This window comes from Microbacterium sp. DWRC1-3 (assembly GCF_049896645.1).
Taxonomy (GTDB): Bacteria; Actinomycetota; Actinomycetes; order Actinomycetales; family Microbacteriaceae; genus Microbacterium; species Microbacterium maritypicum.
On the sequence record NZ_JAFCUS010000001.1, the window covers coordinates 1137482 to 1193438 of the forward strand.

60 protein-coding genes, 1 tRNA gene and 2 riboswitches (2 of these 63 cut by a window edge) are annotated in these 55957 nt (G+C 68.2%); of the genes, 27 read left to right on the top strand and 34 right to left on the bottom strand.

Annotated elements, in window-relative coordinates; translation table 11 throughout:
• The 7 genes from gcvH to ACP699_RS05445 form a co-directional block, all read right to left on the bottom strand.
• On the bottom strand, positions 1-250 hold the 5' portion of the coding sequence (gcvH, locus tag ACP699_RS05415; protein WP_017828663.1) for a glycine cleavage system protein GcvH. The gene continues 128 nt to the left of window position 1, outside the view; the window shows 250 of its 378 coding nt (coding positions 1-250); it begins with the start codon at positions 248-250; the stop codon falls past the left edge of the window.
• Complete coding sequence (locus ACP699_RS05420; protein WP_426169796.1) at positions 247-1449, bottom strand: glycine cleavage system aminomethyltransferase GcvT; 1203 nt, start codon at positions 1447-1449, stop codon at positions 247-249. Before ACP699_RS05420 ends, gcvH begins: the two co-directional genes overlap by 4 nt.
• A 54-nt stretch (positions 1450-1503) precedes the next feature.
• Positions 1504-1602, bottom strand: a riboswitch (glycine riboswitch).
• A 1-nt stretch (position 1603) separates the two neighbouring features.
• Positions 1604-1698: riboswitch (glycine riboswitch) on the bottom strand.
• Between the two features lie 155 nt (positions 1699-1853).
• Entirely contained in the window at positions 1854-2729 is an 876-nt protein-coding gene (locus ACP699_RS05425; protein WP_055864480.1) for an ABC transporter ATP-binding protein, read from the bottom strand.
• The gene (locus tag ACP699_RS05430; protein WP_426169801.1) at positions 2726-3577 is read right to left on the bottom strand and encodes an ABC transporter ATP-binding protein; all 852 of its coding nucleotides are present in this window, start codon (positions 3575-3577) and stop codon (positions 2726-2728) included. Before ACP699_RS05430 ends, ACP699_RS05425 begins: the two co-directional genes overlap by 4 nt.
• Positions 3574-4551 carry an ABC transporter permease gene (locus tag ACP699_RS05435; protein WP_017828667.1) on the bottom strand — a complete coding sequence of 326 codons (978 nt, stop codon included), beginning with the start codon at positions 4549-4551 and terminating at the stop codon, positions 3574-3576. The genes ACP699_RS05430 and ACP699_RS05435 overlap by 4 nt, the downstream gene beginning before the upstream one ends.
• Positions 4544-5539 (bottom strand): ABC transporter permease, encoded by a 996-nt coding sequence (locus ACP699_RS05440; protein WP_426169805.1) that lies wholly within the window; start codon positions 5537-5539, stop codon positions 4544-4546. Before ACP699_RS05440 ends, ACP699_RS05435 begins: the two co-directional genes overlap by 8 nt.
• Before the next feature lie 40 nt (positions 5540-5579).
• Positions 5580-7268 carry an ABC transporter substrate-binding protein gene (locus tag ACP699_RS05445; protein ID WP_055864487.1) on the bottom strand — a complete coding sequence of 563 codons (1689 nt, stop codon included), beginning with the start codon at positions 7266-7268 and terminating at the stop codon, positions 5580-5582.
• 270 nt (positions 7269-7538) lie between these two features.
• Between ACP699_RS05445 and ACP699_RS05450 the strand changes: the two genes are divergently transcribed.
• Genes ACP699_RS05450 through ACP699_RS05480 form a run of 7 tightly spaced genes read left to right on the top strand, consistent with a single transcriptional unit; the run spans position 7539 to position 14894 of the window.
• A complete protein-coding gene (locus ACP699_RS05450; RefSeq protein WP_055864489.1) occupies positions 7539-8255 on the top strand; it encodes an NUDIX hydrolase in 717 nt (238 codons plus the stop codon).
• Positions 8252-9589: a quinolinate synthase NadA gene (gene nadA, locus ACP699_RS05455; protein WP_055864492.1), complete on the top strand. Its 1338-nt coding sequence runs from the start codon at positions 8252-8254 to the stop codon at positions 9587-9589. Before ACP699_RS05450 ends, nadA begins: the two co-directional genes overlap by 4 nt.
• On the top strand, positions 9586-11109 hold the full coding sequence (gene nadB, locus ACP699_RS05460; protein WP_055864495.1) for an L-aspartate oxidase: 1524 nt from the start codon (positions 9586-9588) through the stop codon (positions 11107-11109). Before nadA ends, nadB begins: the two co-directional genes overlap by 4 nt.
• Positions 11109-11960, top strand: a complete 852-nt coding sequence (gene nadC / locus ACP699_RS05465; RefSeq protein ID WP_055864497.1) for a carboxylating nicotinate-nucleotide diphosphorylase — start codon at positions 11109-11111, stop codon at positions 11958-11960. Before nadB ends, nadC begins: the two co-directional genes overlap by 1 nt.
• Before the next feature lie 20 nt (positions 11961-11980).
• Positions 11981-13117, top strand: coding sequence for a cysteine desulfurase family protein (locus ACP699_RS05470; protein WP_426171531.1), 1137 nt, complete (start codon positions 11981-11983; stop codon positions 13115-13117).
• Between the two features lie 22 nt (positions 13118-13139).
• On the top strand, positions 13140-14087 hold the full coding sequence (locus tag ACP699_RS05475; protein ID WP_426169812.1) for a glycosyltransferase family 2 protein: 948 nt from the start codon (positions 13140-13142) through the stop codon (positions 14085-14087).
• 33 nt (positions 14088-14120) lie between these two features.
• Positions 14121-14894, top strand: a complete 774-nt coding sequence (locus ACP699_RS05480) for an SDR family NAD(P)-dependent oxidoreductase (protein ID WP_426169815.1) — start codon at positions 14121-14123, stop codon at positions 14892-14894.
• Between the two features lie 34 nt (positions 14895-14928).
• Here ACP699_RS05480 and ACP699_RS05485 read toward each other — a convergent pair whose 3' ends face one another.
• Positions 14929-16983 (bottom strand): ABC transporter ATP-binding protein, encoded by a 2055-nt coding sequence (locus ACP699_RS05485; RefSeq protein ID WP_055864509.1) that lies wholly within the window; start codon positions 16981-16983, stop codon positions 14929-14931.
• 163 nt (positions 16984-17146) lie between these two features.
• On the opposite strand from ACP699_RS05485, the gene ACP699_RS05490 reads away from it, so the two are divergent.
• A complete protein-coding gene (locus ACP699_RS05490) occupies positions 17147-18625 on the top strand; it encodes an MDR family MFS transporter (protein WP_426169818.1) in 1479 nt (492 codons plus the stop codon).
• Positions 18626-18659: 34 nt separating this feature from the next.
• Here ACP699_RS05490 and ACP699_RS05495 read toward each other — a convergent pair whose 3' ends face one another.
• Positions 18660-18806 carry a hypothetical protein gene (locus ACP699_RS05495; protein WP_164743681.1) on the bottom strand — a complete coding sequence of 49 codons (147 nt, stop codon included), beginning with the start codon at positions 18804-18806 and terminating at the stop codon, positions 18660-18662.
• Positions 18807-18900: 94 nt separating this feature from the next.
• Between ACP699_RS05495 and ACP699_RS05500 the strand changes: the two genes are divergently transcribed.
• Both ACP699_RS05500 and ACP699_RS05505 read left to right on the top strand, forming a co-directional pair.
• Positions 18901-19494 carry a 1-acyl-sn-glycerol-3-phosphate acyltransferase gene (locus ACP699_RS05500; protein WP_426169822.1) on the top strand — a complete coding sequence of 198 codons (594 nt, stop codon included), beginning with the start codon at positions 18901-18903 and terminating at the stop codon, positions 19492-19494.
• 59 nt (positions 19495-19553) lie between these two features.
• Positions 19554-20081 (top strand): DUF6328 family protein, encoded by a 528-nt coding sequence (locus tag ACP699_RS05505; protein ID WP_055864516.1) that lies wholly within the window; start codon positions 19554-19556, stop codon positions 20079-20081.
• A 27-nt stretch (positions 20082-20108) separates the two neighbouring features.
• Here the strand turns inward: ACP699_RS05505 and ACP699_RS05510 are convergent, their stop codons facing one another.
• Positions 20109-20651, bottom strand: a complete 543-nt coding sequence (locus tag ACP699_RS05510) for a Dps family protein (protein WP_141386683.1) — start codon at positions 20649-20651, stop codon at positions 20109-20111.
• A gap of 91 nt (positions 20652-20742) precedes the next feature.
• On the opposite strand from ACP699_RS05510, the gene ACP699_RS05515 reads away from it, so the two are divergent.
• The 3 genes from ACP699_RS05515 to ACP699_RS05525 all read left to right on the top strand — a co-directional run bounded on the left by ACP699_RS05515 (position 20743) and on the right by ACP699_RS05525 (position 22111).
• Positions 20743-21252, top strand: a complete 510-nt coding sequence (locus tag ACP699_RS05515; RefSeq protein WP_229778915.1) for a GNAT family N-acetyltransferase — start codon at positions 20743-20745, stop codon at positions 21250-21252.
• A gap of 107 nt (positions 21253-21359) precedes the next feature.
• Positions 21360-21659: a hypothetical protein gene (locus tag ACP699_RS05520; protein WP_017828684.1), complete on the top strand. Its 300-nt coding sequence runs from the start codon at positions 21360-21362 to the stop codon at positions 21657-21659.
• Positions 21660-21766: 107 nt separating this feature from the next.
• A complete protein-coding gene (locus ACP699_RS05525) occupies positions 21767-22111 on the top strand; it encodes a LysR family transcriptional regulator (protein ID WP_017828685.1) in 345 nt (114 codons plus the stop codon).
• A gap of 16 nt (positions 22112-22127) precedes the next feature.
• On the opposite strand, the gene ACP699_RS05530 is transcribed toward ACP699_RS05525, so the two are convergent.
• The 8 genes from ACP699_RS05530 to ACP699_RS05565 all read right to left on the bottom strand — a co-directional run bounded on the left by ACP699_RS05530 (position 22128) and on the right by ACP699_RS05565 (position 28936).
• On the bottom strand, positions 22128-22703 hold the full coding sequence (locus tag ACP699_RS05530) for an alpha/beta fold hydrolase (RefSeq protein ID WP_426169829.1): 576 nt from the start codon (positions 22701-22703) through the stop codon (positions 22128-22130).
• Positions 22704-22820: 117 nt separating this feature from the next.
• Positions 22821-23237: a hypothetical protein gene (locus ACP699_RS05535; protein WP_426169832.1), complete on the bottom strand. Its 417-nt coding sequence runs from the start codon at positions 23235-23237 to the stop codon at positions 22821-22823.
• Between the two features lie 145 nt (positions 23238-23382).
• Entirely contained in the window at positions 23383-23952 is a 570-nt protein-coding gene (locus ACP699_RS05540) for a hypothetical protein (protein ID WP_302792965.1), read from the bottom strand.
• Positions 23953-24258: 306 nt separating this feature from the next.
• The gene (locus ACP699_RS05545; protein ID WP_288969321.1) at positions 24259-24813 is read right to left on the bottom strand and encodes a GNAT family N-acetyltransferase; all 555 of its coding nucleotides are present in this window, start codon (positions 24811-24813) and stop codon (positions 24259-24261) included.
• Positions 24810-26471 carry an ABC-F family ATP-binding cassette domain-containing protein gene (locus ACP699_RS05550; RefSeq protein WP_426169837.1) on the bottom strand — a complete coding sequence of 554 codons (1662 nt, stop codon included), beginning with the start codon at positions 26469-26471 and terminating at the stop codon, positions 24810-24812. Before ACP699_RS05550 ends, ACP699_RS05545 begins: the two co-directional genes overlap by 4 nt.
• Positions 26472-26516: 45 nt before the next feature.
• The gene (locus ACP699_RS05555) at positions 26517-27053 is read right to left on the bottom strand and encodes a hypothetical protein (RefSeq protein WP_426169840.1); all 537 of its coding nucleotides are present in this window, start codon (positions 27051-27053) and stop codon (positions 26517-26519) included.
• Between the two features lie 16 nt (positions 27054-27069).
• The gene (ychF, locus tag ACP699_RS05560) at positions 27070-28143 is read right to left on the bottom strand and encodes a redox-regulated ATPase YchF (protein ID WP_055864540.1); all 1074 of its coding nucleotides are present in this window, start codon (positions 28141-28143) and stop codon (positions 27070-27072) included.
• Positions 28144-28195: 52 nt separating this feature from the next.
• Positions 28196-28936, bottom strand: coding sequence for a class I SAM-dependent methyltransferase (locus ACP699_RS05565; RefSeq protein WP_426169844.1), 741 nt, complete (start codon positions 28934-28936; stop codon positions 28196-28198).
• A 59-nt stretch (positions 28937-28995) separates the two neighbouring features.
• On the opposite strand from ACP699_RS05565, the gene ACP699_RS05570 reads away from it, so the two are divergent.
• Complete coding sequence (locus tag ACP699_RS05570; RefSeq protein WP_017828694.1) at positions 28996-29598, top strand: 3'-5' exonuclease; 603 nt, start codon at positions 28996-28998, stop codon at positions 29596-29598.
• A gap of 83 nt (positions 29599-29681) precedes the next feature.
• Positions 29682-30992, top strand: a complete 1311-nt coding sequence (locus ACP699_RS05575) for a DNA recombination protein RmuC (protein WP_055864549.1) — start codon at positions 29682-29684, stop codon at positions 30990-30992.
• 61 nt (positions 30993-31053) lie between these two features.
• On the opposite strand, the gene ACP699_RS05580 is transcribed toward ACP699_RS05575, so the two are convergent.
• The gene (locus ACP699_RS05580) at positions 31054-31338 is read right to left on the bottom strand and encodes a hypothetical protein (protein ID WP_017828696.1); all 285 of its coding nucleotides are present in this window, start codon (positions 31336-31338) and stop codon (positions 31054-31056) included.
• Positions 31339-31518: 180 nt separating this feature from the next.
• Positions 31519-32505 (bottom strand): class II fructose-bisphosphatase, encoded by a 987-nt coding sequence (glpX, locus tag ACP699_RS05585; protein WP_017828697.1) that lies wholly within the window; start codon positions 32503-32505, stop codon positions 31519-31521.
• 185 nt (positions 32506-32690) lie between these two features.
• Here glpX and fbaA point away from each other — a divergent pair, with 185 nt between their 5' ends.
• Positions 32691-33719, top strand: coding sequence for a class II fructose-bisphosphate aldolase (gene fbaA / locus ACP699_RS05590; protein WP_017828698.1), 1029 nt, complete (start codon positions 32691-32693; stop codon positions 33717-33719).
• A 95-nt stretch (positions 33720-33814) separates the two neighbouring features.
• Here the strand turns inward: fbaA and ACP699_RS05595 are convergent, their stop codons facing one another.
• The 3 genes from ACP699_RS05595 to ACP699_RS05605 all read right to left on the bottom strand — a co-directional run bounded on the left by ACP699_RS05595 (position 33815) and on the right by ACP699_RS05605 (position 36446).
• Positions 33815-34354 (bottom strand): DUF6264 family protein, encoded by a 540-nt coding sequence (locus ACP699_RS05595; RefSeq protein ID WP_055864555.1) that lies wholly within the window; start codon positions 34352-34354, stop codon positions 33815-33817.
• A 245-nt stretch (positions 34355-34599) separates the two neighbouring features.
• A complete protein-coding gene (locus ACP699_RS05600; RefSeq protein ID WP_055864560.1) occupies positions 34600-35391 on the bottom strand; it encodes an IclR family transcriptional regulator in 792 nt (263 codons plus the stop codon).
• A gap of 2 nt (positions 35392-35393) precedes the next feature.
• The gene (locus tag ACP699_RS05605; protein WP_372446049.1) at positions 35394-36446 is read right to left on the bottom strand and encodes a 4-hydroxy-3-methylbut-2-enyl diphosphate reductase; all 1053 of its coding nucleotides are present in this window, start codon (positions 36444-36446) and stop codon (positions 35394-35396) included.
• Between the two features lie 92 nt (positions 36447-36538).
• On the opposite strand from ACP699_RS05605, the gene xseA reads away from it, so the two are divergent.
• From xseA to ACP699_RS05630, 5 genes are read left to right on the top strand one after another with little or no spacing between them, the layout of a single operon-like run.
• Positions 36539-37816, top strand: coding sequence for an exodeoxyribonuclease VII large subunit (gene xseA, locus ACP699_RS05610; RefSeq protein ID WP_426169852.1), 1278 nt, complete (start codon positions 36539-36541; stop codon positions 37814-37816).
• A 36-nt stretch (positions 37817-37852) separates the two neighbouring features.
• On the top strand, positions 37853-38095 hold the full coding sequence (locus tag ACP699_RS05615; protein WP_017828703.1) for an exodeoxyribonuclease VII small subunit: 243 nt from the start codon (positions 37853-37855) through the stop codon (positions 38093-38095).
• Positions 38092-38736 carry a DUF4245 family protein gene (locus ACP699_RS05620; protein ID WP_055864566.1) on the top strand — a complete coding sequence of 215 codons (645 nt, stop codon included), beginning with the start codon at positions 38092-38094 and terminating at the stop codon, positions 38734-38736. Before ACP699_RS05615 ends, ACP699_RS05620 begins: the two co-directional genes overlap by 4 nt.
• Positions 38733-39422, top strand: coding sequence for a carbonic anhydrase (locus ACP699_RS05625; RefSeq protein WP_017828705.1), 690 nt, complete (start codon positions 38733-38735; stop codon positions 39420-39422). The genes ACP699_RS05620 and ACP699_RS05625 overlap by 4 nt, the downstream gene beginning before the upstream one ends.
• Positions 39419-40813 carry a class II fumarate hydratase gene (locus tag ACP699_RS05630; RefSeq protein WP_055864571.1) on the top strand — a complete coding sequence of 465 codons (1395 nt, stop codon included), beginning with the start codon at positions 39419-39421 and terminating at the stop codon, positions 40811-40813. Before ACP699_RS05625 ends, ACP699_RS05630 begins: the two co-directional genes overlap by 4 nt.
• 155 nt (positions 40814-40968) lie before the next feature.
• On the opposite strand, the gene ACP699_RS05635 is transcribed toward ACP699_RS05630, so the two are convergent.
• The 4 genes from ACP699_RS05635 to ACP699_RS05650 form a co-directional block, all read right to left on the bottom strand.
• Entirely contained in the window at positions 40969-41799 is an 831-nt protein-coding gene (locus ACP699_RS05635) for an endonuclease domain-containing protein (RefSeq protein ID WP_426169858.1), read from the bottom strand.
• A gap of 293 nt (positions 41800-42092) precedes the next feature.
• Positions 42093-43475, bottom strand: coding sequence for a PhoH family protein (locus tag ACP699_RS05640; protein ID WP_055864581.1), 1383 nt, complete (start codon positions 43473-43475; stop codon positions 42093-42095).
• A gap of 158 nt (positions 43476-43633) precedes the next feature.
• Entirely contained in the window at positions 43634-44764 is a 1131-nt protein-coding gene (locus tag ACP699_RS05645; RefSeq protein WP_426169862.1) for an aminotransferase class V-fold PLP-dependent enzyme, read from the bottom strand.
• A 41-nt stretch (positions 44765-44805) separates the two neighbouring features.
• Positions 44806-45585 (bottom strand): isoprenyl transferase, encoded by a 780-nt coding sequence (locus ACP699_RS05650; RefSeq protein WP_017828709.1) that lies wholly within the window; start codon positions 45583-45585, stop codon positions 44806-44808.
• A 98-nt stretch (positions 45586-45683) separates the two neighbouring features.
• Here ACP699_RS05650 and trhA point away from each other — a divergent pair, with 98 nt between their 5' ends.
• A complete protein-coding gene (trhA, locus tag ACP699_RS05655; protein ID WP_055873418.1) occupies positions 45684-46415 on the top strand; it encodes a PAQR family membrane homeostasis protein TrhA in 732 nt (243 codons plus the stop codon).
• Positions 46416-46422: 7 nt separating this feature from the next.
• On the opposite strand, the gene ACP699_RS05660 is transcribed toward trhA, so the two are convergent.
• Positions 46423-46725, bottom strand: a complete 303-nt coding sequence (locus ACP699_RS05660; protein ID WP_017828711.1) for a hypothetical protein — start codon at positions 46723-46725, stop codon at positions 46423-46425.
• A gap of 67 nt (positions 46726-46792) precedes the next feature.
• On the opposite strand from ACP699_RS05660, the gene ACP699_RS05665 reads away from it, so the two are divergent.
• Together ACP699_RS05665 and greA are read left to right on the top strand one after the other, a co-directional pair.
• Entirely contained in the window at positions 46793-47179 is a 387-nt protein-coding gene (locus tag ACP699_RS05665) for a DUF4307 domain-containing protein (protein ID WP_055864591.1), read from the top strand.
• Between the two features lie 98 nt (positions 47180-47277).
• Entirely contained in the window at positions 47278-47766 is a 489-nt protein-coding gene (gene greA / locus ACP699_RS05670) for a transcription elongation factor GreA (protein WP_017828713.1), read from the top strand.
• 69 nt (positions 47767-47835) lie between these two features.
• On the opposite strand, the gene ilvA is transcribed toward greA, so the two are convergent.
• On the bottom strand, positions 47836-49065 hold the full coding sequence (ilvA, locus tag ACP699_RS05675) for a threonine ammonia-lyase (RefSeq protein ID WP_400647479.1): 1230 nt from the start codon (positions 49063-49065) through the stop codon (positions 47836-47838).
• Positions 49062-50258 (bottom strand): AI-2E family transporter, encoded by a 1197-nt coding sequence (locus ACP699_RS05680; protein ID WP_206516623.1) that lies wholly within the window; start codon positions 50256-50258, stop codon positions 49062-49064. Before ACP699_RS05680 ends, ilvA begins: the two co-directional genes overlap by 4 nt.
• Positions 50259-50344: 86 nt before the next feature.
• Here ACP699_RS05680 and ACP699_RS05685 point away from each other — a divergent pair, with 86 nt between their 5' ends.
• Positions 50345-51610, top strand: coding sequence for a winged helix-turn-helix domain-containing protein (locus ACP699_RS05685; RefSeq protein WP_426169870.1), 1266 nt, complete (start codon positions 50345-50347; stop codon positions 51608-51610).
• Positions 51607-52512 (top strand): hypothetical protein, encoded by a 906-nt coding sequence (locus ACP699_RS05690; RefSeq protein WP_426169873.1) that lies wholly within the window; start codon positions 51607-51609, stop codon positions 52510-52512. The genes ACP699_RS05685 and ACP699_RS05690 overlap by 4 nt, the downstream gene beginning before the upstream one ends.
• A gap of 10 nt (positions 52513-52522) precedes the next feature.
• On the opposite strand, the gene ACP699_RS05695 is transcribed toward ACP699_RS05690, so the two are convergent.
• The 3 genes from ACP699_RS05695 to ACP699_RS05705 all read right to left on the bottom strand — a co-directional run bounded on the left by ACP699_RS05695 (position 52523) and on the right by ACP699_RS05705 (position 55735).
• Entirely contained in the window at positions 52523-53089 is a 567-nt protein-coding gene (locus tag ACP699_RS05695) for a LemA family protein (protein ID WP_017828718.1), read from the bottom strand.
• Positions 53090-53177: 88 nt separating this feature from the next.
• Positions 53178-54491, bottom strand: coding sequence for a D-arabinono-1,4-lactone oxidase (locus tag ACP699_RS05700; protein ID WP_426169878.1), 1314 nt, complete (start codon positions 54489-54491; stop codon positions 53178-53180).
• A complete protein-coding gene (locus tag ACP699_RS05705) occupies positions 54488-55735 on the bottom strand; it encodes an alanine racemase (protein WP_151486074.1) in 1248 nt (415 codons plus the stop codon). Before ACP699_RS05705 ends, ACP699_RS05700 begins: the two co-directional genes overlap by 4 nt.
• A gap of 86 nt (positions 55736-55821) precedes the next feature.
• On the opposite strand from ACP699_RS05705, the gene ACP699_RS05710 reads away from it, so the two are divergent.
• A tRNA-Leu gene (locus ACP699_RS05710) sits at positions 55822-55894 on the top strand.
• Positions 55895-55903: 9 nt separating this feature from the next.
• On the opposite strand, the gene ACP699_RS05715 is transcribed toward ACP699_RS05710, so the two are convergent.
• A protein-coding gene (locus tag ACP699_RS05715; RefSeq protein WP_426169883.1) for a DedA family protein crosses the window boundary here: on the bottom strand, positions 55904-55957 show its 3' end. Its footprint extends 612 nt past the window's final position; 54 of the gene's 666 nt are visible here — the last part of the coding sequence; its start codon lies beyond the right edge, outside the window — the gene reads right to left on this strand; the stop codon is at positions 55904-55906.

The following is a 55957-nucleotide window of genomic DNA, read 5'->3' on the forward strand; positions in this document are numbered from 1 at the left end:
CGGCCGCGTCATTGATCTCGACGACCGTGCCGGAGACCGGTGCGTACAGCTCACCGACCGACTTGGTGGACTCGATCTCTCCGACGACCGCTCCCGCGGTTACCTCGGTGCCGACGGCGGGGAGCTCGACGAACACGACGTCGCCCAGCTTCTCGGCGGCGTAGTCGGTGATGCCGATGGTCACGGTGTCGCCGTCAGCGGCGATCCACTCGTGCTCTTCGGTGTAGTGGAGTGCGGCGAGATCGGTCATTTGGTCCTCCGGTAGAAAGGCAGGGCGGTCACGGTCGCGGGGATCCTGGTGCCCCGCACATCAAGGAATACTGCGGTTCCCTCTTCCGCGGAAGAAGGCTTCACGTAGGCCATCGCGATCGGATGACCGAGCGTGGGGCTGAGCGCCCCGCTCGTGATCTCGCCGAGCACCGATCCGTCTTCGTCGACGACGGCGTATCCGGCGCGGCCGGCGCGCTTGCCCTCGGCCACGAGTCCGACCAGGACCGGCGCTTGCGCTGCCTCGGTCGACTCCGCGGCGGCGGAGAGCGCCGCCTTGCCGACGAAGTGCTCCTTCGCGCTCACGACGACGCGTCCGAGGCCCGCCTGAGACGGCTGGGTGTCAAGGCTCAGTTCGTGCCCGTAGAGCGGCATCCCCGCCTCGAGGCGAAGGGTGTCGCGCGCGGCGAGCCCGGCGGGAACGAGGCCGTGCGGCGTGCCGGCAGCGAGCAGGGCATCCCACAGCGCCGCCGCGTCGTCAGCGGCGACGAGAAGCTCGAAGCCGTCCTCGCCCGTGTAGCCGGTGCGCGCGAGGAGGAGCGGCTTGCCGCGGTAGTTCGCCGACGCCCAGGCGTAGTACTTCTGCTCGGACCAGGGAATGCTTACGTCGGTGATGTCAGCGGTCGCGGCGAGGATGGCCTCGGCGTTCGGACCCTGTACGGCGATGAGGGCGTAGTCGTCGGAGACGTCTTCGACGTCGACTCCGCGATCGCCGAGGAACCCCGCGAAGCTGCGCTCCTCGCCCGGTGCCCGAGCGGGGAGGTCGCGCTCGACGAGCGACGGGAAATCACGGACGCGTTTCGCGAATGCCGAGTCGACGAAGCCCCGATTGCCGGCGTTCGCGATCACGAGGTAGCGGTCCTCGGCCAGCCGGTAGGCGATGACATCATCGATGATGCCGCCGCCCTCCGCGATCAGGAGCGAGTACTTCGCCTTCCCGACCGGCATCGCCGAGATGCGGCCGGCCAGAGCGTAGTCGAGGAATTCCGCTGCGGCCTCGCCCGTCACCAGGAACTCGGCCATGTGCGAGATGTCGAAGATGCCCGCGCTCTCGCGCACGGCGTGGTGCTCGGCGAGGTCGGACGTGTAGCGCACCGGCATCTGCCAGCCGCCGAAGTCGGTGAACGACGCGCCGAGCGCCTCATGGCGTTCGCGGAGCGGGGTGTAGCGGGGGTCGGACATGGAGTTCTCCCGGGCTGTGTCGGGCGGAACGGCGGCATCGCCGTTCCTCGGAACTCCCCCTCTGTCATAGGCCTGAGAGTTTCACCCGCGCACGGAGGCGGGGCTTTCACCGTCGGCGGATCCGCACGGTCGCGGGATCGCTTTTCAGAGTGGCCGGAACCGCGCGGTACGCGTACCTGAGAGATTGGCGGGGAGGCTTGCTCCTTCGGTGCCCGGCTGCGTTCGCCGGGGCTCTCCCGCGTGGGTCATTCGGCCTGTCTTCAGTTGTGGGTTCAGTCTAGCCGGTGCGGCCCCCGCGCCGAGGCCTGCGTCCCGACAACAAAGCTCCCGTCGCGCCCTCGGCCGCTGCGAACGTGCGCGAGCGACCGAGAGTGCGACGGGAGCGAGGGTGTGGCGGGTACCCGTCAGTGCGCGATGCCGAGTTCGGCGCGGACCTCGTCGCGGAGGCGGCCGAGGTTGTCGGGCTCTGGCGCCGCGCCGAGGAGAGTCCTGGTGTACTCGTGCTGCGGATTCAGGATCACCTCGTCCGCAGGACCGCGCTCGACCACGTCGCCCTTGTAGAGCACCATGATCTCGTCGGAGAAGTGCCGAGCCGTCGCCAGGTCGTGCGTGATGTAGAGCACACCGAGGTTCTCCTCGCGCTGCAAGTCAGCCAGCAGGTTGAGAACGCCCAGCCGGATCGACACGTCGAGCATCGAGACCGGCTCATCCGCGACGATGAACCGCGCCCCCGGAGCAAGGGCACGAGCGATCGCGACCCGCTGCCGCTGCCCGCCGGACAGCTCGTGCGGGCGGCGCTCTGCGAAGCTCTCCCCCGGCGTCAACCGCACCCGCTCCAGCAGCTCGACCGCACGTTCGCGCACCTGCGAGCGGGACAGGTCGGGGTGGTGCAGGCGGATCGGACGCTCGAGGTGATGCACGATGGTGTGGAAGGGGTTCAGAGACGCGAACGGGTCCTGGAACACCATCTGCACATCCGCGCGGTAGCGCTCCAAGGCCCGCCCTCGGGCGCCAGAGGGCTTCCCGTCCAGAAGGATCTCCCCACTGGTGGGAGTCTCCAACTTCATCAGCATCCTGGCGATCGTGGACTTCCCCGACCCCGACTCCCCTACCAGAGCGACCGTCTTGCCGGCCTCGATCGTGAAGGACACGTCCTTCACCGCGTGCAGCACGTTGGTGCGGAATCCGGAACGCAGATGGAAGTCCTTCACCAGATTCCGCGCCTCCAGACGTGCCGTCTGCGGCGGCGCCGTGTCGGCGCGGTTGCTGTGGGTGGTCATCGGACGCCCTCCTGGCTCACACCGGTACGCACGAAGTCGCCCCGCTCGCCCTTGAGCGACGGGAAGCTCGACAGCAACCGCTTCGTGTATTCGTGCTGGGGGGACCGGTAGATCTCCTCCGCCGTCCCCTCCTCCACGATCTGTCCCTGCAGCATGATCGCGATCCTGTCGCTGATCTCGATCAGCATCGGCAGATCATGCGTGATGAAGATCACCGCGAAACCGAGCTTCTCCCGCAACCGCATGATCTCCCGGATGATCCCACGCTGCACGACCACGTCCAACGCGGTGGTCGGCTCGTCCATGATCATCACCTGGGGGTCGAGGGCCAGGGCCATCGCGATCATCATGCGCTGCCGCATCCCGCCCGAGAGCTCATGCGGGAAGCTCGACAGGCGATTCGGGTCGACCCCGACGAGGGTGAGCAGCTCCTCCGCCCGAGCGGTCTTCGCCTTCTTGCTCATCCCTGGGCGGTGCGTGTCGAAGATGTCGGAGATCTGCGCCTTGACCGAGATGACCGGGTTCAGCGAGTTCATCGCGCCCTGGAACACCATCGAGATCTTGTCCCATCGGAACGCCCTGAGGCCTTCCCCATCCAGGCCCACGATGTCGATGTCATGACCATCCCGGTCATGGAACACGATCTCGCCACCCGTCATCAGGGCCGGCGCCTTCAGCAGACGGTTCATCCCGTACGCCAGGGTCGTCTTCCCGCACCCCGACTCCCCCGCCAGCCCCAGGATCTCGCCTCGGTTCAGCGTCAAGGAGACGTCACGCACGGCCTTCACCGGCGGATCCACCTCATACTCGATCGACACGTTCCGCGCCGTCAGGACGGGCTCGCTCATGCGGTGACTCCCTTGGTCTTGGCAGCCTTGCGCACGCGGCGCGCGGCTTCGGGCGCATTGCGCAGCTTCGGGTTGATGACCTCGTCGATCGCGAAGTTGATGAGCGAGAGGCCGGCACCGAGGAGCGCGATCATGAGTCCGGGCGGGACGAACCACCACCAGGCTCCGCGTCCGAGAGCCTGCCCCGACTGCGCGTCGTTGAGGATCGAGCCCCAGGTGATCGACGAGTTGGGGCCGAGGCCCAGGTACGAGAGCCCTGCCTCACCGAGGATCGCGAAGATGATCGCGAACAGGAACTGCGCCGCAAGCAACGGCAGGAGGTTCGGCATGATCTCGACGAGGATCACGCGGAACGACCGCTCCCCCGCGACCTTCGCGGCGTACACGTAGTCGCGTGTGCGGAGAGAGCGCGTCTGGAGCCGGAGCACATAGGCAGCCCCTGCCCAGGAGGTGATGCCGAGCACGAATGCGACGAGCTGCCAGCTGCGCTGCGGCACGAAGGAGGCGATCACCATCACGAGCGGGAGTCCGGGGATCACGATCATGACGTTGGTGAGGAGCGCGAGACCGTCTTCGCGCCAGCCACCCAGGTATCCGGCGAGGACACCGAACAGCAGGGACAGCACGATCGCGATGGCTCCGGCCGTCACGCCGATGAGCAGCGAGCCCTGCGCGCCGATCGCGAGCTGGGCGAACATGTCGTTGCCGAGCTTGGTCGTGCCGAGCCAGTGCTCCGCGGAAGGCGGCTGGAGCGCGGGGTTGGCGGTGCTGCGCGGGTCCTGCGAGAACATCGGCGCGATGATCGCGAACAGCACGATCGCGACCACGATGATCGCGCCGACGATGAACTTCGGCGACGTGCTGGGCAGGATGCGGCGACGCTTGCGTCCCTGCTGCGTAGCGAGCGAGATCGTGCTGGCCGGTGCCGTGATCGGCGGCTCCTGGGTCAGGAGCGGGTTCTTGGTGTCAGACATTCTGGCGAGCCCTCGGGTCGATGAAGCCATAGACGAGGTCCATGATGAAGTTGGCGGCGAGCACCGTCAGGGTGATGACGAGGAACAGTCCCTGCATCAGCGCGTAGTCGTTGTTGGTCACGGCCTGGAACATCAGCTTGCCGATGCCGGGATAGGTGAACACCTGCTCCATCACGATGGATCCGGCCACGACGAACCCGAGGGTGATCGAGAAGCCGGCGATCGAGGGGATGGCGGCGTTGCGCGCGGCGTACGTCGTGAGGACCCGGCGCGGCCGGAGCCCCTTCGCCTCGGCCGTGAGCACGTAGTCCTCGGCGAGCGTGGACACCATCATGTTGCGCATGCCGAACATCCAGCCGCCGACCGAGCTGATCACGATCGTGAGCGCCGGGAGGACCGCGTGCGCCACCGCGTCGGTGAAGAACGCCCAGGTCGGCTCGGGGCCGTCAGGGTAGTCGAAGACGTCGTAGCCGCCGAAGATGGGGAACCATCCCAGACCGACCGCGAACACGGCCACCAGGATCAGCGCCATCCAGAAGTACGGGATCGACTGCAGCACCGTGGTGGCGGGGATGAGGTGATCGACCCAGGTGCCGCGCTTCCATCCGGCCCAGGCGCCGAGCACGACGCCGAGGACGAAGGAGATCACGGTCGCGGTGCCGACCAGGATGAGCGTCCAGGGCAGGGCACCCGCGATGAGTTCCGTCACCGGGGTGGGGAACTTGGTGACCGAGACGCCGAGGTCGCCCTGGAACATGCGCCCCCAGTAGGCCAGATACTGCTCCCACAGTGAGGAGTCATCGCCGCCGAGCAGGAGCTTGATGTTGCGGATGGTGGTCTCGGAGACCTCACCGCCGGCTCTCTGCATCTTGGCGATCATGATGTCTGCCGGGTTCCCCGGCATGAGCCGGGGAAGAAGGAAGTTGATGGAGATCGCGGCCCAGAGCGTGAACGCGTAGAACCCGATTCTTCGTGCATAGAACTTCATGTCACTTGTTTCCTGACTGCCTTCTTCCCCGACTCCTCTCCTACTTGACCGGCTGCAGCTGCGTCAGGACGTAGCCTGCCGCGATGGCACCCCAGGACGGCGGGAAGGCGTAGAGGTCTTCCTCGGTCGGCCAGCCCGTGTAGTCCTTCGTGTTGTAGAAGGTCTGGGTCGCGTTGATGACGAGCGGGATGTAGGGCAGGTCGCGGACGATCTCGGTCTGGATCGTGCCGTACAGCTCCTTCTTCGTGGCCTCGTCGTTCGTGCTGATCGCCGCCTGGATGGCGGTGTCGACGACCGGGTTGCTGTACCGGCTGAAGTTCCAGCGCCCTGCCGGGATCTCCGTGCCGACGGGGCTCGTCGACTCGACGGCGGTACCGCCGAACCAGTCACGGTAGATCTGGAACGGGTCGGCGACGGAGGTGCCGATCACACCACCGACGATCAGCTGGAAGTCGCCACCCTGACGGGAGTCGGAGAACTCCTGCCACTGCACCGTGGAGGCCGTGATCTTGATGCCGGCGGCCTCGGCCTGCTCGGCGATCAGCTTCGCGGCGTCGTTGTAGTCCGTCCAGCCGTCGACCGAGGTGAGCGTGAGCTCGAGCGGAGCGCCGTCCTTCTCGTAGATGCCGCTGGAGCCCTTGGTGTAGCCGGCGGCTTCGAGGATCGAACCCGCCTCGGCGGCGTTCGCCTCCTGCGGGCTGACCTCGTTGGCGGGGTCGGCGACCCACTTCTCGTCGCGGGGCAGCAGAGCGAACGTCGGCGAGATGTCGCCGGTGAGGCCGACGAACGCCTTGTCCTTGATCGTGGAGCGGTCGATCGCGGCGTTGAGCGCCTGACGCACGGCGACGTCGGTCTGCGGACCGGTGCAGCCGAGCTCGGCGTTCGAGCAGGTGTAGAGCACCGTCGGGTCCTGCGGCGTGTTGATCCAGTCGATCTTGCCGTTGGCGGTCACATCATCCGGGTTCGGGATGAACATGCCGGTCCAGTCGAGCTTGCCGGCGGCCAGCAGGTCCTGCGCGGTCTGGTTGTTGTCGACGGCGATGTACTGGACCTTCTTGACGCCCAGCTTGTCGGCGTCGCGGAAGTTCTCGTTCGCGACGAGGGTGTACGACTCGCTCGTGGTCTTGTCGACGACGTAGGCGCCGGAGCCGACCGGCTCCTCGTTCGCGAAGTTCGCGAAGTCGGTGACGTCTGCCCAGACGTGCTCGGGGAGGATGTAGGTCGACCCGAGGCGCTGGAACTCGGTGGTGTACTGCGCCGAGGAGTAGGTCAGCACGACGGTGGTGTCGTCGGTGGCCTCGGCGGAGACCAGGCCGTTGCCCTCGGGGTTGTTGGCCTCGTAGTTGAAGGAGAACGCGACGTCCTTCGCGGTGAGCGGCTTGCCGTCGCTCCACTTGAGGTCGGGCTTGATGGTGATGGTGATCACCGTGCCGTCCTCGTTGTACTCGAACGAGTCGCCGATCAGGCCGACCGGCTCGGAGTCGGCCGTCTTGTTGTAGAAGAACAGCGGCTCGTAGATCGGGCCCAGCGCGCCGTGGAGCACGGTCGGTGCGAACGGGTTGTAGTTCGCGGTGATCGGGGTCTGGCTGCCGGCCCAGACACGCAGGGCCCGGTCGCCATCGGCGTTGCCGCTGTCGCTACCGCCGCCACAGGCCGTGAGGCCCAGGGCGAGGACGGATGCTCCGGCAATCGCGGTGAGCGCAATCTTGCGCCTTCCGTTACGGATCATTTCTCTTGTTTCCTCTCGGTGCTGCACTGCAGGAGGGATCGCTCCGGATGGAGCAGAACCCCGGATGCGGGGTTCATGGGCCCCGCGGAGGCGGCCGGTCGGCCGCTCTCGAAGGGGTTTGTTAGGACAGTAACCTAACAAACCCCGTCCCGGTGAACAAGACTCCCCGAGCCCGTCAGATAACGTTTCGGACTCGACCGGCACCGTGGTCACATACGCGCACTAAGGGTGCGAATGACACTAAGATCGATCCCGGAGGTTAAGGTGCCCATGACTCAAAGCAGCGACATCCGCGTCGCCGTCTCGACGGTCATCCTGACGTTGCGACGCACGGATGACGGACGCGCGGTGCTCGCGCTGCCGCTCGTGCTGCGCACCCGCGAGCCCTTCGCCGACCAATGGGCCCTTCCCGGCGGGTGGCTCACGCCGACCGAGTCGCCCGTCGACGCCTCGGCGCGCACCCTCGCCGAGACCACCGGCCTCGCCCCCAGCTACCTCGAGCAGCTCTACGCCTTCGGCGCCGTCGACCGCTCCCCCACCAGAGTCGTGTCGATCGTGTACTGGGCGCTGCTGCGACAGGACGACGTGACGGCGCAGAGCGCAGCACATCGCGCATCCGGCGCCGCCCCAGAGAACGTGAAGTGGTTCGACGTCGACGAGCTGCCGCAGCTGGCCTTCGATCACACCGAGATCGTCGAGTACGCGCTGTGGCGGCTGCGCAACAAGGTCGGATACAGCCGCGTCGCGCAGGGATTCCTGCCCGCGGAGTTCACGCTCGCCGAGCTGCGGGAGGCCTATGAGGCGATCCTCGACCGCACCCTCGATCCCGCCAACTTCCGTCGCCAGGTGGAGGCAGCGGGCAACCTGCTCCCCACCGACCGGTTCCGCACCGGAAGCCACCGCCCCGCGCGTCTGTATCGCGACAACACCGATGTCGAGCTGGCCGATCGTGGCCCGCTCGGTCCCGAAGAAACGAGCACCCGATGAGCATCACCTTCGTACCCGCTCCTGCTGTCCCGCCCCTGGACGCCTCGGTCGACCATGCGATCCAGGCCATCGTCAGCGGAGCGTCGACCGATGCCACGTGCGCCACCGATCTCGCAGCCGGCCCCTGGGATTTCGACGCACGACCGGGCTACGGACCGGGCTCGTCCATGGGGGATGTGATCCCGACCGGAGCCCCCCGACAGGGCGAACTGCCCGTCGAGTACCGCGAAGCCTCGGAGGAAGAACTCGACGGGCGGATCCGGGCGGCGAAGGCCACCCTCGGCGACAGGGTCGTGATCCTCGGCCACTTCTACCAGCGGGAGGAGGTCGTGCAGCACGCGGACTACGTCGGGGACTCCTTCCAGCTCGCGACTGCAGCCAAGGGACGCTCCGACGCCGAGGCCATCGTGTTCTGTGGAGTGCACTTCATGGCCGAGACCGCCGACCTGCTCTCACAGCCCGACCAGGCGGTGATCCTTCCCAACCTCGCCGCCGGCTGCTCGATGGCCGACATGGCCGACATCGACCAGGTCGAGGAGTGCTGGGAGCAGCTCGAAGAGGTGCTCGGTGACCTCGACGCCGTAGACGCCGACGGGCGTGTGCCGGTGATCCCCGTGACCTACATGAACTCCTCCGCAGCGATCAAGGGCTTCGTCGGACGGCACGGCGGGATCGTCTGCACCTCCTCCAACGCCCAGACGGTCCTCGAGTGGGCGTTCGAGCGCGGACACCGGGTGCTGTTCTTCCCCGACCAGCACCTCGGCCGCAACACCGCGAAGGCGATGGGTGTGCCGCTCGAGCAGATGCCGATGTGGAACCCGCGGCGAGCGCTCGGCGGATCGTCCGCGACAGAGATCGTCGACGCACGCGTGATCCTGTGGCACGGGTTCTGCTCGGTGCACCGCCGCTTCACGGTCGGCCAGATCGACCAGGCCCGTGCCGAGCACCCCGGCGTGCGTGTGATCGTGCACCCCGAATGCCCGATGGAGGTCGTCGACGCCGCAGACGAGGCGGGCTCGACCGAGTACATCCGCCGCGCGATCGACGCGGCCACGGAGCCCACCACATTCGCGATCGGCACCGAGATCAACCTGGTCCGCCGACTCGCGGCGCAGTACCCGCAGCACGAGATCTTCTGCCTCGACCCGGTGGTGTGCCCCTGCTCGACGATGTACCGCATCCACCCCGGATACCTGGCCTGGGTGCTGGAAGAGCTGGTCGCCGGCCGCACGCCGAACCGGATCACCGTCTCCGACGACGTCGCCGATCCCGCACGGGTGGCACTGGAGCGGATGCTCGCGGCGAAGCCTCCGGCGGTCGCAGGCGCGCGATGAACGTCGTGGTCGTCGGCTCGGGCATCGCGGGACTCACCGCGGCGCTCCACGCGCACGAGTCCGGCCACGAGGTGACGATCGTCACAAAGGGCGACCTCGGCGACGGCTGCACCGGACTCGCCCAGGGCGGTGTCGCCGGGATCTACGGGCCTCGCGACTCCGCCGCGCAGCACGCCGACGACACGATGGACGCCGGTGCGGGGCTGTCCGACCCGGAAGCCGTCGGTGTGCTGGTCGCGGAGGGCGCGTCCCGGATCGCCGAGCTGATCGCCCGCGGCGTCGCCTTCGATCGCGCGGCTGACGGCTCGCTGCAGCTCGGACGTGAAGCCGCGCACCGCCACGCCCGCATCGTGCATGCGGGTGGCGACGCCACGGGAGCGGCGATCTCTGCAGCGCTGGTCGCGTCTGTGCGCCGGACGCGAATCGATGTCATCGAGCGCGCCTTCCTGATCGATCTCGTGCGCGTCGGGGGTGCGGTGCGCGGTCTGCGGATCCTTCGCGACGGCGCGGTCTCCGACACGTCGGCCGATGCGGTGATCCTCGCCACCGGGGGCGCAGGGCACCTGTATGCGCACACGACGAACCCGGCGGGAGCGACGGGAGACGGCATCGCCGCCGCGCTGCGCGCGGGAGCAGCGGTCGCCGACCTGGAGTTCGTCCAGTTCCACCCGACGATCCTCGCCTCGGGCCCGGCCTTCCTGATCTCTGAGGCCGTGCGCGGCGAAGGTGCGACGCTGATCGACGACGAGGGCCGCCGGTTCGTGTTCGACAGCCACCCCGACGGCGAGCTCGCACCGCGCGACGTCGTGTCACGGGCGATCGCCCGCCGCGCCGCGGCTCAGGGCGCACCGGTCAGGCTCGACGCCACGATGCTCGGCGCCTCCGTCCTCGCGCGACGCTTCCCCACCATCGACCGGGTGACCAGAGAGCGCGGCTTCGACTGGGCGCGTGAGCCGATTCCCGTGACACCGGCCGCGCACTATCTGATGGGAGGCGTGGTGACCGATCTCGATGGACGCACGACGGTCCCCGGTCTGATCGCCGTGGGAGAGGTCGCCCGCACGGGAGTGCACGGGGCCAACCGGCTGGCGTCGAACTCGCTCCTCGAGGGCGCGGTGTTCGGGGCCCGCGCGGCTGCCGCCCTGACGCAGCCGTGGACGGAGGTCGATCACGAGTCCCGCCCGGTCGACCCGCGCGCGCACGAGAGCCGCGACACGGGGGCGCCCGCCTTCACCCGGGCCGCCCTGCAGCAGCTCATGTGGGACGAGGTCGGACTGCTGCGGACGGGCGAGGGGCTCACCCACGCACTCCGCACGCTGCGGGCGTGGTCTTCATCGAGCTCAGCGCCGACGACGGCGAGCGCCCACGAAGACGCCAACCTGCTGCTTCTGGCGGAGTCGACGGCGTCTGCGGCGCTGGCGCGAACGACGTCCGTCGGCGCGCATCATCGTGTCGACGCGCACATTCCCGAAACCGGTGCGCGCTCGCACGCCCCCTCATCGATCCTGGAGACCGTCTGATGCTGACCACTGCCACTGTGAACCGCGTCGTCGGCGCGGCCCTCGAAGAGGACGCCCCCTGGGGCGACCTGACCAGCACCACGCTGCTGCCCGCAGATGCCACCGCCACCGCCGATCTCGTTGCTCGCGAGGCCGGGGTCTTCAGCGGTGGTGAGGTGTTCGCCGCCGCGTTCCGGCTCACCGACACGGCTCTCGACGTGGACCTGCACGTCGGCGACGGTGACGACTTCGCCGCGGGCGACGTCCTCGCGTCGGTCTCGGGCTCAGCGCGCAGCGTGCTCACGGCGGAACGCGTCGCGCTGAACTTCACGCAGCGGATGAGCGGCATCGCCACTCTCACCGCCGCCTACGTGGCAGCGATCGACGGCACGGGCGCCCGGATCGCCGACACCCGCAAGACCACGCCGGGGCTGCGCGCGTTCGAGCGTCATGCCGTCGAGTCCGGTGGCGGCCGCAACCACCGCTACTCGCTGTCCGATGCCGTGATGGCGAAGGACAACCACCTCGCGGTGCTGAAACGCTCCGGCCGCGACCTCGCGACCGCACTGCGCGAGGCGCTATCCCGCCTTCCCCACACGACTCACGTCGTCGTCGAGGTGGATCGTCTCGACCAGATCGAGGCGGTGCTCGACGGCGGTGCCCACACCGTGCTGCTCGACAACTTCTCGCTCGACGACCTGCGCGAGGGGGTTGCCCTGATCGGCGACCGCGCCACCGTCGAAGCCTCCGGTGGGGTGAACCTCGACACCGTCGGCGACATCGCCCGCACCGGAGTGGATGTGATCTCGGTCGGCGCTCTGACGCACTCCGCGCGAGCCCTCGACCTGGGCCTGGATCTGCGGATCGACTGACCGCGATGTCGCACCCTGGCATGTTGTATCTCGATCACGCCGCGACCTCCCCGGTACGACCGGAGGTGCTCGAGGCGATGGGTCCGTATCTCTCCGGGGTGTACGGCAACCCGTCGAGCCATCACACGGCCGGCGAAGCCGCTGCGGGTGCTCTCGACGATGCACGCGCACGGGTGGCCCGGATCCTCGGGATGCGCACGGGCGATGTCGTGTTCACCGCAGGGGGCACCGAGGCGAACAATCTCGCGGTGAAGGGCATCGTGCTGGCGGCTCTCGAGGCAGGGCGACGTCATCTGGTGATCTCACCGATCGAGCACGAGTCGATCCTCGAATCCGCCGAATACCTCCGACGCTTCCATGCCGTCGAGGTGACGCTGCTGCCGGTCGACGCGCGCGGACGGATCGCACCGGACGACCTGACGGCGGCGATCCGCGACGACACAGCGCTGGTGTCGATCGGTCACGCGAACAACGAGATCGGCACGATCCAGGACGCGACGGCACTGGCTTCCGTCACCCGGGCCGCCCGTGTGCCCCTGCATCTGGATGCCGTGCAGTCGGCTGGCTGGCTGGGGCTGCGGGATCTCGGCGCCGATGCGGTGTCGATCGCCGGCCACAAGCTCGGCACCCCCAAGGGCATCGGCGCCCTGGCCGTGCGCGGGCGGGTGCCCGTCGAGCCGCTGCTGCACGGCGGCGGGCAGGAGCGCGGACGACGCTCCGGTACCGAGAACGTCGCGGGGGCCGTGGCACTCGCGACGGCTCTGGAGATCGCGGAGCACGAACGCGCGGTGGTCGCCGCGCGCGTCGGCGCGGCGACGAGGCACTTCATCGCGCTGGTACTCGAGAGCATCCCCGAAGCCGTGCTCACCGGTGACGCCGTGCATCGTCTGCCAGGGACGGCGAGCTTCACCTTCGCCGGCACTAGCGGGGAATCGGTGCTGCTCGAGTTGGAGCGCCGTGGTGTCATCTCGTCGAGCGGATCGGCGTGCGCGGCGGGCAGCGATGAGCCCTCCCATGTGCTCCTCGCCTGCGCCGTGTCGCCCGAGGTGGCGCAGACCGCCGTGCGCTTCACCTTCGGTCGCGTTCCACTGTCCGACGACGCTCCCGTACGACTGGCCGCACTCGTCATAGAGTCGGTACGCGCGGCTCGGGGCTGATACGCGGCCATAGACTCGGCAGGTGACTGCCTCCGCCCCGATCGTGACGCTGATCGTCCCCGGACGCGACATCGCCGCCTTCGCCCCCGCCGCCCTGGACTCTCTGCGCGCGCAGACCGAGTCGCGGTGGCGAGCGATCCTCATCGACGACGGCTCGACCGACGAGACGGGGGCGATCTTCGACGCCGCCGCAGCCGATGACCGTCGGTTCACGTCGATCCGACACGAGGCCTCGCGCGGTCTCGGTGCGGCGCGCAATGTCGGTCTCGATCAGGTCTCCACCCCCTACCTCGGTTTCCTCGACGCGGACGACGAACTGCTGCCGGACGCCCTGGCCCGCCTGACGGGAACGCTCGCGCAGACGGGAAGCGACTTCGTCGCCGGTGCCTACGTGCGCTCGCGTCCGCACGGCGGCGGCTACGTCGCCGGTCGCGTGCAGCCCTGGGTCTCGGCGGCGACCTCGCCGGAGCGGCTCGCGACCACTCTCGAGTCCCACCCGCGGGCGGTGTCGAACATCGTCGCGTGGTCGAAGGTGAGTCGCACCGACTTCTGGCACGATCTGCGCTTCCCCGAAGGCGTGGCCTACGAGGACCAGGTGGTCGCCCAGCTGATGTACACGCGGGCACGCGCCTTCGACGTGATCCCCGATGTCGTCGTGCGCTGGCGGCTGCGAGCCGACGGCACCTCGATCACCCAGAGCAAGGCGCAGCTGTCCGTTCTGCGGGACTATCTCGCGGCGCTGCGCGGCGGCATCCGGGTGCTGCGTGAGGCAGGGGCGCACGCTTCCGTGACTGCACGGCTGGAGCTGATCCTGGCGATGGACCTCGTGCCGCTTCTCGAGATCGCCGACGCGCACCCTGATCCGGCCTACGCGGTCGACGTCGAGGCCTTCGTCGCCGAACTCCGCGCCCTTCCCGAGTTCGCCGATGCCGTGCCCGACCCTGCCATCGCCGCCGCGCTCGCGTGGTGAGAACGAGCCTCCCGACGACGGAACGGTGAACGCGTGAACGACTACCTCTCCTCCCTCTTCTCGCTCGACGGACGCACCGCGATCGTCACCGGTGGCAGCTCCGGCATCGGCCGCGGCATCGCCACAGCGCTCGCACGCGCCGGAGCGGCGACGGTCGTCGTCGCCCGCGGAGAGGACCGCATCCGGGAGACCGTCGACGAGCTGCGTGCCCACGGCTGCCGCGCAGCCGGGGTCGTCGGTGACCTCGGCACACGGGACGGGATCCGCGCCGTCGCAGAGGCCGCGGAGGTGCCGTTCGGCGAGCCGGACATCCTCGTGAACTCGGCCGGCATCAACATCCGTCCGCCGTTCCCGGAGATCACGGAGGACGACTGGGACGCGACGATGACCGTCAACGCGCTCGCGCCCTTCCTGCTCGGCCAGCGCTACGCGAAGGGCATGGCCGCGCGCGGATACGGCCGGCTCCTCCACATCAGCTCCCAGCAGGCTCACCGTGCCTTCGTGGGAAGCGGGGTCTACGGCGCATCGAAGGGTGCCGTCGAATCGCTCATGCGCTCGGAGGCCGAGGCCTGGGGCGGAACCGGCGTCACGAGCAACACGCTCGTCCCCGGCTTCGTGCTGACCCCGTTGAACGCCCGCCTGCAGCAGGATCCGCAGAAGGTCGCCGAGCTCGCGGCACGCACCATGATCGGACGCAACGGACTGCCGAGCGACTTCGCCGGGGCGGCGGTGTTCCTCGCCGGAGCGGGATCGGCCTACGTCACCGGCCACTCGCTGTTCGTCGACGGCGGACTGTCGGTGCACTGAGGCGCCTCGGTGCTCCGGGACCGGCGCCGACGGCTCAGGGCTCCGGCGGGTAGATCCGCTCGTCGGGACGAGGCTCGGCCAACAGCGGCACCGCCGCGGTGATGGCCGCGACGGCATCGGCACCCGCAGAGTCGACAGGAGCCTTGTCCGCACGGCGCTCGGCGAGGGGTGCCGGGGCGCCGCCGGTCACCGCCTCTTCGACCGCGGCCTCGGTGTCGAGCACGCGCGACGCCGCCACCTGCTCGGCTGCGAGCTCGGCGTAGAGTCCGCCCAGTGCGAGGAGCTCGGCATGGGTTCCCGACTCGACGATGCGTCCGGCCTCCAGCACGTGGATCACGTCGGCACCCATCACTGTCGAGAGCCGGTGGGCGATGGAGAGCGTGGTGCGCCCCTTCGCCGCCTCGTCGAGCGCTTCCTGCACCACGCGCTCCGACACCGTGTCGAGCGCGGAGGTGGCCTCATCCAGAAGCAGCACCGGCGGATCCTTGAGGAGCACACGGGCGATCGCGATCCGCTGCTTCTCGCCGCCGGAAAGCCGGTACCCGCGCTCCCCCACCACCGTGTCGTACCCCTGCTCGAACCCGGCGATGATGTGGTGGATGTTCGCGGCCGTGCACGCGGCGATCAGTTCGTCCTCGGTCGCATCCGGCTTGGCGTAGCGCAGATTCTCGCGGATGGTGGCGTGGAACAGGTAGGTCTCCTGGGAGACGATCCCGACATGGTCGATGATCGACTCCTGGGTGAGCGCGCGCACGTCGGCGCCGGCGAACATCACCGCGCCTCCCTTCGCTTCGTACAGTCGGGGCGCGAGGTACAGGATCGTGGTTTTGCCGGCGCCGGACGGTCCGACGAACGCGACGTGCTGCCCCGGTTCCGCCACGAACGACACCCCGTCGAGCGTCGGTCTGGCATCGGCGGAGGCGTCCGGATAGCGGAAGACGACGTCGGCGAACTCCAGACGCCCCCGTGGCCCCGGTGCCTCGTCGACCGTGATCGCATCCGGGGCATCCTCGATCTCCGGCACCAGGTCGAGGTACTCGAAGATGCGGGCGAACAGCGCCGATGACGTCTGCAGGTCGAGCGACACCCGCATCAGTCCCATCAACGGCATAAGAAGTCGTGCCTGCACGGTGGTGAAGGCGACGACGGTTCCCGCGGTGATGGCACCGGTGCCGCCGGCGATCAAGTAGCCGGAGACCAGATAGATGACAGCGGGAACACTGGCCATGAGCACCTGCACGACCGCGAAGAAACCCTGACCGCTCATCGCCCGACGCACCTGCAGCGTGACCTGGTTGCGGTTCTCGGCCTGGTAGCGCTCCGACTCGGTGCGCTGCCGGTTGAACGCCTTCGACAGCAGCATGCCCGAGACGCTCAGCGTCTCCTGGGTGATCGAGGTGAGCTCGGACAGGGATTCCTGCGTCTCCCCCGCGATGCGGGCCCGCACCTGGCCCACCTTGCGCTGCACGAAGATCAGGAACGGCATCATGATCACCGCGATCAGCGTCAGCCGCCAGTCGATCAGGATCATCGCGACGAGCGAGGCGATCACGGTCACGACGTTGCCGAGGATGCTGGTGACCGTGTTGGTCAGCACACCGGAGACCCCGCCGACGTCGTTCTGCAGCCGGGACTGGATGACGCCCGTCTTGGTGCGGGTGAAGAAGCCGAGCTCCATCGCCTGCAGGTGCTCGAACAGCTTCACCCGCAGGTCTCCGGTGACGCTGTTGCCGACGGTCGAGGTCAGCCACGTCTGAGCGACTCCCAGCACCGCGGAGATCAGGAACAATCCGATCATCGCGGCCACGAGCCAGGCCAGCAGCTCGAGGTGCGGCCCGCCCCCGGCCACCGGGAACAGCGCGTCATCGAAGATGCGCTGCACGATCAGGGGCGGGATGACGGCGATCGCGGCCCCGACCACCACCAGGATGCCCGTGAAGAAGATGCGCCAGCGATACGCCCGGAACAGCGAGACCACCCGCGCGCCGAGCCCGTTGATCCGGGGGGCCTCGGCGTTCAGCTTCCGCTGCGCGTCTTCATCGACACCGCGGAAACCACCGCGATGTCCACCACCCATGCCGCCGCCCATGCTCATGGCGCCAGCGTACCCACGCACGACGACATCGAGACCCGAGCCCGCGCCGAGCGCGGATATCTGTGAGTTCGGAATGAAATGTCCGCGGCTGCCGTTACGCTGAAGGACTCTTGCGAACTCTCGCGATATCCATTCTTCTTCGCCCTGGAGGCCGCCCATGTCTGCCGTCGATACCGGCTCCCTCTCCACGACCGCCGCACCGGCGGGGGGCGAGATCGCCCGCAAGGACATGCGGGTGATCTGGCTCCTCCTGGTCGCCGCCTTCGTCGCCATCCTCAACGAGACCACGATGGGGATCGCGATTCCCCATCTGAACACCGACCTGGGCATCCCGCCCGAGCTCGGCCAATGGCTCACCAGCGCCTTCATGCTGACCATGGCTGTGGTGATCCCCACCACCGGCTTCATCCTGCAACGGTTCACGACGCGCCAGGTCTTCATCGCCGCGATGATCGCCTTCTCGCTCGGCACGCTCGTCGCGCTCATCGCGCCCGGATTCACGGTGCTGCTCGTCGGCCGCGTGATCCAGGCCGCCGGTACCGGCATCATGATGCCGCTGCTGATGACGACGATCATGAACGTGGTCCCGCCGCAGTCCCGCGGCCGCATGATGGGCCGTGTCGGCCTGGTGATCTCGCTCGCTCCCGCGATCGGCCCGACGCTCGCGGGCGCCGTCCTCGAATTCGCCAGCTGGCGTGCCCTCTTCGGGATCATCCTCCCGATCGCCCTGATCGCCCTGGCCATGGGCGCGAAGTGGATGACGAACCTCGGCGAGACCCGAGCCGTTCCGCTCGACGTGCTCTCGATCCCGCTCGCGGCGCTCGGCTTCGGCGGCATCGTGTTCGGACTCAGCCAGTTCGGCGGCGAGGGCGGATCGGGCGAGACCACCGGCATCGTCTCGCTGGTCGTGGGTGCTCTGTCGCTCGGACTCTTCGTCTGGCGCCAGCTCGTGCTGCAGCGCATCGACGACGCGCTGCTCGACCTGCGGGTGTTCCGCTCCAGCAACTTCACCCTGTCCGTGATCATCATGTCGATCCTGGCGCTGTCGATGTTCGGCACCCTGACGCTGCTTCCGCAGTATCTGCAGAACGTCGCCGGTCTGAACCCGCTGCAGTCGGGTCTGATCCTGCTCCCCGGCTCGCTGCTGATGGGTCTGCTCGGACCGATCATGGGGCGCGTCTACGATGCGCGCGGCACGCGTCCGCTGCTGATCCCCGGCACGATCCTCGTCTCCGCCGCGCTGTTCTTCTACTCGACCGTGGGCGAGCACACCGTGTGGTGGGTCCTCATCATCGTGCAGGCCGCCATGTCGGTCGGACTCGCGATGTCGTTCACGCCGCTGTTCTCCGCCTCGCTCGGTTCGCTCCAGCGCTCCCTGTACTCGCACGGTTCGGCTGTGCTGAACACACTGCAGCAGGTCGGCGGCGCGGCGGGCGTGGCGCTGCTGCTGGTGACGTACTCGTCGATCCTGCACGCCGGCGAACAGGAGGGACTGTCGACCGCGGTCGCCGGTGCCCCCGGCGCGCGCATGGCGTTCCTGATCGCGGCGATCATCTCGCTCGCGGCGGTGGCCCTCAGCCCGTTCGTCCGCAAGCCTGCAGACGATGCCGGCGAAGCACTCCACGGAGGGCACTGACCGTCCGTAGACGGCCCGCGATGGCGTCTGCCTCTTACTCGCTCTTCGGGGCGGGGATGTGGCAGACGCCATCGCTGCAGTAGCCGACGGCGTCGCCTTCGAGCAGGTTCAGAGAGTCCGGGAGCGGCTGCAGCCCGAGGGGTGCTTCCTGCTGCACGGAGTCCTGCTGCGTGTTCTTCATCCCTCGATCGTACGCCTGCCCGACGCAGGTGGCGCCGAACCGGGCGAGACGCCTCGACAGTGGACGGACGGCGATTCTCGCTTACGGTTGTTCCATGCTCAAACGACTCCTCGCCCGCACGTTCTGGGCGTTCAGCAGATGGACGCTCGTGAGCGAGGCCGCACCGACACGTCCGACCGTTCTCGTGGGGGCACCCCATACGTCGAACTGGGACTTCGTCCTGATGCTCGCCATCGCGTGGCGGCTCGACATCGACGTGCACTGGCTCGGCAAGAAGAGCCTCTTCCGCGGCTGGCGTGGTCCGATCATGCGACGCCTCGGCGGCATTCCCGTCGATCGCTCCGACCCGGCTCGCGTGGTCAAGGATGTCGTGGGACAGGTCCACGCCGGGACCGTGTTCGGTCTCGTCGTCACCCCGGACGGTACCCGCGGCGGCAACGAGTACTGGAAATCGGGCTTCTACCGGATCGCGCGAGAAACCGGCATGCCGGTGACCCTCGGGTTCGTCGACAGGACGACCATGACGTCGGGGCTCGGGCCGACGATCGACCTGACCGGGGATGTCGGGGCGGACATGGACCGGATCCGCGCGTTCTACGCCGACAAGGCCGGCGTGCGTCCCGAACGACGCACCGAGCCGCGGTTGCGCGAAGAGCTCCCCGCCACCACTGAGCCCGACGCCGCGTAGGTTGCGCCTCCCGCGGGAAGACCTGGACAGCACCCACGCGGGGAAACCACACTGAGTCCATGACAGCAGACTCTTCTGGTGGCGAGCACGAGCTCGACGATCGTGCCGACGGACGGGACGAGACCGCGAACGAACGCGCTGATCGCAACTGGGATGAGTTGCTGCAGGAGCTGCGCGTCATGCAGACCGGCACCCAGATCCTCACCGGCTTCCTCCTGGCGGTCGCGTTCCAGCCCCGGTTCACCGATATGGACGAGCTCCAGCGCGACGTGTACGTCATCCTCGTCGCACTCGCCGCCGTGGCGACCATCCTCGCCCTGGCGCCGGTGGGGATGCATCGCGCGCTGTTCGGGTATCGCCGCAAGCCCGACCTCGTCCGCATCGCCGCCCGGATCGTCCGCATCGACCTGGTCGTGATCGGCGCGCTCACCATCGGGGTGACCACCCTGATCGTCGACTTCACGGTGAACCGCACGGCGGGGATCGTCGCGCTCGTCGCGGCCCTCGTTCTCGTGGCGGCGCTCTGGGTGGCGCTGCCTCGCATCATGCGCGGCAGAGCCCGCGCCCGCGGAGACGCATCGGAATGACGCGGCGCTCCGCGAGCGCGCGTGCCCTCAGCGGCCTGCCGGGCTCCGGTTCTCGGCGCTGACCATCCACGCGAACTGCTCGAGCCGCTCGATGATGGCGTGCAGAAGATCCGCCGAGGTCGGGTCCTCTTCGTCGACGGCGTCGTGCACGTCGCGCACCGTGCCCACTGCGGCTTCGAGGCGCTCGGTGACCAGGTCGATCGTCTCGGTCGTCGACACCTCGCCCGCAGGGAACTCAGGAAGCGACGTCGTCTTGGCGATGGTCGCGCTGCGTCCGTCGGGGACGGCGTGCAGGGCGCGCATGCGCTCCGCGATCGTGTCGCTGAACGTGCGCGCGTCGTCGATGATCTCGTCGAGCTGACGGTGCGTGTCGCGGAAGTTGCGCCCCACGACGTTCCAGTGCGCCTGCTTCCCCTGGATCGCGAGATCGAGCAGGTCGACGAGCACCGCCTGCAGGTTGTTCGCGAGCGTCGTCGAGGCGGTGAATCCCTTTTCGGCGTTCTGCTGCCTCGTCGTCTTCGCCGCGCCCTTCGTCGAGCCGGTCTTCTTGGTCGTTGTGCTTTCAGCCATGGTGTGACCTCCTGCGGGTGACGCTAGTGCGGACGGTGGCCAGGGGCGAGGGGGTTGACACCGTGGGGACGCACCCCGGAATGTGACTCGGGTGAGTGATGCAGACGCAGTGAACGAAGACCAGGACCCGACGCAGCCGGAGATCGTCATCTCCCCGATCAGCGACGACGACGCCGGCGAGGTGCTGACCGTGCAGCGCGCGGCTTTCGTATCGGAAGCCGCGATCTACGGAAGCGTCGACATGCCACCCCTGACGCAGACGCTCCCCGAACTGGAAGCGGAGCTCCGATCCGAGTCCGGACTGACCGCACGCATCGACGGGCGACTCGTCGGCGCGATCCGGTACGTCGAGAAGGACGGTGTGCTCCTGATCGGCCGGATCGCGATCGCTCCCGACATGCAGGGCGAGGGCATCGGAAGGCTGCTGCTCGAGAGCGCCGAGAAGGCGTCGGGCGCTGACGTCGCCGAGTTGTTCACCGGAAGCCTGAGCGAAGCGAACATCCGTCTCTACGAGGCGTGCGGGTACGAGGAGCACGAGCGCGTGCCCGACGGCGACGGCACCGCGCAGGTGTTTCTGCGCAAGCAGCTGCGAGCAGGGTAAGAGCCTCCTCCGAATCCGCGCAAGGGGGTTGAGACCATCTCCGAGGTGGGGCATCGTAGCCCGGACATGTCGCGACCGTGACATGCCCCGACCGGAAGGAGAGTCTCGTGCTCACCCTCACCGACAACGCCTCCGCCATCGTGACGACCCTCGTCAGCCGTCAGACCGACGCCCCGGATGCCGGGCTCCGCATCCACTCGACCGAGGCCCAGGGCCCGGAGGGCGGTGCACGCCTCGCCGTGCTCGTCGCCGCAGACCCGGAGCCGCAGGATCAGGTCGTGGAGGTCGCCGGCACCCGGCTGTTCCTCGATGAGTCGGCCGCTGCCGCTCTCGACGACAAGATCCTCGATGCCGGCGTGGACGACGAAGGCTCCGTCTCGTTCGCCGTCACCCCTCAGGTCGCCTGACCGAAGGATTCCGGATGCCGCGGCCGACTCGGTCGCGGCATCCGTCTGTCTGCACCGCGTAACCTGGAACGAGCTCGCAAACCCGTGCGAACAGTCGAAAGGCCACCGTGAAGATCTCTCTGCTCCGCCGCTTCGTCGTCCTCGCGGAGGAACTGCATTTCCCTCGTGCGGCGGAGAAACTCGGCATTCCGCTGGCCTCGCTCTACACGTCGATCGACAAGCTCGAGGCCGAGGTCGGCCATCCGATCGTCCATCGCGAGGGCCCGACGCGGCTGACACCTGTCGGCGAGCTCCTGCTGGTGGAGGCGAAGACGGCAGTCGCTGCCGCTCCGGAGCCGGTGCGCAACGCCCCCGCCCCTGCCGGAGGAAAGGCCAAAGCCTCGAAGGGCAAGGGCCGCACGCCCGCCGTGAAGGGGCAGCCGAAGCCGTACAAGAAGCGGCAGGGGCGCTAGCAGGACGGCGAAGGACTCAGTCCCAGTCGAGGTACTCCTCGATGACGACCGCGGTCTCGATCGGGTGCGTCATCGGGAACAGGTGATCGGCGCCGTCGATGCTCTTCACGCTCGCGCGCTCCGGTGCCGTCGACTGCAGCTGCTCTCCGTTGGCGAACGGAGCATCGATGTCCTTGGTGCCCTGGATGATCAGGACGGGCATCACCGGCGCGAGCGGGATGTCGCTCTCTTCGACCGCGAGCAGAGCCAGACCGTTCACGCGATCGGCGTGCGCCAGAGCGAAGGCGCGCGCGACAGTGCCGCCGAACCCATGGCCGCCGACCCACGTGTCGCCCAGCCCGACGTGTTCGATCACGGCGAGCGCATCCTCGACACGGTCATCCAACGAGACCTCTTCGCGCTTGGCCTCGGCACGATGACCGATGCGCAGCACGTGGAAGCCCGCCTCCTCGGCGAGGTAGTGCGAGACGACGCCGAGAACATCAGCAGCCAGATCGCGCTCCTGGATCAGGACGAGCTTGACCGGCCCGTCGCCCTCGTCGACGAAGGGGATCGCGCGGCCGTCGGGCTCGAAGATCTGGGTTTCGGTCATCGGCGTCAATCTCCTCGTGCCGTCGGTGTCAGGAACTCAGGCGGAACGTCCACGGCGGACGCCAGCGACCGGACCGCGGCCGGAGCCGCCGTGTCCCAGCGTATCTTGAGCGGGCGGTCAGGGAGACGTTGTTCCGGCTGCCGTGTCACCGAGTAGCGGCTCGGAGGCGTCGGGCGCCTCCTCCCCCGGAGCGCGGCGGCATCCCACGAAGAGGACCAGTCCCCCGGCGACGAGGCACAGCCCGTTCGCCACACACGCGGTGACGACCAACGGAGCGAACACCCCTTGGTAGCGCACCAACAAGACGAGCAATGAGGCAAGGGAGGAGCAGGCCAACAGGATGGCACCTCCGTTGGAGAATGGCGAAGTGCCGCGCCTCGCGAACAGGCGGATGCTGACGACCAGGAGCATCAGGACGATGATCCCGGCGCAGACGATCACCATGACCGCCGACGGTTCACGGGGAATCGGACCAGGTCTTGCGATGCCGGTGCTCGAGACGAGCATCATGATGGATGCGGTAGGAAGGAGCATCTTCGCCAGTTCGAAGATCGGATCTGAACGCCGGATCGGTGGGTCGTGGACCTCCCGCCAGCGTCTCCGCGACATCCCTGCTCTGGTGTCTGCGCCATCGAGCACCGCCGGTGGCTTCGCTGACTCGGGATGTCGCGACATGGGCTCAGCGCGCTGTCGAGTGATCTTGCCGCGGCCTTTCCCCCGCGACGACAGAAAGTGCCGAGTAATAGCGTCTGCCGATCTCCACCGTCGTGACCGCACGTAGCCTGTAGCCGAGAGGGCCGGGGTGCCACGTGCCATCGGGACGAACCTCGTGGAGATAGACGAACCGACCGCTGATCGTGTCAAGGGTTCCGATCCAGGTCGCTCGACGTTCCGCCTCCTTCTGGATGCCCAGAAGATTGTCGCTCTTACCCAATGCCTTGATCACACCCGCTGTCGTCTCCAGATCGATCTCAGCCGTGTAGGAAGGCGGCCACTCGGGGAGCGTCTTGGCGAACTCCGCTGACACGGACTCGTCCTCGGTGATCCACTTCGCGTCCCGCACTCGGAAGGCGACCAGACCGTCGAAGTAGCCGCCGTCGACGGTCTGCATCATCAATGCCCATTTCGACCCGACTCGCAGCACGAACCCCTCGAGGCGGTCGGCGTGCTTCGGCTTCCGCTCCACTCTCACGAGCGTCGTCGTCATCATCGCCTGGAACAGGCGGGCACGCGCCTTCTTAGACCGCATGGAGTTCCCGGATCAGCGCCCGATGGGCTGGCCGCTCAAAGCGGAGAAGAACAGCGAACACTCCGAGGATGACGCCAGCGACAGGCATGACGAATGCGGCGATGAAGCCGATCAGGGCGAGCATGTTCGTTCGCGGCGCAGTGGTGGGCGAGGTCATCATGGCCTTCTGGTCGTAGAGGTCACCCAGTGCGCTTGCGGCTCAGGCGAGGAGCTCCACGACGTCACCATCGGGCATCCTGATCGATATTCTGGCGCGCCCGTTGATTCTTCCGCAACACGGGCCGCTCGACCAGGCTAAGCGACCGCCTACCAGGCCCGCCCGCGAAGATCGATCGGGCCCGCGGGCCAACTCCGTGGTTTCGGGTCGAGCGCGAGCGTCAGAAGGGGCGGCCCCGGGGTCTGCACGACGGGTTGGCCGGCGCGGTCGATCGAGTGCTCGGCTGCCGAGACGCGGCGCCACCCGCACGATTCGTAGAAGGCGACGACCTCTTCACGACACCCGAGATAACCGTACTCGATACCCCCGGCATCCTTCATCGATAGGGCTGCGTGCGCGAGGAGCAGGGTACCGGCTCGCTGCCCTCGCGCGTGCGGGGAGATCAGGACGCCACCGACGCCCGCGACCACGACCTCCGCCGTACCGACGCCGATCGTCCGCCGCGCCCAGCCGACGTGCCCCACCACGGCAGGGCCGAACCGGGCGATGACGTGAACGTCATGGGGCGCGTAGCCGTAGGGCTGATCGGGATCCCACGCTCCGAACTCGGCGAAGTACTCGGCATCGAAAAGCTCCCGCAGCCGCGTCAGGTCATTCGCGCTCAGACGATCATGGGGAACCGTGTCGATGTCGACGGCCGTCATACCTCGACGACCTGCCCCACCTCCACCCGCCACTGCCGGTCGGTCTGCACGGTCGCGAGCATCCGCCGATCATGGGTGACGAGCAGCAGGGTTCCCTCGTAGGACTCGAGCGCCTGTTCGAGCTGCTCGATCGCGGGCAGGTCGAGGTGGTTGGTCGGCTCATCGAGCACGAGCAGGTTGATGCCGCGTGCCTGCAGCAGCGCCAGCCCCGCCCGCGTGCGCTCCCCCGGCGAGAGCTCGTCGACGGCGCGCATCACGTGGTCGGCCTTGAGCCCGAACTTCGCGAGGAGTGTGCGGACCTCGCCCGACGCCATCTCCGGCACGAGCTCCTCGAAGGCGACGGCGAGCGGCTGCGTGCCGACGAGCTGCGCACGGGCCTGGTCGATCTCGCCGATCTGCACGCTCGCACCGAGGCTTGCGGTTCCCTCATCGGGAAGCTGCCGTCCGAGCAGCCCGCGCAGCAGCGTCGACTTCCCCGCGCCGTTGGGACCGGTGATTCCGATCCGCTCCCCCGCGTTCACCTGGAGCGATACCGGGCCGAGCTGGAAGGATCCCTGCCGGAACACGGCCGAGCTCAGCGTCGAGACGACCGAGCTGGAGCGCGGCGCCGAACCGATCGTGAACTCGAGCTGCCACTCCTTGCGCGGCTCCTCGACCTCTTCGAGCCGGGCGATCCTGCTCTCCATCTGACGCACCTTCTGCGCCTGCTTCTCGCTCGACTCCGCAGAGGCCTTGCGTTTGATCTTGTCGTTGTCGGGCGCCTTCTTCATCGCGTTGCGCACGCCCTGGCTCGACCACTCGCGCTGGGTGCGAGCACGGGCGACGAGGTCGGCCTTCTTATCGGCGAACTCGTCGTACTTCTCACGCTGATGACGACGGACCGTGGCCCGCTCCTCCAGGTACGAGTCGTAGCCGCCGCCGAAGACCCGGTTGCTGCCCTGCGCGAGGTCGAGTTCCAGCACTCTGGTGACGCAGCGGGCGAGGAATTCACGGTCGTGGCTGACCACGACGACCCCGCCGCGGAGCCCGCGCACGAAGGCCTCCAGCCGCTCGATCCCGTCGAGGTCGAGGTCATTGGTCGGCTCATCCAGCAGCGCGATGTCGAAGCGCGAGAGCAGCAGCGCGGCGAGCCCCACGCGGGCGGCCTGTCCGCCCGACAGCGAGGTCATCATCGCCGCGGCCGGGTCGTCGCCCAGGTCGAGTCCGAGGTCGGCGAGCACCACCGGCAGTCGCTCGTCGAGGTCGGCGGCACCGCTCGCCAGCCAACGATCCAGCGCGGCCGAGTACGTGTCGGCGGGATCTGTGCCCGGTGCGGCGAGGCTGGGGTCACCGAGTGCCGCGGCGGCGGCATCCATGTCGCGGGTCGCGGCCGTGCAGCCCGTGCGGCGGCCGATGTAGTCGGCGACGCTCTCGCCGGCGATGCGCTCGTGCTCCTGCGGAAGCCAGCCGACGAAGGCATCGGCCGGTGAGAGTCGGATCGTCCCGGCCTGGGGCTCGTCGACACCGGCCAGCAGCTTCAGGAGGGTCGACTTCCCCGCCCCGTTCGCGCCGACGAGGCCGACCACATCACCCGCGGTGACGGTCAGATCGAGGGAGTCGAACAGGGTGCGGTGGCCGTACCCGCCGGCCAGCCCTTGGGCCACGAGTGTTGCGGTCATCCGTCAATCCTGTCATCCGTGCGGGTGGTGCGCGGACGCGAGCCGTCAGCGGACGACGACGCGCGATCTCTCGAGTCGACGTGTCAGCACGAGGGCGATCGTCAGCGGCACGGCCGCGACCACACCGAACGAGATGTCGATGAGCTGCCAGCCGAGTGGCAAGCCCCTGAGCGCGCCGGCGATGAGTGCCAGCGGAACGATGCCCGCACACATGATGAGGCCCCAGATGGTGACCCACACGTTGCGGACCGGATCGATGAGCGGTCCGACGAAGGCGACCGCGATGGCCAGGTGGGCGAATGCCAGCCAGTCCGTGCCGTAGGCGAGGAACGGATAGTCGGTGCCGGTGGTCTCGAGCGCCTCTGCGACCCGCTGCACCCAGAATGCGAGGTCGGGGAAGACTGCGCTGAGGCCCGTGCTGTTCAGGACATCGCGCCCGAGCATCAGTTCTTCGCGCAGCGGGAAGGCGGTAACCCCGCTCACGACGAGCCCGATGATGACGATGACCAGGCAGATCCGGATGAGGGGCGTGTCACGTCGTTCCCGAGATGCCGGAACCACGCCTCGCGAGTCCTCACCCATCCACAGCTCCTGAGACTCAGTTGTTGAAGCGGAACTCCACGACGTCGCCGTCCTGCATGACGTAGTCCTTGCCCTCGAGGCGGGCCTTGCCCTTGGCACGGGCCTCGACGACGGAACCTGTCTCGACCAGATCCTCGAACGAGACGATCTCGGCCTTGATGAAGCCCTTCTCGAAGTCGGTGTGGATGACACCGGCGGCCTGCGGCGCCTTCGAGCCCTTGGGGATCGTCCAGGCGCGAGCTTCCTTCGGGCCGGCCGTGAGGTACGTCTGCAGGCCCAGGGTGTCGAAGCCGATGCGGGCGAGCTGGTCGAGGCCGGACTCGTCCTGGCCGGTCGAGGCGAGCAGTTCCGCCGCATCCTCCGGGTCGAGGTCGATGAGCTCGGATTCGATCTTCGCGTCGAGGAAGATGGCCTTCGCCGGGGCGACGAGGGCTGCGAGCTCCGCCTTGCGCGCATCGTCGGTCAGCACGGCCTCGTCGACGTTGAAGACGAAGATGACAGGCTTCGCGGTGAGCAGACCCAGCTCCCGGATCGGCGTCAGGTCGATACCGGCGACCGACAGCAGCACGCCGCGCTCCAGCGCGTCCTTCGCCGCATTCGCGGTCTCGAGAACGATGGGCTCGATCTTCTTGCCGCGCACTTCCTTCTCGTACCGGCTGATCGCCTTGTCGACGGTCTCGAGGTCGGCGAGCATGAGCTCGGCGTTGATCGTCTCCATGTCGGAGGCCGGGTTGACCGTGCCGTCGACGTGCACGACGTCGTCGTCGGCGAAACCGCGCACGACCTGTGCGATGGCGTCGGCCTCACGGATGTTCGCGAGGAACTTGTTGCCGAGTCCCTCACCCTCGCTCGCACCGCGCACGATGCCGGCGATGTCGACGAACGACACTGCCGCGGGGAGGATCCGCTCGCTGCCGAAGATCTCCGCGAGCTTCTCGAGGCGCGGGTCGGGCAGGTTCACCACGCCGACGTTAGGCTCGATCGTCGCGAACGGATAGTTCGCCGCGAGCACGTCGTTCTTGGTGAGTGCGTTGAAGAGGGTGGACTTGCCGACGTTGGGCAGGCCGACGATGCCGATAGTGAGAGCCACGGGGCACGAGTCTACCTGGCCGGAGCCCCGCGATCCTGCGGAAGGCTGCGCGTCAGTCGCGGACGGCGCGGTACGCCCTGGTCACGTACGGGAGGTCGATGGTCGCGTCGCCGTGCAGATCGAGCTCGTCGAAGAGAGCGTCGAGCTCCCGGCGGATGCGCGCCTTCTCGTCGTCGGGAGCGGTGATGATGTAGCTGCGCGACGCCGCCATCCGATGCAGCACATCGCGGGTGACGGGTCGGACCCATTCCCAGCGCTCCTGGTCGAGCGGTCCGAACGGCGCGGTGACGACCGGATCGCCTTCGGCGAGCATGATCTCGGCGTGGCTGCCATGCATGACCTCGGTGAGCCTGCGCACCCACTCGACGCGATCGTCGCGGATGTTCCAGATGAGGCCGAGCACTCCCCCGCTGCGCACTGCACGACCGATCTCGGTCGAGCCCGCGACGGGATCGACCCAGTGCCAGGCCTGGCCCAGCACGACGGCATCGACACTCGCATCCGGAAGAGGCAGCCGCTCCGCCGACCCGACGAAGGTCGGCACACCCGGCACGGCGCCGCGAAGGGCCGCGAGCATCTCGGGATCGGGGTCGACAGCGACCACCTCGGCGTCAGGGGCCTGGGTCAGCACTCGGGTGAGCTTGCCCGTTCCCGCGCCGACATCGGCGACGCGGCGGGAATCCGCCGGCATCCGCTCGAGCATCCAGGCCACCGCCTCGAAGGGGTATTCGGGCCTGCCGAGCTCGTAATCCCCGGCCTGCGCTCCGAACGATGTCGCCATGTCCTCAGCCATGTCGCCAGCATACGGCGAGTCTGCGACCCCACTTCGGGCACCCGGGGGAAAGTGGGGATGTGCCACTGGACTTCACTGCGATCGACTTCGAGACCGCGAACTCCAGCCCGGCCTCCGCGTGCTCGGTCGGACTCGTCCGTGTGCGCGGCGGAGAAGTCGTCGCCACCACCGGATGGCTGATCCAGCCGCCGCCGGGACACGACGAGTTCCAGGAATGGAACGTGCGCATCCACGGCATCCAGCCCGAGGACGTGCTCTCGGCCGCGACCTGGGTCGACCAGTTCGACCGCCTGTGCGCGTTCGCCGGAGCCGACGTGCTCGTCGCGCACAACGCCGGGTTCGACCTCAACGTGCTGCGCCGCGCATCCGAAGCGACGGGTCAGCTCTGCCCGCCCTACCGCTCGCTGTGCAGCCTGCAAGTGGCCCGCAAGACGTACACGCTCGATTCGTATCGCCTGCCGATCGCCGCGGCCGCAGCCGGGTTCGAGGAGTTCTCGCACCATGATGCGCTCGCCGATGCCCGCGCCTGCGCGCAGATCGTCATCGATGCGGCGGCACGAGCAGGTGCGGCCGATGTCTTCGCCCTCGCCGATGCTCTGAGCCTGCGTGTCACCGCGCCCGTCGCTCCGGCCGCCCCCGCTCTGGAGCGCGCCGTCGCCTGACCTGCCTCGTCGCGTCTGACTCGTCACGCGGCATCCGTGCGCGGCGACCGTGGAATGTCGGATGCCGGCCGCATCATGAACACATGGATGCTCTGGCTGTCGTTCTTCTCCTCGTCGCCCTCGCGGCGGGTGTCGCTATGGGCTGGTTCCTGCGAGCCGGACGTGGCGCCGCCGATCTCGCGCGCGCTCAGGCCGAGCTGGCGGCCGCACGAGACGATCGCGACCGCCAGTACGATCTGTACCGCGATGCCGTCGAGCATGCGCGCAACGAGCAGCGGGCGGAGGCGCAGCGCGTCCAGCAGCAGAACGCCGTGCTGACAGCACTCGCTCCGGTTCGCGAGAGCCTGCAGCAGATGCAGACCAAGGTCACCGCCATCGAGCGGGAACGGCACGCCCAGTTCGGCACTCTCGAAGAGCAGCTGCGCCGGGCCCAGGAGTCCGATGAGGCTCTGCGCGCGACGACCGAGTCACTCGCCGGGGCCCTGCGTTCCACCGCCACGCGCGGCGTCTGGGGCGAGACTCAGCTGCGCCGCGTCGTCGAAGCCGCGGGACTCACCCGGCACATCGACTTCGATCTGCAGGCGACGATCTCCTCCGACCATGGTCAGGGGCGCCCCGACATGGTGATCCGCCTCGCCGGGGGCAGCTCGATCGCCGTCGACGCCAAGGTTCCTCTCGACGCCTATCTCGAGGCCTCCGCTCTTCCCGGCGGCGACGCGCAGGAGCCGCAGCGCCGCACACTCATGCAGAAGCACGTCAAGGCGGTCCGCGCGCACATCGACGCGCTGGCGAAGAAGGCCTACTGGGCGGGCCTCGATGCGAGCCCGGAGTTCGTGATCTGCTTCCTGCCGAGCGAATCGCTGCTGGCCGCAGCCATCGATGAAGACCCCACTCTCCTCGACTACGCGTTCAGTCGCCGAGTGGCGCTCGCCTCCCCCGTCAACCTCTGGGCTGTGCTTAAGACCGTGGCCTTCACCTGGACGCAGCAGGAGGTCTCGACCGAGGCGCGTACCCTGCTCGCGCTCGGCACGCAGCTCTACGACCGGCTGGGAACGCTCGCCGGGCACGCCGACGATCTGCGTCGAGCGCTGGAGCGCACTGTCGACAGTTACAACCGGTTCGCCGGATCGCTCGAGACCCGTGTGCTCGTTACCGCTCGTCAGTTCCCCGGGGTCGACGCGTCAGCGCTCGCGACAGCCGCCCCGACGACGGCGAGCACGGGCCGGCGATTCACCGCACCGGAACTGCTCGCTGCAGACTCGACCGCGGCGCAGGAAGCTCTCTCAGACGGCGAGTCTGCTCATATCGACCCACTCGATCCCGCAGAGGCCGTCCAGCCCGAGGCCGTCCGCGCCGACGTGGGCGACGTGCGGCTTCGGCTCGACGAAGGGTGACGCCTTCGGCAGAGCATCAGCCGGTGGTGCGGTAGCTCCGCGGGCGTTCAGCGACGACGGATCAGGCGATGCCAGGAACGCCGCTGAGCAGCAGGATGACGAGTCCGCTGGTGGCCAGGAACGCTCCGATCATCCACCAGGAGCTGATCTCGTGCCCTTCATCGCGGCGGACGCGGAAGAGGACGTCGGCGCGACGAGCCGGATCGACCATCGCGGCCGGTGGCGTCGTGACCGGGGGCGTCGGAACGGATTCCGCATCTGCGCTCACCCGGAGGATGCGCCCCGTGTTGGTCGTGATGATCTTCGTCGGGGCGGCCTTCGAACCGCTCGTGTGCTGCGTTGTCATCTGTTCGCCCTCCTGTGCCTGCGGTGCCTGGCGGCTCCGTCGACGGCGACAAACCCAGTGACAATTGTGACACGGCACCCCGGAGAACCGTGGATCGAGCGGCTGTGAGGCGGTACCGGCTCGATAACGATGCCGCCGATGTCGCCGGCGATGATCACGTGTCAGAGGACGAGCGAAGGATCAGAGCCACTTCGAGACGAGGTGCTCCGAAGCGATGCGACGAAGCGTTCCGGAGGCTCCTCGGAGCACGACGCTCTCGGTGTAGACGTAGCCGCGTTCACGACGGACACCGGCGACGAGCTGGCCGTCGGTGACGCCGGTGGCGACGAAGATCGTGTTGTTGCCCTGCACCAGATCGTCGGCCTCGTAGACCTTGTCCATATCGAGACCGGCATCGATGCCGCGCTGGCGCTCATCGTCATCGCGCGGCCAGAGGCGTCCCTGGATGTGTCCGCCGAGAGCCTTGATCGCGCACGCCGTGACGATGCCCTCAGGGCTGCCGCCGACGCCGACGCACATGTCGGTGCGAGCATCGTGACGGGCGGCGTTGATGCCACCGGCGACGTCACCGTCGCTCATGAGACGCGTGCCGGCACCCGCATCGCGGATCTCCTGGATGAGCTGCTCGTGACGCGGACGGTTCAGCACCGAGACGACGATCTCGTCGACAGGCTTGTCGAGCGCGCCGGCGAGCTTGCGGATGTTCTCGCCGATGGGAAGTCTGATGTCGACGACGCCGACGCCTGCCGGGCCGGTGACGAGCTTGTCCATATAGAAGACGGTCGAGGCGTCGAGCATGGTGCCACGGTCAGAGACGGCGATCACCGAGAGCGCGTTCTGACGACCGGCTGCGGTGAGCGAGGTGCCGTCGATGGGATCGACCGCGATGTCGCACAGCGGTCCACGGCCCGTGCCGACGACCTCGCCGTTGAAGAGCATCGGGGCGTTGTCCTTCTCGCCCTCGCCGATGACCACTCGCCCCTGGAAGTCGACCGTTCCGAGGAACGCGCGCATCGCGTCGACGGCGGCGCCGTCCGCCGCCTCCTTGGCTCCGCGACCGATGAAGGGGACCGCGCGGATGGCCGCAGCCTCCGTCGCACGCACCAGCTCCATCGCGAGGTTACGGTCGGGACGAAGAGGGCTCAGATCCGCTGTCAGACTCACCATGCGGTCAGCCTAGCCACCCCCGTGTCCAAATCCGCCGCCTTTCGAGCCGGATCCGACGAAGGAATCCGGTTTCTTAACAGCCAGGCAGAAGCCATCGTGCTCGGCGAGGATCTGGGCTGCGGTATCAGCGTGCGCGCCCCGATAGAGTGGCAGCTGTCCCGGCTTCCCCTATCGCAGGAGTTCTCATGCCCGTCGCCACCCCGGATCAGTACGCCGAAATGCTCGACCGCGCGAAGGCCGGCGGCTTCGCGTACCCCGCATTCAACGTCTCCAGCTCGCAGACGATCAACTCCGTCCTCCAGGGGCTGACCGAGGCCGGCTCCGACGGCATCATCCAGGTCACCACGGGTGGCGCCGACTACTTCGCCGGTCACACGGTGAAGGCTCGTGCCGCGGGCGCGCTCGCGTTCGCGCGCTTCGCCACCGAGGTCGCCAAGAACTACCCGATCACCGTCGCGCTGCACACCGACCACTGCCCGAAGGACGCGCTGGCCGGTTTCGTCGAGCCGCTGATCGCCGCCTCCGAGGAAGAGGTCAAGGCCGGCCGCAACCCGATCTTCCAGTCCCACATGTGGGACGGCTCCGCCGTTCCCCTCGCGGAGAACATCGAGATCGCCAAGGACCTGCTCCCCCGCATGAAGAACATCAACGCCATCCTCGAGGTCGAGATCGGCGTCGTCGGCGGCGAAGAGGACGGCGTGCAGCACGAGGGCTCGAACGAGGCCCTCTACACGACGTTCGCCGATGTCGACCAGGCGGTTCAGGCGCTGGGTCTCGGCGAGCAGGGCCGCTACATCGCCGCCCTGACCTTCGGCAACGTGCACGGTGTGTACAAGCCCGGTGGCGTCAAGCTGCGCCCTGAGCTGCTCGGCGAGATCCAGGCCGAGGTCGCGGCGAAGTACAACACCGGCGCCAAGCCTCTCGACCTGGTGTTCCACGGCGGCTCCGGCTCGACCGATGAGGAGATCGCCCTCGCGGTCGCCAACGGTGTCATCAAGATGAACATCGACACCGACACGCAGTACGCCTACACGCGTGCGATCGCCGACTACATGTTCAAGAACTACGACGGCGTGCTGAAGGTGGATGGCGAGGTCGGCAACAAGAAGCAGTACGACCCGCGCGCCTGGGGCAAGATCGCCGAGTCGGCGATGGCCGCCCGCGTGGTCGAGTCGACCCGTCAGCTCGGCTCGTACGGACAGTCCCAGAGCTGATCCGCGAACGAGACAGCAGAAGGGGCCCGGCATTCCTGCCGGGCCCCTTGTGCGTCCCCGATGGGCCGGCGTACGTCGACGCCGACCGGCTGAGGTCAGGGGGTCGTCATCTGCTCGAGGTGGGCGACGAAGGCGGGGTCACTCATCATCGGCACCGCGATGCAGACGGAGACCACGCCCATGGTGACGATCGCTCCGACGATCGGGAGCCACCAGGTGAGGCGGCCACGACGCAGGCGTCGGATCGAGAGCGCGGCGGTGATCGACCATCCGACGACGAGGACGATCGCGGCGATCATCCCCCAGGTCTTCGCCTGCGCGAAGTTCGTGAACTCCCCCTCGATGCCGACGACCTTCATGGTCTGGTTCATGACGCTCGGCAGATCCAGGTACGACAGACCGGTGATGACGACGTTGATCAGTCCGTAGGCGAGCATCACGATCGTCGCGAAGCGATCGACAGGATGCGACCGCTTCGTCGAAGACTCGTTCACCGGGTTCCCGGCCTGAACCGCGGGCGGCAGTGGCGCCGAGGGCGGTGCGATCACGACCTCGTCGAGCGGGGGCAGGCCGGCGGCTCGTCGCTGTTCCTCGGGGGTCGCGAGTTCGCCGTACTGGGGCCTCTGGTCGCTCATCCCGCCATGCTAACGGCACAACCTCGGGCCGGTTCACAGCGGGCGACCGCACCCGGTGGGGCACAAACGATAGCGGCCCCGGAGAAGTGGGGACTTCTCGGGGCCGCGGACGTGGAGCGTGGGGACGCTCCTCATCCAGATTGACCGCCAGCGCTGGGGACGCTAGAGGCGATCGGTGACGTTCACGTATGCCGTCACTGTTCCCATAGTAGGAAAACGCGTGCCGACGCGCCAGGGGCCCTCCTTCAGATAGTGAACTCGGCTCCGGAGGAACCCTCGTCCAGCACGTCAGCCCCGAGCTGCAGAGAGAGATGGCGTGCAGTGCGCTGAAGCGTCGAGACGAGGGTGCGATCGACCACGGCGCCATCGGCCGGCAGCGAGATCGCCAGCGAGGCGATGACCCCGGGGGCGATGACCGGCACGGCGACGCAGGTGGCGCCGATCGCGTACTCCTCCTGATCGATCGTCCACCCCGGGGAGCGTTCCAGCTGCGTCAGCAATGCCTTGCGATCGGTGATGGTGTGCGGTGTGAGCTCGGGCAGACGATGCCGCGAGAGGTAGTCCAGGCGATCGGCTTCCGGGAGTTCCGCGAGGATCTGCTTGCCCAGCGCAGTCGCGTGAGCGCTGGACTGCAGCCCCACCCACAGCTCGATCCGGGGATTGCGGACGGCGTCGACGATGTCGACCATGTGCATCTCCCCGTCATCGAAGCGGGAGAGATACGCCGTGGCTCCGACGTCTTCGGTCACCTCCCGCAGCGCTGCGCGCACGCGGGCGAGGAACACTCCCCGCGAGCCGATCTGCTGCTGGAACGACGGAAACCGGGCGCCCAGCACGACACCGTCCGGTTCCGAGGAGAGGTATCCCTCATGCACGAGCGTGCGCACCAGGTTGTAGGTGGTACCGGGGGTCAGACCGGTGATGGCCGCGAGCATCTTGGGAGGAAGCGGCCGAGGGGAGTTGGCGACGATGTCGACCAGCCGCAGAGCGCGTTGCACCGACCCGATGAGGGTGGGCTCCGCCTCCGCGGCGCTCACTGCTAAGCGCCTCCTCCGGACGCGCGACCTCCGAGGGCCCGCGCGTCGCGCTGACCCGCAGCATCTTGACGCAGTTCCTTGGGCAGGGAGAACATGAGGTCTTCCTCTGCCGTCTTCACCTCTTCGATGTCGCGGTAGCCGGCGTCGCCGATCGCATCGAGCACCTCGCGCACCAGTACTTCGGGCACGGATGCCCCGCTGGTCACGCCGACGGTCTCGACCCCGTCGAGCCACTCCTGCTGGATCTCTTCTGCGTAGTCCACGCGATAGGCGGCCTTCGCCCCGTACTCGAGGGCGACCTCGACGAGACGCACGCTGTTGGACGAGTTCGATGAGCCGACGACGATCACCAGGTCTGCTCCGGCGGCCACCTTCTTGATCGCGACCTGACGGTTCTGCGTCGCGTAGCAGATGTCATCGGACGGCGGATTCTGGAGTTCGGGGAATCGCATGCGCAGACGGTTGACCGTCTCCATCGTCTCGTCGACCGAGAGGGTGGTCTGCGAGAGCCAGACGACCTTGTTCGGGTCCTTCACCACGACGGTGTCGGCTTCCTCCGGAGAGTTCACGACGGTGACGTGCTCCGGGGCCTCCCCTGCTGTTCCCTCGACCTCTTCGTGGCCCTCGTGGCCGATGAGCAGGATCTCGAAATCGTCGCGTGCGAAGCGCACGGCCTCGCGGTGCACCTTGGTGACGAGCGGGCAGGTCGCATCGATCGCGTGGAGTCCTCGATCGGATGCCGCGTTCACGACTGCCGGCGAGACACCGTGAGCGCTGAAGACGACGTGGGCCCCCTCAGGGACCTCATCGACCTCTTCGACGAAGATGGCGCCCTTCTCCTCGAGCTCGGTCACCACGTGGATGTTGTGCACGATCTGCTTGCGCACGTAGACCGGGGCGCCGTAGCGCTCGAGGGCCTTCTCCACGGCCACCACGGCACGGTCCACACCCGCGCAGTATCCGCGCGGTGCGGCGAGCAGAACCCGCTTGTGTCCGGCCACCGGGTTATCCTGAAGCCGCCCGGCCGCCGCACGAACTCGTGGAAGGCGGGGCACGGGGAGATGAACGGCAGTCGAAGTCACCCTTGAATTCTACCGCCGCGCAGCTGTGCGAGGCCGGGGAGACTCGGGAGCGGGAACGGGAGCGGATGACAGTCTTCGAAGCGACCACGGGCCAGGGCGAGACGCCACCGGCCGATTCCGTCGCACCCCGCGACTCGACGGCCGACGCTCCCACCTCGGTCACCCGGCTGAACGCCACCATCCGCGACTTCATCGCGCGGTGGAACACCGTCTGGGTCGAGGGAGAGATCACCTCCTGGAATGTGCGCGCCGGCAACGTGTTCGCGCGGCTGAAGGACACCCACTCCGACGCGCAGATCTCCATCCGGGTGTGGTCGAGCGTGCGCGGGCGCATCCCCTCCGACATCGGCATCGGCGATCATGTGGTCGCCGCGGTCAAGGCCGATTACTTCGTCAAGGCCGGCGATTTCAGCTTCGCGGTCTCCGCGATGAAGCACGTCGGGCTGGGCGACCAGCTCGAGCGCCTCGAGAAGCTGCGCGCGCAGCTGCGACAGGAAGGCCTGTTCGACTCTTCGCGCAAGAAGCGCCTGCCCTTCCTGCCGCATGTGATCGGTCTGATCACGGGCGAGCGCTCGGACGCCGAGAAGGATGTGCACCGCAACGCCGAGCTGCGCTGGCCGCAGGTGCGCTTCCGCACCGAGTACGCCGCCGTGCAGGGCGACCGCTGCGTTCCCGACACGCTCGCCGCCCTCGCCCGGCTCGACGCCGACCCCGAGGTCGATGTGATCATCATCGCCCGCGGTGGCGGAGACCCGCAGACGCTCCTCGGTTTCAGCGATGAGAGGCTCGTGCGCGCCGTCGCCGCGGCCTCTACACCCGTCGTGAGCGCGATCGGGCACGAGAACGACCATCCGCTGCTCGACGATGTGGCGGATCTGCGGGCTTCGACGCCGACCGACGCCGCCAAGCGCGTCGTCCCCGATGTCGGTGAGCAGCGAGCGCTCATCGCGCAGCTGCGGTCCCGCGCGACCACGAGGCTCACGCAGCGCCTCACACACGACATCGCTCAACTGGAGCAGCTCCGCTCCCGCCCGGTGCTGCGTTCGCCCGCTCCGATCATCGACGCCCGCGCCCAGGAGATCTGGCTGCTGCTCGGACGCGGCCGGGACACCGTGAACCGACAGCTCGACGACGCCGGACGCCGCACCGGAGAGCTTCGGGCATCCCTCCGCGCGCTCTCGCCCGCCGCGACCCTGGCTCGCGGCTACGCGATCGCCCACCTCGATGGGGGCGTGATCCTGCGCGACGCCGCCGATGCCCCGGCCGGAAGCACGCTCACGATCACCCTCGACCGGGGCTCGCTGACCGCCCGCTCGGAGGGCGAGATCGCGGAAGACGCCTGAGCCGGACACCCGCGGCACACGACGTAAGATGGAGGAGTGAGCGCCCTGAACGACACCCCTGTGGACACGCTGTCGTTCGAGGCGGCTCGAGACGAGCTCGTCAAGGTCGTCGCCGAACTCGAACAGGGATCCCCGACCCTCGAGAACTCGCTCGCCCTCTGGGAACGTGGTGAGGCTCTCGCCGCCCGTTGCGAAGAGTGGCTGTTGGGCGCCAAGCGCCGCCTCGACGCGGCTCGTGCCGCGGCATCCGATGTCGAGACGCCGGCAGGAGACTCGTGAGCAAGCAGCCCCCGATCATTGCCGAGCTCGGCCGCCCCGAGACTCCGGAAGAGACCGCCGCCCGCAAGGCCGCGTTCAGCAAGGCCTACCGGTCGAGTCAGACGGTGCGAAACCTCGTGGCCGCTCTCCTGGTCACGGTCGCCGTGGTCGCGGTCATCATCTTCGCCGTCCCTCGCGGCACGCCGGTCGAGCAGAAGCCACTGGATGTCGCCGCCGTGGCCGAGGGCGTGGAGTCGTCGATGGAACGCCCCGTGCTCATCCCGGAGCTCGGCGACTTCTGGCGTGCGAACGGCGCCGAGATGCAGGGTGGCGCCACCGTGGTGTGGGAGGTCACCCTGGCCCCGAAGTCCGACACGGAGCGCGGCTTCATCAAGGTGGCCCAGGCGTTCGACGCCGATTCCTCCTGGGCTCCGCAGCGTCTGAACGGCATCGCCCCGACCGACACCGTGCGCATCGGCGGCCTCGACTGGGACGTCTACAAGCCCGGAAACGCCGAATCGAACGCGAACGTGACGTATGCCATCGGCACGCAGGCCGGCGACGACTACATCCTGCTCTACGGCTCGCGCTCGGCCGATTCGACCGCCGAACTCGCCGAATCCCTCATTCCGCAGATCCGCATCATCTCGGAGGCCCCATGACGCACCCGTTGACCCCCACAGCCGCCTGGAAGCAGATGCAGGACGGCAACCGCCGTTTCGTGCAGGACGAGCCCCGGCACCCGAATCAAGACGTCGCCCGTCGCAAGGATCTGACGGCAGCGCAGCATCCGGTCGCCACCCTGTTCGGCTGCTCCGACTCGCGCCTCGCCGCCGAGATCATCTTCGACCTCGGCCTCGGCGACCTGTTCGTGGTGCGCAACGCCGGACAGGTGATCGGCGAGTCGATCGTCGCGAGCCTGGAGTATGCCGTCGCGGTGCTCGAGGTGCCGCTGATCGTCGTGCTCGCCCATGACTCCTGCGGCGCCGTGCGTGCGGCGATCGACGGCACCGCGATCGATGCCGCTCCCCTGCCCCCGCACATCTGGAAGCTGATCGCCCCCATCGTCCCCGCCGCGCGGAAGGTGCTGGCCGAGAGCGGCGGGACCACCGTCGCCGAGATCGACTCGGAACTGGTCGGCATCGAGCATCTGCGCAACACCGTGAGTGATCTGCTGCAGTCGTCCGAGATCATCAGCGACGCCGTGTCCGCGGGTCGCCTGGGCATCGTCGGCGCCAACTACCGTCTGGCCGAGGGCACCGCGGTGCCCGTGATCACGGTCGGAATCGACGCCGACGGCGTCACCACCGAGGGAACTGACCCCGCAACCAAGGAGGGTTCGGAATGACCGAGCAGGACTACCGCATCGAGCACGACACCATGGGTGAGGTGCGGGTGCCCGTGAACGCACTCTACGGAGCGCAGACCCAGCGCGCCGTGGAGAACTTCCCGATCTCGGGCAAGGGACTGGAATCGACCCAGATCGCTGCCCTGGCCCGCATCAAGAAGGCCGCGGCGCTGGCCAACAAGGAGCTCGGCACTCTCGACGGTGCCATCGCCGATGCGATCGCCCAGGCCGCCGACCAGGTCGCCTCCGGAGACCACGACGGCGAGTTCCCGGTCGACACCTACCAGACCGGCTCCGGTACCTCGTCGAACATGAACATGAACGAGGTGCTGGCGACGCTCGCGACGCGCATCCTCGGCGCGACCGTCCACCCCAACGACCACGTGAACGCCTCGCAGTCGTCGAACGACGTGTTCCCGACCTCGGTGCACATCGCGGTCACCCAGGCCCTCATCGACACGCTCATCCCCGCGCTCGACCACCTCGCCGTCGCCCTCGAGGCGAAGGCCGAGCTGTGGAAGGACGCCGTCAAGTCCGGCCGCACCCACCTGATGGATGCCACCCCGGTGACCCTGGGCCAGGAGTTCGGCGGCTACGCCCGTCAGATCCGCCTGGGCATCGAGCGCGTGCAGTCGGCTCTCCCCCGCGTCGCCGAGGTCCCGCTGGGCGGCACCGCGGTCGGCACCGGCATCAACACCCCGCTCGGCTTCCCGCAGAAGGTCATCGCGCTGCTCGCGGCAGAGACCGAGCTGCCCATCACCGAGGCCAAGGATCACTTCGAGGCGCAGGCCAACCGCGACGGACTGGTCGAGGCCTCCGGCGCGCTGCGCACGATCGCGGTCTCGCTGACCAAGATCAACAACGACCTGCGCTGGATGGGCTCCGGCCCCAACACGGGTCTCGGCGAGCTGCACATCCCCGACCTGCAGCCTGGTTCCTCGATCATGCCGGGCAAGGTCAACCCGGTCGTTCCCGAGGCCGTGCTGATGGTGTGCGCACGCGTGATCGGCAACGACGCGACGGTCGCCTGGGCCGGCGCATCCGGCTCCTTCGAGCTGAACGTCGCCATCCCGGTCATGGGCACGGCCGTGCTCGAGTCGATCCGTCTGCTCTCGAACGCCTCGCGCGTGCTCGCTGACAAGACGATCGACGGCCTTCAGGCCAACGTCGAGCGCGCCGCCGCATTCGCGGGAATGAGCCCGTCGATCGTGACTCCGCTGAACAAGCTCATCGGCTACGAGGCTGCGGCGAAGATCGCCAAGCACTCGGTCGCCAAGGGCATCACGGTGCGCGACGCCGTGATCGACCTCGGCTACGTCGAGCGCGGCGACCTCACCCTCGAGCAGCTCGACGAGAAGCTCGACCTGCTGTCGATGACGCACCCGGGCTGAATTCCCCCACGAAACAGCGGATGCCGCGAGGACTCGTTCCTCGCGGCATCCGCTGTTCTTAGGGGACCGCTCACATGCATGACCTGGCCACGGATGCCGGAGCGCATGACGGTGAGCAGTCATGCATCCGGCAAGAACTCATGCAGGCGTCACGGTCAGGCGCGTGCCCGCCCGAGAGCCGCTGCGATCGCTGCCACGACCACATCCCAGGAGTGCAGGATCATCGCGTAGTCGAAACGCAGCGTCTCGAATCCGAGACGTGAGGCCACGGCGTCGCGCATGAGATCCCGGTGGCGATTCGCCGGCCCCTCATGGTTCTCCCGACCGTCCGCCTCCAGGATGACTCGACCCTCGATGACGAAGTCGACGCGTCCGACACCGTCGATGATCACCTGCGTGCGCACAGCGACCCCGATCAGGTGGAGCCTCAGCCGCACCACCGATTCCAGGCCGCTCTCCGCATCAGGGCGCGCGAGATCGATGAGCCAGCGCGCTGTCGAGGGAAGGGCCGCGCGGACGTTCGCGCGGGCCACCGCCGTCAGCATCCGCTTGTTCCACGCCGACTCGAACGCGGCGAAGAAGAACTCCTCTCCGTAGCAGCCGAACGCATGCACCAGTGCGACCTCGATCGGGGCGATCCCGACGTCCATACGCCCGGGAGTGTAGTGAGCGACGCACGCGCACGGCTTCGGGTGATGCCGTCGCCCACCCAGCCCCATCCAGACATGCACCTCTTTCGAGACCTCGAGGGTCCATACTCCACGGAGCCTCAACGCGCTCCCACACGTGAGTGCGCCTCCGTGTGCCGCTGCGGCGACCACCTCCGACGCCGCTCCCGTGGAGGCGAAGACTCCTGGCCGCACCCGCACGAGCCGTCCTGCCGTGCACTCGGCCCCCAGTCGCGAGCGCGAACAGCCGAATGCCTGAAGTCGCGTTCCGCGCGCGACCCCGCCGAGGTGTCCGAGGATGAATTCGACGTCGATCATCCCTCGATCCTGGCTGCGCACCTCCCCGCGACGCCGCCACGCCGACGCAACTGGTGGATGAGTTTTAGAAGCACGCAGATGTGCAGGTCGATACTCCTTCTCCCCCTGTCCGGATGCATGAGGAACCGACGAATGTCTGAGGCGGGGAGGAGGAACCATCCTGCAAGCGGCCATGGCTCATGCATCCGGGCTGACCCCGGCCGAGTGCCCGGCCGCTGTGCACAGTCACCCCGCACAGGTGACAGCGGATGCCGCGAGGACTCGTTCCTCGCGGCATCCGCTGTTTCACGCCGTCAGCTGAGCTCTCCACCCTCCAGGAGCTCGGTGACGAGCGCTGCGATCGCCGAACGCTCGGAGCGGGTCAGGGTCACGTGGCCGAAGAGCTCGTGTCCCTTCAGCGTCTCGATCACGCTGGCGATCCCGTCGTGACGGCCGACGCGGAGGTTGTCGCGTTGACCGACGTCGTGCGTGAGGATCACGCGCGAGTTCTGCCCCATGCGGCTCAGCACCGTCAGCAGCACGTTGCGCTCGAGCGACTGGGCCTCGTCGACGATCACGAACGCGTCGTGCAGGGAGCGCCCACGGATGTGGGTCAGCGGAAGCACTTCGAGCAATCCACGCTCGATCACCTCCTCGACCACGTTGCCCGAGACGACCGAGCCGAGCGTGTCGAACACCGCCTGCCCCCACGGGCCCATCTTCTCGCCCTGGTCACCGGGGAGGTAGCCGAGCTCCTGCCCGCCGACCGCGAACAACGGTCGGAACACGATGATCTTCTTCTGCTGCTGCCGCTCCAGAACCGCCTCGAGTCCTGCGCAGAGCGCGAGCGCCGACTTGCCGGTGCCGGCGCGTCCGCCGAGGGAGACGATGCCTACCTCCTGATCGAGCAACAGGTCGATCGCGATGCGCTGCTCCGCCGAACGGCCGTGCATCCCGAAGATGTCGCGGTCTCCGCGCACCAGTCGGTACTCGCCGTCTCCGGTCACCCGACCGAGCGCAGAGCCGCGCTCGGAGTGGATGATCAGTCCGGTGTTCACCGGAAGGCCGCGAGCCTGCTCGCTGATGCCGACCTCGCTCTCGTAGAGGTCGCTGATGTCGTCGCCGGAGAGGTCGAGCGTCGAGATCCCGGTCCACCCGGAGTCCACCGCCTGCTCGGCGAGGTACTCCTCGGCGCGCAGGCCCAGGGATGCAGCCTTCACGCGCATCGGCAGGTCCTTCGAGACGATCGTGACGTCCTGACCGTCCTGCGCGAGATGCATCGCGACCGAGAGGATGCGGGTGTCGTTGTCGCTGAGGCGGATACCGGCCGGGAGCACCGACGAGTCGGTGTTCGCGAGTTCGACCCGGAGAGTGCCTCCCTCACCGACCTCGACCGGGAAATCCAGGCGTCCGTGCTCGATGCGCAGGTCATCGAGGTGTCGAAGGGCCTGCCGCGCGAAGTAGCCGATCTCCGGATCGTGCCGTTTGCCCTCGAGCTCGGTGATCACGACGACGGGGAGGACGACCGAGTGCTCGGCGAACCGGAAGAACGCCTGCGGATCGCTCAGCAGGACCGAGGTGTCGAGGACATAGGTGCGCAGATCCTGATCCGGATCGGCGGACGATGCTCGCCTCGTGGTCTTACGGGTGGACTGCTGCGCGGTGCTTGTGGCCTGCTGCGCTGTACGTGTGGTCACGACCCACTCCCGACCCGGGTAATCCCGGCTATTCGAACGAGTCGACCAGGGGGTCACGAGTCGTCAACCTGAGGCCGACTCGAACGGGCGCCTTGCCCGATGCCTAGAACGTACGACCGCGTGGGCGATTAACGCGGACTCGACACGCCAGCGATTCGTTAAGCGCTGGTGAACGTCTCGTTGCCGAACGCGTGCAGGGCCTCATCGAGAAGCGCGAACGTCGCCGCATCCGTGCCTGCGTGGGGCGCGATCCGCACCGAGGATCCACGTGCGGTCACGACGAGACCGGCGTTGGCGAGTGCCGCGGCGAGGCGTGCGGGTTCCTCCGGGGCGAGTGCCACGATGCCGGCACGCTCGACGCGATCACGCGGGGAGCGCACCTCGATCCCATGGCGGTCGGCGATCTCGATCACGGTGTCGACGTGCTCCGCGAGGCGCTCCTCGATGGCGGCGACACCGGCATCGCGCACATCGCGCACACCGATCGCGAGTCGTCCCGCGGCGAGCGTGTCCGGCTGACTCACGGTGAAGGCGCGAGCCGAGGGCGCTGGCGCCGGGAGTTCGTCGACGAACAGACCGGTGGCCGTCGTGCCGGTGATACCGGAGAGCACGGGCGAGATGCGATCTCTGGCGCGGGGGGAGAACCACGCGAAGGCGCTGCCCCGGCCGGCGCGCAGCCACTTGTAGCCGTGTCCGACCACCACATCGGCCGCGGAGTAGTCGACATCGATCACGCCGAACGATTGGACGGCGTCGAGGATGAGCAGGCGGTCGGGACCGATCGCCTCGCGAAGCGCCGCCAGGTCGGTGCGATACCCGGTGCGGAAGTCGACGTGACTCACGGCGAGGGCGACCACCTCGTCATCCAGCGCCTCCCTGACGGCATCAGCGGTCACGCGTCCGTCCTCCGGGGTGATCCACCGCGGGATGATCGCACGGTCCGATGCCGTCGATGCGCGCTCCAGGGTCAGGCTCACGCTGGGGAACTCAGCGGTGCTCGCGATCACAGCGCCGGACAGGCCGAACAGCGCGTGCATGAGTCCGTGGGTCGAAGACGGCTGCAGGGTGACGTCGTCGGCGTCGCCGCCCAGCAGCTCGGCGACGAGCTCCTGGGCCTGACCGATGCGCTCGGCGACCAGGGAGAGGGAGGATGGTCGTCCGCTTCCGAGCAGGTCGGCGTCGGCGAACACCTCTTCGCGTACGGAGGGCGACAGCGGGCCGAACGCCGCCCAGTTCAGGTAGCCGGACTCGTTGTCGAAGGTGTCGACATAGTCCTGGAAAGTGCTCACTTCGTCATTGTGGCATGGGTCTGCGCGGGCCCGTCGCCGGGTCAGCGACCGAAGCGCCTGTCGCGGTCGGCGTAGTCGCGGATCGCGCGAAGGAAGTCCACCTGACGCAGGTCGGGGCCCAACGCCTCGACGAAGTAGAACTCGCTGTGTGCGCTCTGCCACAGGAGGAAGTCGCTGAGCCGCTGCTCCCCGCTCGTGCGGATCACGAGGTCGGGATCGGGCTGCCCACCCGTGTAGAGGTGCTCGCCGATCATCTCGGGCGTGAGGTGGGCGGCGAGGTCCTCCAGCGTGCCACCGGAGGCCTCATGCTTCGCAATGATGCTCCGCACGGCGTCGACGATCTCATTGCGCCCGCCGTAGCCGACGGCGAGATTCACGTGCAGTCCGGTGTGATCCTTGGTGCGGTTCTCCGCGTCGGAGAGCACCCGTGCGAGTTCTGCGGGGAGGATGTCGGAGCGTCCGACGTGCTTCACTCGCCAGTTCCCCTCCTGCGACAGCGCCTCGGCGAGCTCGGCGATGATCTCGATGAGGTCGGCGAGCTCCGCGGAGTCGCGCTTTCTCAGGTTGTCGCTGGAGAGCAGATAGAGCGACACAACGCGCACGCCGAGCTCGTCGCACCAGCCGAGGAACTCGCGCATCTTCGCAGCGCCTGCACGGTGTCCCTCCGCAGGCGTGTCCAATCCGAGCTGACGCGCCCACCGGCGATTGCCGTCGATCATCATCGCGACGTGATGCGGCACCGTGGCCGGATCGAGGTGGCGTCGCAACCTGTTGGTGTAGAGCCGATACAGCGGCCCTCGCCCCGGGCTCTCGCGTGACATCACCTCCCTACGCTACCGTGCCGGGGCCTGCGGCATCGTGTGCGGAAGCTGGGATATATGTGCCCTGCACGGTATGCGGGTCGGCTTAGAGTGAGCGTGTGAGTACTCCCGAGCCCTCCGGTCCCGACGTCCCTCAGCTGCCTCTGCTCGAAGCCGCGGCCGTCGATGCCGCCGTCGAGACCAAGCCGACCTGGCGAGGATGGATCCATGCCGGCACGTTCCCGGTGGCGCTGGTCGCCGGTGTGGTGCTGATCATCGTCTCCCAAGGTGCCGCAGCAAAGTGGGCCTCCGCCGTGTTCATGCTCACGTCACTGCTGCTGTTCGGCAACTCGGCGCTCTACCACCGCATCGACTGGCGGCCGAAGGTGAAGGTGCTGCTCAAGCGCATCGACCACGCCAACATCCTGCTGCTCATCGCCGGTACCTACACACCGCTGGCGGTGCTGGCGCTGCCGCCGGAGAAGGGCGTGCTGCTGCTCAGCCTGGTGTGGGGAGGCACGCTGGTCGGCATCCTCTTCCGGGTGTTCTGGATCCACGCCCCGCGCTGGCTCTACGTCGCGCTCTACCTGCTGCTCGGCTGGGCAGCCGTGATGTACCTCGTCGATCTCATGAACGCGAACTTCGCGATGATGGTGCTGGTGATCGTCGGCGGGCTCCTGTACACCGGGGGCGCGGTCGTCTACGCGCTCAAGAAGCCGAACCCCTGGCCCGGGCACTTCGGGTTCCACGAGATCTTCCACGTGTGCACGGTGCTCGCATTCCTCTGCCACTGGACCGCATGCCTGCTCATCGCCCTGTCGCCGCTGTCGCCCTCGCTGGGCGCGCCGTGACGCGAGGTCAGCGAGCGGGCGTATCGCCGTCGGTGTCAGAGGCAGCGGTGCCGTCCGAGGTCGGCGCACCCTTTCCGGGAGCCGCGGCGGCATCGCCCTCGGCCCGCGCCGCTTCTTCGGCGTCGAGCTCGTCGCGCACCTCTTCGCGGTACCGGACACGGCGGATGCGGCGGTTCATGTCCCAGATCAGCAGGATCACCGCGATCACGACCACGACGATCGCGGCGAAACCGACGAACCCCGGAGTGACCGACACCGGGTCGACGGTCATGCTCGGCGTCGGCATCGGGGTCTCGGACAGAGAGAACATGAATCGGCCTTTCGTACGCAGGTCGCATAACCTGGTAACACCAGCCTAACGACCGGAAGACCCACCCGTGACGACCGCACAAGAGCTCGATGAACGCTATGGCCGAACCCGACGACGCCGCGCGCCGTGGATCATCGGCGGTGCGATCGCACTGCTGATCGTCGGCGCCTTCAGCTGGATGACCGTGGCGCAGTCGATGGCCTCCGTCGACGCGGACGACCTGGGCTTCGAGCTCGTCGACGAGCACTCCGTGAACATCACCTTCCAGGTCACCGGAGTGCAGGGCAAAGACGTGGTGTGCGCCGTCGAGGCGCTCGACGAGGAGTTCGGTGTCGTCGGCTGGAAGATCGTCGAGATCGAGGCCGGAGACAGCCACTCGCAGGCGCGCTCCGTCACGATCCCCACGGTGTCGGAGGCCACCACAGGTTTGGTGAACACCTGCTGGGTCGCCTAGACTCGTGCCAGACAAGACGACGCCCCGGCACCGTGCCGGGGCGTCTTGGCATATCCCCCGCAGCATGCCGGAGGGATCCCGAAAGAAGGAGCTTCGTCATGTCCACCGATGCTCAGGTTCCCTTCCTCACGCAGGAAGCGTATGACCGGCTCGTCGCCGAGCTGGAGCACCTGTCCACCTTCGGCCGCGACGAGATCGCCAAGCGCATCGAGGCGGCCCGCGAAGAGGGCGACCTCAAGGAGAACGGCGGATACCACGCCGCGAAGGACGAGCAGGGCAAGCAGGAAGCGCGCATCCGCACGCTGGAGGCTCTGCTGAAGACCGCCAAGGTGGGCGAAGCTCCGGCCAGCCGCGGAATCGTCGAGCCCGGCACCGTGGTCACCGCCCTCGTCGCCGGAGGCGAAGAGGTGTTCCTGCTCGGCAGCCGCGAGATCGCCGCAGGCAGCGACCTCGATGTCTACAGCGAAGCCAGCCCGCTCGGCCAGGCCATCCTCGGCCTCAAGGTCGGCGAGAAGTCGTCGTACGAGGCCCCGAACGGCCGCGAGATCAGCGTGGAGATCGTGAACGTCGAGACGTACACGGGCTGAGACGCCACACAGAAGCGCCCCCGCATCCTCAGGACGCGGGGGCGCTTCTGCGTGAATGCGCAGTCGTGCTCAATCGGGGACGAGGATGGGTTCGAAGCCGGCGCGACGCAGGGTGTCGAGCGTGTGCTCGGAGTGCTCGGGACCGCGCGTCTCGACGCTGAGCTCGAGGATGACGTCGCTGATCTGCAGACCGTGACCGTGGCGCGTGTGCATGGCCTCGATCACGTTCGCGCCGGCCTCGGCGATGAGCTCGGAGACGCGGGCCAGCTGACCGGGACGGTCGGGCAGAGGGATGCGGATCGTGAGGTAGCGACCCGAAGCGGCGAGTCCGTGGGACACCACGCGCTGCAGCAGGAGCGGATCGATGTTCCCACCAGACAACACGGCCATGGTGGTTCCGCTGCCCGCCACCTTGCCTGCCAGAATCGCCGCCACACCGGCGGCACCGGCGGGCTCGACGACGACCTTCGCCTGCTCCAGCAGGATGAGGATGGCCCGTGCCAGGTCGTCGTCGGAGACCGTGACGACCTCGTCGACGAGGTCCTTGATGATGTCGAACGGGACGGCACCGGGACGAGCGACCAGGATGCCGTCGGCGATGGTCGGTCGGGTGACGATGTCGACGGGCTCGCCGGCCTCGAGCGACGGCGGAACGGCGGCGGCGTTCTCGGCCTGCACGCCGATGATGCGGACCGTGCGGCCGAGCTCGGCAGCGCGTGCCTTCACGGCTGCCGCGACGCCGGCGATCAGACCTCCCCCGCCGATGCCGAGCACGACGGTGTCGACGTCGGGCGCGTCCTCGAGGAGTTCGAGTCCGAGAGTTCCCTGCCCGATCACGATGTCGCGGTGATCGAACGGATGGATCAGCACCGCACCCGTGCGCTCGGAGAACTCCGCGGCGAGACGCAGCGAGGTCGCCACCGTCTCCCCCTCCAGCACGACTTCCGCTCCGTAGCCGCGCGTGGCGAGCAGCTTCGGCACCGGAACGCCCAGAGGCATGAAGATCGTCGCCGGGATGCCGAGCGCCTGCGCCGCCAGCGCCACTCCCTGCGCGTGGTTTCCGGCTGAGGCCGCGACCACGCCACGCGAGCGCTCTTCGGCGCTCAGCTTCGACAGCCGGTAGGCCGCACCGCGGATCTTGAAGGATCCCGTGCGCTGGAGGTTCTCCATCTTCAGCAGCACCGGGGCGCCGAGGATGTCGGAGAGCGCTCGCGACGGCAGCGTCGGCGTGTGCGAGATCACCTCAGCCAGACTCTGAGCAGCGTGCTCGAACTCGGTCAGGCTGGGGACTGCGCTCATCGATTCCTCCGTCTCCGCTCGCGCGGTACTGTGCTCCAGATAAGGTCTCCGCTCGGCCCGGCGCCCGTGCGCCAGGATCCCGAGCTGATGGTCACGGCTGCGACGTTGATGAACGCCGCCAACGGCACCGCGAACAGTGCGCCGGGGATACCGGCGATCATCGCTCCACCCGCCACGACGAGGACGACGGCGAGCGGATGCACCTTGACCGCCGAGCCCATCATGATCGGCTGCAGGATATGTCCTTCGATCTGCTGGACGGCCAGCACGACCAGGAGCATCCAGAGCGCGATCCAGGGACCGTTGTACACCAGCGCCAGGAACACGGCGACGGCGCCGGTCACGACCGCACCCACGATCGGGATGAACGAGCCGAGGAACACCAGGACGGCGACCGGGAGCGCGAGGGGCACCTGCAACAGGAACGCCCCGAGTCCGATGCCGATCGCATCGATCGTCGCGACGAACAACTGCGTGCGCGCGTAGTTCACGATCGTGGTCCAGCCGTTGCGGGCCGCTCCGTCGACGGCCGGCTGCGCCATGCGCGGGAAGATCCGGAGGGTCCACCGCCAGATGCCTGCGCCGTCGGCGAGGAGACAGATCAGGATGAACAGCGACAGCACGGCGCCCGTGGCGACGTGGCCGACGGTGGTCCCGATCGCCAGGGCGCCGGTCCACAGCACCTGCGCCTGCTCGTTGAGGAAGTCGAGTCCCTGCTGCAGGTAGTTCGCGATCTGCGTGTCGGAGAGACTCAGAGGACCCTCGTGCAACCAGACCTGGAACTGATCGAAGGCCTCGGTCGAACGCTGCTGCACATCGGGCAGCTGAGCACGCACCTGCCAGACGACGAGCCACATCAGCCCGGTGACGATGGCGGCCGTCCCGATGAGCGAGATGGCGATCGCCAGCCAACGAGGGAGACCACGCCGCAGCATCCACGAGAAGGCCGGCCACAGCAGCGCGGTGATGAGGATGCCGACCATCAAGGGGATGACGAGGAGCTTGAGCAGCATCACGAGCCAGATGAAGACGCCGATCGCCGCCGCGATCAGTAGCAGCCGCCATGCATAGCCCGCCGTGATGCGCAGCGGCAGCGGTACCGCCTCATCGGCCTCGGTCGACACGGTGCGCTCGGTGGAGACCGGGCGCGGACGGAACAGATCTCTCAGTCGGGGTCGCTGGTCCTCACTCATCGCCCAAGTCTACGGTCACGCCGTATGCCCTCGAACGCATCTTTCCCTGGAGGGTGCATGTCGGCGCTCGGCGATACCCTGACCGTGTGACCGACACCCTCACTCCGACCCAGGCACGCCGCATAGCTCTGGCCGCGCAGGGCTTCACCCGCGCGCGGCCGGCATCGGTCGCGGGGCGCCACGTGCACCGGGTGATGGATCGTCTCGGTGTGCTGCAGATCGACTCCGTGAACGTGTTCGCACGATCCCATTACCTGCCGTTGTTCTCTCGGCTGGGCTCCTACGAGCCGGCCCTGCTCGACCGCGTCTTCCTCTCGCGCACGACCCATTACGTGGAGTACCTCGCTCACGAGGCGACCTTCATCCCGATCGAGGACTGGCCGCTGTGGCGTTTTCGCATGGACGACTTCCGCCGACGCTGGGCGGGCGAAGAGTCCTGGATGTCGAGCAACGCGCGAACGCTGCAGTGGGTCCAGGACGAGCTGCGTGTGCGCGGGCCCTTGCGTCCCGCCGATCTCCGTGCCGATGCTCCCAGGGAACGCGGCACCTGGTGGGACTGGGACGACGTCAAGCTCGCCCTCGAACACCTGTGGCGAACCGGCGATGTCGCCATCAGCGGGCGCCGCGGGTTCGAGCGCACCTATGCGCTGACCGAGCACGTCATCCCTGACGCCATCCGTTCGCAAGAGGTCTCCCGCTCCGATGCCATCCGTGAGCTGACCCGTCGCGCGGCCCGATCGAGCGGCGTCGCGACGCAGTCCGACCTGGCCGACTACTACCGGATCCGCGACCGGGCCGCCGTCGCGCGCTCGATCGCAGAGCTCGTCGACGCCGGCGAGCTGGAGCCCGTGCAGGTGCGCGGCTGGGAACGCGGCGGGCGTCCACTCGCCGCCTGGCGGCATCGGGATGCGGTGCTGCCCCGCAAGGTCGACGCGGCGGCGATTCTGACGCCGTTCGACCCGGTGGTGTGGTTTCGGGATCGCGCACTCCGCGCGTTCGACCTCGACTACCGCATCGAGATCTACGTACCGGCAGAGAAGCGGCGGTTCGGCTACTACTCCTTGCCGGTCCTCGTGGGCGACCGCATCGTCGCGCGCGTCGATCTCAAGTCCGACCGCGCGACATCGACGCTGCAGGTGCAATCCGCCTGGTGGGAACCACAGGCTCACCCCGGCGATGCCGAGCAGATCGCTGCCGAGCTCCGACTCGCAGCGGCGTGGCAGGGACTGGATCATGTCTCGGTGTCGAGGTGGGGTGACGCCACCGACGCACTGCATGGGGCGCTGGCGGCCGGAGCAGGCACCGGTCCCTCCGTGCGTCGTCACGTGCACGCGCGAGAGAGTCCGGTGTGAGCAGGGCCCGGTGGTGGCTGCTCGGCGGCGTCGCCGGTCTCGTCCTCGTCGCCGCGGGACTCTGGCTCTGGTCGTCGACGAACCGCTCCTCCACGCCGGAAGAAGCGGCGCTCGCCTATGTCCAGGCGCTCGAGTCCGGTGACCCCGACGCCGTGGCGGCCACCGGGATCGACGTCTCGGACACCGCACTGGTCGCCTTCGCCGCCGCCACCGCGTTCATCGAGGACTCCGAGGTCACGACCGTCCGACGCGAAGACGACGACACTTCGGCCGTCGTCGCGATCTCCTTCCGGCTCGACGGCAAGACGCACACCGCGCAGCTGACGCTCGGCATCGTCGACGGCCGCTGGAGCGTCGATGCGACGGGACTCGGCACACTGACCGTGGAAACTACGATCGGGTCGGATGTCGCGATCGGCGATGCGACCGTTCCGGCGGAGACGGCTGCACTGCTGCTCCCCGCGACCTACGCCCTCGCGGCCGCACCGGAGACACTGCTCGAGGGCGGGAGCGCGGCGCTGGTGCTGCCAGGGGTGAAGACCACGACGACGCTCGACGTCGTGCTGCGGCCGGAGGCGACGGCGGTCGCGCAGGCCCAGCTCGACACGCTCCTCGAGACCTGCACCGCTGGGGGCACAGAAGTCCCCGACGGATGCGGCATACGGATCCCCTGGGGGACCGAGTTCCGCGAGGTGGATGCGATCCGCTATCGGATCGACACGGCACCGGTCATCGCGTTGACTCCCGCCGGTTTCACCGCAGAGGGTGGAGTGCTCGTGGCCACCATCACCGGGACCGCCCATAACGGCGAGACCCGCACTACCACCTATCGGACGGACTCCTGGAGCGTGCGCGGCGACCTGGCGTTCACCGCCGACGGACTCCTCCTGTCGGTGTGGTGAACGACCGGCGTCAGAACTGCACGCGCGGCGGTTCGGAGATCGCGCTGCTGTCGGCGACCTCGAAGAACTCCCGCTCGGAGAAACCCAGCCCCTTGGCGAACAGGTTGTTGGGGAAGACCTTGATCTTGGTGTTCAGCTCGCGCACGCCGCCGTTGTAGAAGCGGCGCGCCGCCTGCACCTTGTCCTCGGTGTCGACCAGTGCCTGCTGCACCTGGAGGAAGTTCGTGCTCGCCTGCAACTGCGGGTAGGCCTCGGCGACCGCGAAGAGGCTCCGCAACGCCTGCTGCAGGTGCCCCTCGGCGATGCCCGCCTCGCCCGGTCCTCCGGCTGACAGGGTCTCGGCACGCGCCCGCGTGACGTTCTCGAAGACGGCCTTCTCGTGGGAGGCGTAGCCCTTCACCGTCTCGATGAGGTTCGGGATGAGGTCGGCTCGTCGCTTCAACTGCACCGTGATGCCGCTCCACGCCTCATCGACGCGGACGTTCAGCTGCACCAGCGAGTTGTACGTGGCCCACAGATAGATGCCGACGAGCAGGATCACTCCGACAACGATCAGTACCGGCACGAGCCATTCCATCAGAGCCCCACCCTTCCTCGTGTTTCTCTCATCCTAGACGCGCAGTCTGCACGTGGACTGGGCGCGCGCGGGCGTCCCTGCGTCCCGATCAGCTGCCGAGGACCCGCTCGAGGTAGCGGTTGCCGAAACGACGCTCCGGGTCGAGGCGATCGCGCAACGCGACGAAGTCGTCGAAGCGCGGGTATCGCTCCCGGAGGGTCTGCGTCGTGAGCGTGTGGAGCTTGCCCCAGTGCGGGCGCCCGCCGAACTCGTGCATGACCTCCTCCACGGCGCCGAAGTACTCCGTGGGGTCGGCCCGCCAGTAGCGGTGCACGGCGATGTACGCGCTTGCGCGTCCGTGAGCCGTCGACAGCCAGCGGTCGTCGGACGCGGCGAAGCGCACCTCGATCGGGAACTCGATCGTCCATCCGCGCCGCGCGATCAGCGCCTGCACCGCTTCGAAGGCCGGCACGACGTTCTCGACGGGGATCGCGTACTCCATCTCCCGGAATCGCACGGTCCTGCTCTGGATGAGCACCCGGTGCGAGAGTTCGGTGTACTCGCGATCTCCGGTGAGCCTGACCGCGAGCCGGCTGAAGGACGGAGTGATCGCCGGAACGACCTGACCCGCAGCGCACGCCACGCGATACACCCCGTTCGAGAGCAGCGTCTCATCGATCCACCGCCCGACCACCGGGAGCGGCTTGCGCACCGTCGCCTCCGGCAGCCGCGTCTGACGCTTGGTCAGCGCGATATCCGTGTGAGGGAACCAATAGAACTCGAAGTGGTCGGATGCGGCGACGCGCTCTTCGAGGGTGGCGAGCACCTCCTCCAGGGGTACCGGCTCGTCGATCGCGTGCATGACGAACGCCGGCACGCACTGCAGGGTCACCTCGACGATGATGCCGAGGGCGCCGAGTCCGAGAGCCACAGCGGGCAGCAGCTCGCTCTCGTGCTCCTGGTCGATGCGGAGGAACTCGCCGGCGGCCGTGACCATGGTGACGCCGACGACCTGGGTCGCGAGGCCACCGTACTCGGCACCGGTGCCGTGGGTTCCGGTCGAGATCGCGCCGGCGATCGACTGACGATCGATGTCGCCCAGGTTCTCCATCGCGAGCCCGTACGGGGCGAGAAGTCCGGGGATGCGGTGCAGCCGGGTGCCGGCGAGCAGGGTCACGCGTCCCGTCGCGGCGTCCGCCGAGACGAGTCCCTGCAGGTCGTCGAGCTCGAGCAGGACGCCCGGGGCGACCGCGATGCCCGTGAAGCTGTGGCCGGCGCCGACGGCCTTCACCGGAAGCCCCTGCTTCACCGCGGCGACCACCGCCCGCTGCACGCCCTCGGGGCTGCGCGGACGCTCCACGCGTGCGGGTCGCACCGAGGCCGAGCGAGCCCAGTTCTGCCAGGTGCCGCCGATTCTCGTCACAGGAAGGCCTTTCCCTCGCCGCGGTAGGTCGGCAGCTCATCGATGATCTCGTCGCCCGAGACCAGGTGATAGCTCTCGATGCGCTCGGCCGGCTCGCCGCTCTTGGCATGCCGGAACCAGACTCGGTCGCCCACGCCCAGCGATGTCGCCGCCGGGCCCTGCAGGGGCGTCTGCACCTCACCGGCAGCTTCACGGGCGAGGGTGTGGAGTCCCTGTGGCCAGACGGCCCGCGGTTGGCGCGAGGCGACAGCGGGGCCGGAGGCGATCCATCCTCCGCCGAGCACCGTGGCGATGTCGATGGCCGGGCGCCGCACCACGTCGAACGCGAATGCGGACGCCGGAGCGGGGCGGAACGAGCGATACCCGTCGAACAGATGGCCGCCGAGGAGCCCGCTTCCCGCGCTCGCCTCGCTGAGCGACTCATCGCTTCCGGTGAACTCGAGCGACCCCGTTCCTCCGCCGTTGAGGATCTCCAGCGACGTGATCTCTCCGACCGCGGCGACGATGGCCGCCCGGCGCTCGCGCAGCTCGTTCCGTGAGCGCGACTGCACCATCCGGATCAGCGGGGCATCGGGGCCGGCATCGTCCCCCTGTCCCGCGATCTGCGCGTCGTACATCTGCAGTCCGACGAGCCGGAATCCCGGGCGGGCGACGACCTTGCGAGCGAAGGCGGCGACCTCTCCCGCGTTGAACAGCGCCGAACGGCGCACGCCGATGTGGCCGAGGAGCGAGGAGCGCCAGGAGGCATCGACGTCGATCGCGACACGGATCTCCGGACGCGAACCGGGCCCTGCGACGCTGTCGATCAAGTCGAGGTGCACGAGGTCGTCGATCATCAGCGTGATGCGCTGAGCAGCCTGCTCGTCGGCGAAGAGCCGTGCCAGACCCGCGCGATCGACGGTGGGATACCCGAGCATGATGTCGTCATGGGTCTCGGCGAGCCACAGCGCCTCCTCGAGCGTGAAGGCGAGGATGCCGCGGAACCCCGGGAGCTTCAGCACGGCATCGAGCACGGACCGCACCCGTACCGATTTCGAGGCGACCCGGATCGGCAGCCCGCCCGCCCGCACCAGAAGGTCCATCGCGTTGTAGCGGAGCGCCTCCCTGTCGATCACCGCCACCGGCGCGGGAAGATGCCCCGTCGCGGCGGACAGGCGCGGCCAGTAGCGGGCCGGGTCCTCCCATTCGGGGGCGACCGCAGGCGCGCCGTGGGCGGGGCTCAGTTCGTCGATGAGGTCGAGCACTCCCCCACACTAAGGCCTCCCCGGACTGCGGATCACCCCCGAAGGCACCGCGTCGCATCCGGGCACGCAGATAGGCTGGCGAGGAGGCCCCCGTAGCCCAATGGCAGAGGCAGGCGACTTAAAATCGCTTCAGTCTGGGTTCGAGTCCCAGCGGGGGCACATCCTCGCTCAGTCCTCCGCCGGCGCGACCGTCTTCCGCTCGCCTGCCGCCTCGCGAATGCG

Coding starts and splice junctions, on each gene's coding strand:
- ACP699_RS05420 (WP_426169796.1), bottom strand. CDS start 1,449: ATGTCCGACCCCCGCTACACCCCGCTCCGCGAACGCCATGAGGCGCTC.
- ACP699_RS05425 (WP_055864480.1), bottom strand. CDS start 2,729: ATGACCACCCACAGCAACCGCGCCGACACGGCGCCGCCGCAGACGGCA.
- ACP699_RS05430 (WP_426169801.1), bottom strand. CDS start 3,577: ATGAGCGAGCCCGTCCTGACGGCGCGGAACGTGTCGATCGAGTATGAG.
- ACP699_RS05435 (WP_017828667.1), bottom strand. CDS start 4,551: ATGTCTGACACCAAGAACCCGCTCCTGACCCAGGAGCCGCCGATCACG.
- ACP699_RS05440 (WP_426169805.1), bottom strand. CDS start 5,539: ATGAAGTTCTATGCACGAAGAATCGGGTTCTACGCGTTCACGCTCTGG.
- ACP699_RS05445 (WP_055864487.1), bottom strand. CDS start 7,268: ATGATCCGTAACGGAAGGCGCAAGATTGCGCTCACCGCGATTGCCGGA.
- ACP699_RS05450 (WP_055864489.1), top strand. CDS start 7,539: ATGACTCAAAGCAGCGACATCCGCGTCGCCGTCTCGACGGTCATCCTG.
- nadA (WP_055864492.1), top strand. CDS start 8,252: ATGAGCATCACCTTCGTACCCGCTCCTGCTGTCCCGCCCCTGGACGCC.
- nadB (WP_055864495.1), top strand. CDS start 9,586: ATGAACGTCGTGGTCGTCGGCTCGGGCATCGCGGGACTCACCGCGGCG.
- nadC (WP_055864497.1), top strand. CDS start 11,109: ATGCTGACCACTGCCACTGTGAACCGCGTCGTCGGCGCGGCCCTCGAA.
- ACP699_RS05470 (WP_426171531.1), top strand. CDS start 11,981: ATGTTGTATCTCGATCACGCCGCGACCTCCCCGGTACGACCGGAGGTG.
- ACP699_RS05485 (WP_055864509.1), bottom strand. CDS start 16,983: ATGGGCGGCGGCATGGGTGGTGGACATCGCGGTGGTTTCCGCGGTGTC.
- ACP699_RS05490 (WP_426169818.1), top strand. CDS start 17,147: ATGTCTGCCGTCGATACCGGCTCCCTCTCCACGACCGCCGCACCGGCG.
- ACP699_RS05495 (WP_164743681.1), bottom strand. CDS start 18,806: ATGAAGAACACGCAGCAGGACTCCGTGCAGCAGGAAGCACCCCTCGGG.
- ACP699_RS05500 (WP_426169822.1), top strand. CDS start 18,901: ATGCTCAAACGACTCCTCGCCCGCACGTTCTGGGCGTTCAGCAGATGG.
- ACP699_RS05505 (WP_055864516.1), top strand. CDS start 19,554: ATGACAGCAGACTCTTCTGGTGGCGAGCACGAGCTCGACGATCGTGCC.
- ACP699_RS05510 (WP_141386683.1), bottom strand. CDS start 20,651: ATGGCTGAAAGCACAACGACCAAGAAGACCGGCTCGACGAAGGGCGCG.
- ACP699_RS05530 (WP_426169829.1), bottom strand. CDS start 22,703: ATGACCGAAACCCAGATCTTCGAGCCCGACGGCCGCGCGATCCCCTTC.
- ACP699_RS05535 (WP_426169832.1), bottom strand. CDS start 23,237: ATGCTCCTTCCTACCGCATCCATCATGATGCTCGTCTCGAGCACCGGC.
- ACP699_RS05540 (WP_302792965.1), bottom strand. CDS start 23,952: ATGCGGTCTAAGAAGGCGCGTGCCCGCCTGTTCCAGGCGATGATGACG.
- ACP699_RS05545 (WP_288969321.1), bottom strand. CDS start 24,813: ATGACGGCCGTCGACATCGACACGGTTCCCCATGATCGTCTGAGCGCG.
- ACP699_RS05550 (WP_426169837.1), bottom strand. CDS start 26,471: ATGACCGCAACACTCGTGGCCCAAGGGCTGGCCGGCGGGTACGGCCAC.
- ACP699_RS05555 (WP_426169840.1), bottom strand. CDS start 27,053: ATGGGTGAGGACTCGCGAGGCGTGGTTCCGGCATCTCGGGAACGACGT.
- ACP699_RS05565 (WP_426169844.1), bottom strand. CDS start 28,936: ATGGCTGAGGACATGGCGACATCGTTCGGAGCGCAGGCCGGGGATTAC.
- ACP699_RS05575 (WP_055864549.1), top strand. CDS start 29,682: ATGGATGCTCTGGCTGTCGTTCTTCTCCTCGTCGCCCTCGCGGCGGGT.
- ACP699_RS05580 (WP_017828696.1), bottom strand. CDS start 31,338: ATGACAACGCAGCACACGAGCGGTTCGAAGGCCGCCCCGACGAAGATC.
- glpX (WP_017828697.1), bottom strand. CDS start 32,505: ATGGTGAGTCTGACAGCGGATCTGAGCCCTCTTCGTCCCGACCGTAAC.
- fbaA (WP_017828698.1), top strand. CDS start 32,691: ATGCCCGTCGCCACCCCGGATCAGTACGCCGAAATGCTCGACCGCGCG.
- ACP699_RS05595 (WP_055864555.1), bottom strand. CDS start 34,354: ATGAGCGACCAGAGGCCCCAGTACGGCGAACTCGCGACCCCCGAGGAA.
- xseA (WP_426169852.1), top strand. CDS start 36,539: ATGACAGTCTTCGAAGCGACCACGGGCCAGGGCGAGACGCCACCGGCC.
- ACP699_RS05625 (WP_017828705.1), top strand. CDS start 38,733: ATGACGCACCCGTTGACCCCCACAGCCGCCTGGAAGCAGATGCAGGAC.
- ACP699_RS05630 (WP_055864571.1), top strand. CDS start 39,419: ATGACCGAGCAGGACTACCGCATCGAGCACGACACCATGGGTGAGGTG.
- ACP699_RS05635 (WP_426169858.1), bottom strand. CDS start 41,799: ATGATCGACGTCGAATTCATCCTCGGACACCTCGGCGGGGTCGCGCGC.
- ACP699_RS05650 (WP_017828709.1), bottom strand. CDS start 45,585: ATGTCACGCGAGAGCCCGGGGCGAGGGCCGCTGTATCGGCTCTACACC.
- ACP699_RS05660 (WP_017828711.1), bottom strand. CDS start 46,725: ATGTTCTCTCTGTCCGAGACCCCGATGCCGACGCCGAGCATGACCGTC.
- greA (WP_017828713.1), top strand. CDS start 47,278: ATGTCCACCGATGCTCAGGTTCCCTTCCTCACGCAGGAAGCGTATGAC.
- ilvA (WP_400647479.1), bottom strand. CDS start 49,065: ATGAGCGCAGTCCCCAGCCTGACCGAGTTCGAGCACGCTGCTCAGAGT.
- ACP699_RS05680 (WP_206516623.1), bottom strand. CDS start 50,258: ATGAGTGAGGACCAGCGACCCCGACTGAGAGATCTGTTCCGTCCGCGC.
- ACP699_RS05695 (WP_017828718.1), bottom strand. CDS start 53,089: ATGGAATGGCTCGTGCCGGTACTGATCGTTGTCGGAGTGATCCTGCTC.